The organism is Planktothricoides raciborskii GIHE-MW2 (assembly GCF_040564635.1).
GTDB classification, from domain to species: Bacteria; Cyanobacteriota; Cyanobacteriia; order Cyanobacteriales; family Laspinemataceae; genus Planktothricoides; species Planktothricoides raciborskii.
The window spans coordinates 2,415,145-2,472,815 of sequence record NZ_CP159837.1; the positions used below are offsets into that span (position 1 = coordinate 2,415,145).

The 57,671-nt window shown below is 43.6% G+C and carries 52 protein-coding genes, 2 pseudogenes and 1 riboswitch (2 of these 55 only partly in view); of the genes and pseudogenes, 21 read left to right on the plus strand and 33 right to left on the minus strand.

Annotated elements, in window-relative coordinates; genetic code table 11:
- The 7 genes from ABWT76_RS10075 to ABWT76_RS10105 all read left to right on the plus strand — a co-directional run.
- Positions 1-145, plus strand: partial view of a hypothetical protein gene (locus tag ABWT76_RS10075; protein WP_190879583.1) — the final stretch only. Its footprint begins 914 nt before the window's first position; 145 of the gene's 1,059 nt are visible here — the last part of the coding sequence; its start codon lies off the left edge, out of view; it ends in the stop codon at positions 143-145.
- 194 nt (positions 146-339) lie between these two features.
- A complete protein-coding gene (locus tag ABWT76_RS10080) occupies positions 340-1,170 on the plus strand; it encodes an RNA polymerase sigma factor (RefSeq protein WP_190879581.1) in 831 nt (276 codons plus the stop codon).
- A complete protein-coding gene (locus tag ABWT76_RS10085) occupies positions 1,140-1,841 on the plus strand; it encodes a lipopolysaccharide assembly protein LapB (protein ID WP_242050015.1) in 702 nt (233 codons plus the stop codon). Before ABWT76_RS10080 ends, ABWT76_RS10085 begins: the two co-directional genes overlap by 31 nt.
- 226 nt (positions 1,842-2,067) lie before the next feature.
- On the plus strand, positions 2,068-2,937 hold the full coding sequence (locus ABWT76_RS10090) for a hypothetical protein (protein ID WP_190879578.1): 870 nt from the start codon (positions 2,068-2,070) through the stop codon (positions 2,935-2,937).
- Positions 2,938-3,081: 144 nt separating this feature from the next.
- Positions 3,082-4,980, plus strand: coding sequence for an MAC/perforin domain-containing protein (locus ABWT76_RS10095; RefSeq protein ID WP_190879577.1), 1,899 nt, complete (start codon positions 3,082-3,084; stop codon positions 4,978-4,980).
- A gap of 568 nt (positions 4,981-5,548) precedes the next feature.
- A complete protein-coding gene (locus ABWT76_RS10100; protein ID WP_190879576.1) occupies positions 5,549-6,712 on the plus strand; it encodes an amidinotransferase in 1,164 nt (387 codons plus the stop codon).
- A gap of 83 nt (positions 6,713-6,795) precedes the next feature.
- Positions 6,796-8,076 carry an MFS transporter gene (locus ABWT76_RS10105; protein ID WP_190879605.1) on the plus strand — a complete coding sequence of 427 codons (1,281 nt, stop codon included), beginning with the start codon at positions 6,796-6,798 and terminating at the stop codon, positions 8,074-8,076.
- Positions 8,077-8,259: 183 nt separating this feature from the next.
- Here ABWT76_RS10105 and ABWT76_RS10110 read toward each other — a convergent pair whose 3' ends face one another.
- The 10 genes from ABWT76_RS10110 to ABWT76_RS10155 form a co-directional block, all read right to left on the minus strand.
- Positions 8,260-8,712 (minus strand): PIN domain-containing protein, encoded by a 453-nt coding sequence (locus ABWT76_RS10110; RefSeq protein WP_242050014.1) that lies wholly within the window; start codon positions 8,710-8,712, stop codon positions 8,260-8,262.
- Entirely contained in the window at positions 8,709-8,954 is a 246-nt protein-coding gene (locus tag ABWT76_RS10115; RefSeq protein WP_190879575.1) for a hypothetical protein, read from the minus strand. Before ABWT76_RS10115 ends, ABWT76_RS10110 begins: the two co-directional genes overlap by 4 nt.
- 232 nt (positions 8,955-9,186) lie before the next feature.
- A complete protein-coding gene (locus ABWT76_RS10120) occupies positions 9,187-9,579 on the minus strand; it encodes a type II toxin-antitoxin system death-on-curing family toxin (protein ID WP_190879574.1) in 393 nt (130 codons plus the stop codon).
- A complete protein-coding gene (locus tag ABWT76_RS10125; protein ID WP_190879573.1) occupies positions 9,566-9,751 on the minus strand; it encodes a DUF2281 domain-containing protein in 186 nt (61 codons plus the stop codon). The genes ABWT76_RS10120 and ABWT76_RS10125 overlap by 14 nt, the downstream gene beginning before the upstream one ends.
- Positions 9,752-10,000: 249 nt before the next feature.
- Positions 10,001-10,417 (minus strand): putative toxin-antitoxin system toxin component, PIN family, encoded by a 417-nt coding sequence (locus ABWT76_RS10130; RefSeq protein ID WP_054466297.1) that lies wholly within the window; start codon positions 10,415-10,417, stop codon positions 10,001-10,003.
- Positions 10,410-10,832, minus strand: coding sequence for a helix-turn-helix transcriptional regulator (locus ABWT76_RS10135; RefSeq protein WP_054466296.1), 423 nt, complete (start codon positions 10,830-10,832; stop codon positions 10,410-10,412). Before ABWT76_RS10135 ends, ABWT76_RS10130 begins: the two co-directional genes overlap by 8 nt.
- Positions 10,833-11,385: 553 nt before the next feature.
- The gene (locus ABWT76_RS10140; protein WP_054466294.1) at positions 11,386-11,730 is read right to left on the minus strand and encodes a hypothetical protein; all 345 of its coding nucleotides are present in this window, start codon (positions 11,728-11,730) and stop codon (positions 11,386-11,388) included.
- 91 nt (positions 11,731-11,821) lie between these two features.
- A complete protein-coding gene (locus ABWT76_RS10145; RefSeq protein ID WP_054466293.1) occupies positions 11,822-12,076 on the minus strand; it encodes a hypothetical protein in 255 nt (84 codons plus the stop codon).
- A 313-nt stretch (positions 12,077-12,389) separates the two neighbouring features.
- The gene (locus ABWT76_RS10150) at positions 12,390-12,581 is read right to left on the minus strand and encodes a hypothetical protein (protein ID WP_054466292.1); all 192 of its coding nucleotides are present in this window, start codon (positions 12,579-12,581) and stop codon (positions 12,390-12,392) included.
- Positions 12,582-13,247: 666 nt separating this feature from the next.
- Positions 13,248-13,682: a PIN domain-containing protein gene (locus ABWT76_RS10155; RefSeq protein ID WP_190879572.1), complete on the minus strand. Its 435-nt coding sequence runs from the start codon at positions 13,680-13,682 to the stop codon at positions 13,248-13,250.
- A gap of 76 nt (positions 13,683-13,758) precedes the next feature.
- On the opposite strand from ABWT76_RS10155, the pseudogene ABWT76_RS10160 reads away from it, so the two are divergent.
- Positions 13,759-14,518 (plus strand): annotated as a pseudogene (locus ABWT76_RS10160) (IS5 family transposase).
- 31 nt (positions 14,519-14,549) lie between these two features.
- Here the strand turns inward: ABWT76_RS10160 and ABWT76_RS10165 are convergent.
- From ABWT76_RS10165 to ABWT76_RS10175, 3 genes are all read right to left on the minus strand, one after another.
- On the minus strand, positions 14,550-14,810 hold the full coding sequence (locus tag ABWT76_RS10165; protein ID WP_054466290.1) for a hypothetical protein: 261 nt from the start codon (positions 14,808-14,810) through the stop codon (positions 14,550-14,552).
- Positions 14,811-15,053: 243 nt separating this feature from the next.
- Positions 15,054-15,356, minus strand: a complete 303-nt coding sequence (locus ABWT76_RS10170) for a hypothetical protein (protein ID WP_054466289.1) — start codon at positions 15,354-15,356, stop codon at positions 15,054-15,056.
- A complete protein-coding gene (locus ABWT76_RS10175; RefSeq protein ID WP_054466288.1) occupies positions 15,353-15,535 on the minus strand; it encodes a hypothetical protein in 183 nt (60 codons plus the stop codon). The genes ABWT76_RS10170 and ABWT76_RS10175 overlap by 4 nt, the downstream gene beginning before the upstream one ends.
- Before the next feature lie 885 nt (positions 15,536-16,420).
- Between ABWT76_RS10175 and ABWT76_RS10180 the strand changes: the two genes are divergently transcribed.
- Together ABWT76_RS10180 and ABWT76_RS10185 are read left to right on the plus strand one after the other, a co-directional pair.
- The gene (locus ABWT76_RS10180; RefSeq protein ID WP_190879821.1) at positions 16,421-18,100 is read left to right on the plus strand and encodes a CHAT domain-containing protein; all 1,680 of its coding nucleotides are present in this window, start codon (positions 16,421-16,423) and stop codon (positions 18,098-18,100) included.
- A 536-nt stretch (positions 18,101-18,636) separates the two neighbouring features.
- Entirely contained in the window at positions 18,637-19,341 is a 705-nt protein-coding gene (locus ABWT76_RS10185; protein WP_054466285.1) for a hypothetical protein, read from the plus strand.
- Between the two features lie 63 nt (positions 19,342-19,404).
- Here the strand turns inward: ABWT76_RS10185 and ABWT76_RS10190 are convergent, their stop codons facing one another.
- The 4 genes from ABWT76_RS10190 to ABWT76_RS10205 form a co-directional block, all read right to left on the minus strand.
- Positions 19,405-20,760 carry a PrsW family glutamic-type intramembrane protease gene (locus ABWT76_RS10190; RefSeq protein ID WP_072160740.1) on the minus strand — a complete coding sequence of 452 codons (1,356 nt, stop codon included), beginning with the start codon at positions 20,758-20,760 and terminating at the stop codon, positions 19,405-19,407.
- A gap of 901 nt (positions 20,761-21,661) precedes the next feature.
- A complete protein-coding gene (locus ABWT76_RS10195; RefSeq protein ID WP_054466283.1) occupies positions 21,662-21,859 on the minus strand; it encodes a hypothetical protein in 198 nt (65 codons plus the stop codon).
- 96 nt (positions 21,860-21,955) lie between these two features.
- Positions 21,956-22,519, minus strand: coding sequence for a peptide deformylase (def, locus tag ABWT76_RS10200; protein ID WP_054466282.1), 564 nt, complete (start codon positions 22,517-22,519; stop codon positions 21,956-21,958).
- 181 nt (positions 22,520-22,700) lie between these two features.
- Entirely contained in the window at positions 22,701-26,075 is a 3,375-nt protein-coding gene (locus tag ABWT76_RS10205) for a Calx-beta domain-containing protein (protein ID WP_354636032.1), read from the minus strand.
- Positions 26,076-26,913: 838 nt separating this feature from the next.
- On the opposite strand from ABWT76_RS10205, the gene ABWT76_RS10210 reads away from it, so the two are divergent.
- Together ABWT76_RS10210 and ABWT76_RS10215 are read left to right on the plus strand one after the other, a co-directional pair.
- On the plus strand, positions 26,914-27,774 hold the full coding sequence (locus tag ABWT76_RS10210) for an SH3 domain-containing protein (protein ID WP_072160739.1): 861 nt from the start codon (positions 26,914-26,916) through the stop codon (positions 27,772-27,774).
- Positions 27,775-27,942: 168 nt separating this feature from the next.
- Positions 27,943-28,761, plus strand: coding sequence for an SH3 domain-containing protein (locus tag ABWT76_RS10215; RefSeq protein ID WP_054466280.1), 819 nt, complete (start codon positions 27,943-27,945; stop codon positions 28,759-28,761).
- Between the two features lie 89 nt (positions 28,762-28,850).
- On the opposite strand, the gene ABWT76_RS10220 is transcribed toward ABWT76_RS10215, so the two are convergent.
- From ABWT76_RS10220 to ABWT76_RS10240, 6 genes and pseudogenes are all read right to left on the minus strand, one after another.
- Positions 28,851-30,362, minus strand: coding sequence for a TolC family protein (locus ABWT76_RS10220; RefSeq protein WP_231636758.1), 1,512 nt, complete (start codon positions 30,360-30,362; stop codon positions 28,851-28,853).
- A gap of 147 nt (positions 30,363-30,509) precedes the next feature.
- Positions 30,510-31,916: an ABC transporter substrate-binding protein gene (locus ABWT76_RS10225; protein ID WP_354636033.1), complete on the minus strand. Its 1,407-nt coding sequence runs from the start codon at positions 31,914-31,916 to the stop codon at positions 30,510-30,512.
- A gap of 95 nt (positions 31,917-32,011) precedes the next feature.
- Positions 32,012-32,131 (minus strand): annotated as a pseudogene (locus ABWT76_RS30665) (transposase); the annotation flags it as partial.
- Between the two features lie 69 nt (positions 32,132-32,200).
- The gene (locus tag ABWT76_RS10230) at positions 32,201-33,661 is read right to left on the minus strand and encodes a TIGR04222 domain-containing membrane protein (RefSeq protein ID WP_197285281.1); all 1,461 of its coding nucleotides are present in this window, start codon (positions 33,659-33,661) and stop codon (positions 32,201-32,203) included.
- A 715-nt stretch (positions 33,662-34,376) separates the two neighbouring features.
- Positions 34,377-34,511, minus strand: coding sequence for an IS1 family transposase (locus ABWT76_RS10235; protein WP_082348846.1), 135 nt, complete (start codon positions 34,509-34,511; stop codon positions 34,377-34,379).
- 936 nt (positions 34,512-35,447) lie between these two features.
- Positions 35,448-36,794, minus strand: coding sequence for a 1-acyl-sn-glycerol-3-phosphate acyltransferase (locus ABWT76_RS10240; RefSeq protein WP_054466278.1), 1,347 nt, complete (start codon positions 36,792-36,794; stop codon positions 35,448-35,450).
- A gap of 1,302 nt (positions 36,795-38,096) precedes the next feature.
- Here ABWT76_RS10240 and ABWT76_RS10245 point away from each other — a divergent pair.
- Positions 38,097-39,269: an ammonium transporter gene (locus ABWT76_RS10245; protein ID WP_072160738.1), complete on the plus strand. Its 1,173-nt coding sequence runs from the start codon at positions 38,097-38,099 to the stop codon at positions 39,267-39,269.
- Between the two features lie 83 nt (positions 39,270-39,352).
- On the opposite strand, the gene ABWT76_RS10250 is transcribed toward ABWT76_RS10245, so the two are convergent.
- A complete protein-coding gene (locus ABWT76_RS10250; RefSeq protein ID WP_354636034.1) occupies positions 39,353-42,370 on the minus strand; it encodes an SBBP repeat-containing protein in 3,018 nt (1,005 codons plus the stop codon).
- A 339-nt stretch (positions 42,371-42,709) separates the two neighbouring features.
- Here ABWT76_RS10250 and ABWT76_RS10255 point away from each other — a divergent pair, with 339 nt between their 5' ends.
- The 3 genes from ABWT76_RS10255 to plsY all read left to right on the plus strand — a co-directional run bounded on the left by ABWT76_RS10255 (position 42,710) and on the right by plsY (position 44,668).
- Complete coding sequence (locus tag ABWT76_RS10255; RefSeq protein ID WP_354636035.1) at positions 42,710-43,105, plus strand: element excision factor XisI family protein; 396 nt, start codon at positions 42,710-42,712, stop codon at positions 43,103-43,105.
- 165 nt (positions 43,106-43,270) lie between these two features.
- Positions 43,271-43,876, plus strand: coding sequence for a Uma2 family endonuclease (locus ABWT76_RS10260; RefSeq protein ID WP_054466275.1), 606 nt, complete (start codon positions 43,271-43,273; stop codon positions 43,874-43,876).
- A 120-nt stretch (positions 43,877-43,996) separates the two neighbouring features.
- Complete coding sequence (gene plsY / locus ABWT76_RS10265) at positions 43,997-44,668, plus strand: glycerol-3-phosphate 1-O-acyltransferase PlsY (protein ID WP_354636036.1); 672 nt, start codon at positions 43,997-43,999, stop codon at positions 44,666-44,668.
- Positions 44,669-44,747: 79 nt separating this feature from the next.
- Here the strand turns inward: plsY and ABWT76_RS10270 are convergent, their stop codons facing one another.
- The 3 genes from ABWT76_RS10270 to ABWT76_RS10280 form a co-directional block, all read right to left on the minus strand.
- Entirely contained in the window at positions 44,748-45,905 is a 1,158-nt protein-coding gene (locus ABWT76_RS10270) for an aminoglycoside phosphotransferase family protein (protein WP_354636037.1), read from the minus strand.
- Positions 45,906-46,063: 158 nt separating this feature from the next.
- A complete protein-coding gene (locus ABWT76_RS10275; RefSeq protein WP_054466272.1) occupies positions 46,064-48,148 on the minus strand; it encodes a cation:proton antiporter in 2,085 nt (694 codons plus the stop codon).
- A 283-nt stretch (positions 48,149-48,431) separates the two neighbouring features.
- The gene (locus ABWT76_RS10280; RefSeq protein WP_054466271.1) at positions 48,432-49,700 is read right to left on the minus strand and encodes a bifunctional sterol desaturase/short chain dehydrogenase; all 1,269 of its coding nucleotides are present in this window, start codon (positions 49,698-49,700) and stop codon (positions 48,432-48,434) included.
- Positions 49,701-50,123: 423 nt separating this feature from the next.
- Positions 50,124-50,256: riboswitch (cyclic di-AMP (ydaO/yuaA leader) on the plus strand.
- Positions 50,257-50,627: 371 nt separating this feature from the next.
- Between ABWT76_RS10280 and ABWT76_RS10285 the strand changes: the two genes are divergently transcribed.
- The gene (locus ABWT76_RS10285) at positions 50,628-51,974 is read left to right on the plus strand and encodes an ArsB/NhaD family transporter (RefSeq protein WP_231636757.1); all 1,347 of its coding nucleotides are present in this window, start codon (positions 50,628-50,630) and stop codon (positions 51,972-51,974) included.
- Between the two features lie 139 nt (positions 51,975-52,113).
- A complete protein-coding gene (locus ABWT76_RS10290; RefSeq protein WP_054466269.1) occupies positions 52,114-53,172 on the plus strand; it encodes an LD-carboxypeptidase in 1,059 nt (352 codons plus the stop codon).
- A gap of 39 nt (positions 53,173-53,211) precedes the next feature.
- Here ABWT76_RS10290 and ABWT76_RS10295 read toward each other — a convergent pair whose 3' ends face one another.
- Positions 53,212-53,418 carry an RNA-binding S4 domain-containing protein gene (locus ABWT76_RS10295; RefSeq protein ID WP_054466268.1) on the minus strand — a complete coding sequence of 69 codons (207 nt, stop codon included), beginning with the start codon at positions 53,416-53,418 and terminating at the stop codon, positions 53,212-53,214.
- A 259-nt stretch (positions 53,419-53,677) separates the two neighbouring features.
- Here ABWT76_RS10295 and ABWT76_RS10300 point away from each other — a divergent pair, with 259 nt between their 5' ends.
- Positions 53,678-53,869, plus strand: coding sequence for a hypothetical protein (locus ABWT76_RS10300; protein WP_054466267.1), 192 nt, complete (start codon positions 53,678-53,680; stop codon positions 53,867-53,869).
- A 278-nt stretch (positions 53,870-54,147) separates the two neighbouring features.
- Here the strand turns inward: ABWT76_RS10300 and ABWT76_RS10305 are convergent, their stop codons facing one another.
- Entirely contained in the window at positions 54,148-54,393 is a 246-nt protein-coding gene (locus ABWT76_RS10305; RefSeq protein WP_354636038.1) for a hypothetical protein, read from the minus strand.
- Positions 54,394-54,823: 430 nt separating this feature from the next.
- Between ABWT76_RS10305 and ispF the strand changes: the two genes are divergently transcribed.
- The gene (ispF, locus tag ABWT76_RS10310) at positions 54,824-55,312 is read left to right on the plus strand and encodes a 2-C-methyl-D-erythritol 2,4-cyclodiphosphate synthase (protein WP_054466265.1); all 489 of its coding nucleotides are present in this window, start codon (positions 54,824-54,826) and stop codon (positions 55,310-55,312) included.
- Positions 55,313-55,584: 272 nt separating this feature from the next.
- On the opposite strand, the gene ABWT76_RS10315 is transcribed toward ispF, so the two are convergent.
- The 3 genes from ABWT76_RS10315 to ABWT76_RS10325 are packed head-to-tail and all read right to left on the minus strand — an operon-like array spanning position 55,585 to position 56,258.
- Positions 55,585-55,770 carry a hypothetical protein gene (locus ABWT76_RS10315; RefSeq protein ID WP_354636039.1) on the minus strand — a complete coding sequence of 62 codons (186 nt, stop codon included), beginning with the start codon at positions 55,768-55,770 and terminating at the stop codon, positions 55,585-55,587.
- Positions 55,757-56,023 carry a hypothetical protein gene (locus tag ABWT76_RS10320; protein WP_255353187.1) on the minus strand — a complete coding sequence of 89 codons (267 nt, stop codon included), beginning with the start codon at positions 56,021-56,023 and terminating at the stop codon, positions 55,757-55,759. Before ABWT76_RS10320 ends, ABWT76_RS10315 begins: the two co-directional genes overlap by 14 nt.
- Positions 55,986-56,258, minus strand: a complete 273-nt coding sequence (locus ABWT76_RS10325; protein WP_354636040.1) for a hypothetical protein — start codon at positions 56,256-56,258, stop codon at positions 55,986-55,988. Before ABWT76_RS10325 ends, ABWT76_RS10320 begins: the two co-directional genes overlap by 38 nt.
- Positions 56,259-56,701: 443 nt before the next feature.
- Here ABWT76_RS10325 and ABWT76_RS10330 point away from each other — a divergent pair, with 443 nt between their 5' ends.
- A complete protein-coding gene (locus ABWT76_RS10330; RefSeq protein WP_054466261.1) occupies positions 56,702-56,908 on the plus strand; it encodes a hypothetical protein in 207 nt (68 codons plus the stop codon).
- Positions 56,909-57,025: 117 nt separating this feature from the next.
- Here ABWT76_RS10330 and ABWT76_RS10335 read toward each other — a convergent pair whose 3' ends face one another.
- Positions 57,026-57,671, minus strand: the 3' portion of a protein-coding gene (locus ABWT76_RS10335; protein ID WP_054466260.1) for a TrkA family potassium uptake protein. Its footprint extends 434 nt past the window's final position; only the last 646 of its 1,080 coding nucleotides appear in the window; the start codon falls outside the window, past its right edge; it ends in the stop codon at positions 57,026-57,028.

Genomic DNA, 57,671 nt, shown 5'->3' on the forward strand with positions numbered 1-57,671 from the left:
TGTTACTTATAACTGGCTTACTCGAAAAGATAATGTAGCATCTAAATGCGGCAAAAATTTGCTAGTGTTGCTGAACGATTTTGTTGATAATGCAATGGTAAGCCATGCGATCGCTATCACTAAACAACGTTTAGATAGCATTTAAAATATTTCACCAAATGGAAATAAATTATTCAATAATTCTAGGGAATTAAATTTATGCAATTAATTTTTTTGCCAAATAAATATCTTTGATTCAAAGCTAAGACGTATTGAGTCATATCGCGAGTGGATCGTTTTGCCAGAAAGGGTGAATCTACCATCAATGATTAACTTTTTGATTATAATCTCACGAATTTTATGCAGAGTAAAGAGTCCAAAAGACAAACTCGTTCCCTAGAGAGGAACCTGAACCAGCCCTTAACCAAGTTAGAAGAACAGCAACTATTACAACGTCTTGCCGCCGGGGAAATTAATGTTTTCTGGCAACTCTGGAAATCCCATGAAAAATACCTATATTCTCGGTGTATTGGTTGGATGGGGAGTAACCCTGTGGAAGCCGAAGAAGCCATGAGTCTCGCTATGCTAAAAGCCAGAGAAAAATTACTCAAATATGCGGGAGAAATAACCAATCTCCGCGCTTGGTTCACTCGCTTAACCTATAATCTTTGCATGGATATTCATCGAAAACTTCGCCGAAAAGCAATAGGAATAGAAAATATCGAAGACATAGCTAGTGAAGCAGGCGAAGCAGTTATTTCTAGCTGGGATTCTCCCGAAGCAGCAATTCTGCGAGATGAGTTGACACAGTTCATTCGCAACACTGTCAACGCTCTGCCCGATCGACTCCGCACTCCTTTTCTTCTGCGCTACTACCAGGAGGTTTCTTATCCAGATATTGCCCGACAACTTGCCATATCTCAAGATAACGCTTACAAACGCACCCAACAGGGGCGAGATTTACTGGAAAAGCGTTTGCAAAAGTATTTGTCAGGAGCAGACCATTCTTGGTTAAGTTCCTCAGACACCTCGGAGATAACCAGTAATTCTGTGGCTGAGAGTTTCCCATTTAAGTCTCCAGTATTGAAGGAGACAAAGTGCATGATTACCGTGATTGATTACAACTTAACAGCAGTATGTCAAGAAAAACTGTCTCAAGTATGGTATCAGTCTCCCTGCCTTCAGGGGTAGAGATAAATGTTTACCTGGTCTTGGACAAAAAGCCAACCCGAATTAATCAAAAGCTCAAAACCTTAAGTCAGTATGTGCAAAAGTACCCTTCAGGGTGGAAAAAACGGTTAGAATTGGCGAATCTGTTGTACGCCACGGGTCATTGGGAGGAGGCAATTCAGGAGTATCGCCAAGTGATTTCACGACAGCTCCAATTAATTGACCCACAGTTGAAATTAGGCAAAATGTTGCAAATAATGGGACAGCAAGCTGATGCAGCAGCAGTTTATGAGAATGTCTTACCCCAAGTTCACTATGAAGCGACTCGACAACATATTAGTGGATTGATTGCAGTTTGTAGAGGTGACACTCAGGCAGCAATTCTGGCTTTTGAGTCAGCCGCTTCCCTAGAACCAGACAACGCCGCTCACTGGCTGGCGTTGGGGCGGGTGCAGATGCAAAGAGAAGATGCTTGGGCAGCATTGCAAGCATTTGAGAAAATTTTGTCAATTCAGCCCGACGATCTTGTGGCGCTCATTGACAGCTACGATGCGCTGCTGGCTTTGGGTGACGTCAGGGAAGCGCAGGGGCGTTTAGACAGGATGGTAGAATTAGCCCCCGATGATTTCCGGGTACTCAAACGACAGAGAGAAAGTCGTTGCCAGACGAGATTGGTATCGGGGGAAGAATAAAAACTGCCCTTAAGTCGAAAAATTCAGAAAATGATGCGAGGAATCGTCTTTGATATGAAATAACAGACAAAATCGAGAGAAACATAACAAGGTAGATTCATGTTAATGCAAAAACAGTAGCGACAGCTTCTGTGTTCAAGGTCTGTCTTCTATTACTCATTACCTACTAACAAAAAGCGGTAGGTTTTTAATTGATTCAGCAAGTCATAATTAATAAGGTAAAGCCATGATTCAATCACTCCTCAATAACCCCGATCCAGCAAATTGCCATTGGGAATTTATCAAAGATGTGACTGTGACTAATGAAATGTTAATACCCAGCGTGTCATACTGGAGTCTTCAAAAATCTATCTCCAATCTTCAGGGTATTACTGGATTTTATTTTCCCTTACTAAGTATTTCGGAAGAAGATTCACCTCAAATTTTACCTATACTCATGTTTGTTGAAGCTACCATCTATCAGGCTGACGAAGAATACGAACGTCATGTTAGCGACCCCAATTTTTTATCCCAACATATTTTGACTCTGCGAGATGTGTTAATTCAACTAAACCTCTTCGACGAGCAAATAGAAACTGAATTATTTACTAATGGCTTAACCTACTATCGTCTTGAACAACAGTTTTGTTCGGGATTAATTTCCAGTCAAGAAGATATTAATAAAGCTAGTCTTTTTAAATGCTATGATTTTGGGATCATGCAGCGAATTTTATTAAAATTAACCAATCAATCTTATGATGAAGATTTTTTATTGACTTGTCGGCTGTCAGATCAAATATGTAAAATTTGTGCGGACCTAATAGACTACAAAAAAGATATTAGCCAGAACGTTATTAATACCTATCGAATGTTTGTCCGCCTTTACGGTACAGACGCTCCCCAACACCTGCGGCACTATATAGAAAGCTTGAACTCCAACTTGCAACAGCGACTGAAATTGTTAGAACAAACTAAACCAGAACTGTCTCAAAGGTTTATTGAATTATGGAAGGAGGATCTGAAATTGGATAATATGTGGAATGCAGAGACTAAAGAATTTGCAGTGCCAGAAATTCCCGAACCAATTTTAGAAGACTGGAGTGCTTTTTCACCCTGAAATAAGGAGAGAACATCCTCCTCTTGTCTTGTCCTTGCTTCGTGGTAGCGCCATAGATTCTGAAAAACAGGCTCTAACTCGAAAAATTCAGAAATCATCCCTAACACTCGTCTTAGAAGTAAAGCTAGTTCACACTACAAAAATATGTCCATCGAAGTTACAGTTTTCATCAATAATGGGAAATCAAAGTTATTTCTCCTACAGGAAGATTCGACTCTTCAGAATCTCCGAGAAAAAATTACCGAAAGGTTATCGGCAGATATAGGGAGTGACTTCTACTTCCTCAAAGGCAAGGCTGAGATCGATCCAGGGGATGAAGATCAATATAAACTCTCACAGTTTAAAACCGATAATGGGATTTCGGTAACATTAGTCAGCGAAAAGAACGAGGAAAAAGAAAAAGCTCAGAAAGACAACCCGCAGAAAAAAGAGGCTGCAAAAAAAGCTAAAGATTCTGCCAAAACCGATCTAGATGCTCAGACCCTGCTAACAGAAAAGCTGAAACCAGAGAACAAGCCCGAGTGGGGGGAAGATCCTACAGATCGCTCTTTAATTAACGACAAAGAAAGTGGGAAAACTGACGCTGGAGGATTTTACCTTCAGGTAAACTGGGAGAAATTACATCCACTCCTTAAAAGTTTCAAATTTCCTAAAGCTTTAAAATTCACATCAGAAGGATTAGAGCCAGTTCTTTATCCAGGAATTAAACTCAGCCGAGACATCTCACCAGAAGATGTCGTAAATGAGGTACAACTTGTTACCCAAAGTGAGGCTTACTACACAGCATGGGAAAAAGAAGCCTATAAGATGGGCTGTAAAAATATCAGTAGCTCTGTAGGAATTCCTGTTTCTGTATTGAGCGCGGCATTGGGTTTGAGTGCTCAATATAAAACCAGTTCAGAAACCCTGACACAAAGTAAAAAAAATCGGTTGTATATGATAGCAAATCGTCTTGTACAGAAGACAAAAGTCATTCTAAACAAGCAAAGCATACAGCTAACTGATGAGTTTAAAGAGAAGATTGAACGTGCCGTCCACAGCCAAAATATCGGCCAATTAAGACAAGTTTTTCAGGAATACGGGTACTTTGTGCCAACTGCATATATTATCGGCGGTAAAATCTTAGCTGAAGAAACGAAAACCTTTGACGGTGACATAGACCAAACTGCTGCGGCTACTGAGTTCGGAGTAGCTGTTAGTGCGGAGTTGGATAAAGCAGGATTTACTGCTAGTGTTAGTAGTGCTTATAAAAGTGGTAGCACTGAGCAAGGTAAAGCGAGTAGCTTTCAAAGCACTCGTAATTTTCAACTCACTTTAAAAGGAGGAGACGAAGGACTACTTAATGATGGTGCAGCATGGATTCGCTCGCTTACCTTTGATAAATGGCAGATTATAGGGTATGAGGGATTACAGCCGATTACTGATTTTTTGGATGAAGAATTAAAGAAGCAATGCGAGGCTATGCTTGTTAATTATACAGTAGTTTCCTGCTACAGTCCTCAGCGTGATTCTCTGGAAATAACTAATGATGCTTGGGACGAAGAGAGCTATTTTGGTACATTAAAGGAAATTTATGCAGATACCAACCCAGTGTTTGTCCCAAAAGGGAAAAAGTTAGTAGGAATTAGTTTCCGGCAAAAGGGTGGAAATCGTCTTGCTCCCAGCATCTTGGTGCAAGCTTTGAATGGCAACAATCAAGAATGGCTAAAACAAGAGGAATGGAATGACCGATACTTTGGATCCTTAGCAGAAATTTATGTTGATACACATCCAGTGTTTATCCCTGCGGGCAAAATACTATCAGGATTTGCTTTTCGACAATATAACAATCGTCTAGCTCCCAAAATATTAGTGGCAAATATGGACGGGAGTGGTGAACAATGGGTAGAAAACAACGATTGGGGACATCACTATTTTGGTCCTTTAAAAGAAATCTATGCAGACACGAATTCAGTGTTTGTACCTGACGGAAAAAGTTTGGTGGGATTTGCTCTAAGAAAGAAAGGTGGCAATCGTATTGCTCCTGTGCTGTTAGTCCAATAACTAAGATAAACGAGTGCATGACTACTTAATTTAGAACTCAAAACAGCGATCGCCCCTTTGTTTTTATTCAAAGCAGGCGATCGCCTTATTAAGCTTGCTTACTATCTACCCACAATCATTCTCAAGATTGAAAAACAACAATGCTAGATAATTTATTCAGTAATTAGTGTTACGGACTGACAATCGGTCAAAATAAATATCCCCTCATATTTGCAGACTTTGACCATAAATTTGAGGAAATAGTCGATGATTATTGGGATGATCTAAATTATTTAATAATGATGTAGCCAGAAAAAAATTCTGCAAATAATATTTGCAGAATTTAATATAAATAATTTTATCTAGAAAAAATGCAGATAAATTGAAATTTTTTTTGTTAAAATAGCTTACGTTTTTGTCAAATTTTATAAAAATTATAATTTTACTTAAATTGTGAGGTTTATGTATTCCCGCATGAGCAAAAATAGGTATTAGTCTAAGGCAAAACTCGTCGCCAAAACAATCGATAACCGATACCTTCAACCTTGTCACAAATCTCAAAACTGTCATTTCTATCCAAAACAAAAAAATGGAAAACTTGTTGGAACTGAAACCTAACTCAAGCCTATTATCTAATCAGACCATCCCAGTCGTTAACAGTTACAACGAATGGAACCCCCTCAAAGAAGTCATTGTCGGTCGCGTTGAAGGTGCTGCCGTTCCTCACTTGGAGCCAGCCCTCCTCACTAACTCATATCCCAATAATTTGGGGTTTTTCCAAAAATATGCGGGTCAACCCTTCCCTCAAGAACTTGTAGAAATAGCTGCTAAAGAGTTAAACGAGTTTTGCCATATTTTAGAATCTTTCGGTGTCACTGTTCGCCGACCCGATATCATCGATTTTTCCCAAACTTACAAAACCCTAGATTTTGAAGCCTCCGGTTTTTATGCCGCCATGCCCCGAGATATTCTCATCGTGGTTGGCAATGAAATTATTGAGGCTCCAATGGCATGGCGATCGCGCTTCTTTGAATATCGCGCCTACCGTTCTTTAATGCTAGAATACTTTCGGCGTGGGGCTAAGTGGACAACGGCTCCTAAACCTTCTATGTCAGACGAATTCTATGATTTTGAATTTGCCCAAAAACCTGTGGAAGAACGTTATGCTCTCACGGAAAAAGGACACTTTGTAATCCGAGATACTGAACCCAGTTTCGATGCGGCTGATATTGTCCGCTTTGGGCGAGATTTGTTTGTACAGCGCAGCCATGTGACTAACAACATCGGCATTACCTGGCTCAAACGGCATCTAGGCGACACATTCCGGGTTCATGTGGTTAATTTTCCTGACTACAATCCCATGCATATTGATGCTTCCCTTGTTCCCCTCCGCCCTGGATTAGCATTAATTAATCCCGCCCGACCCTGCATTGAAAAGGAGCTTTTCAAAAAAGCCGGATGGGATTTAGTGGATGCTGCTCCCTCTACTCTTCCTGACAACTGGCCTATGTATATGTGCAGTAGTTGGGTGTGCATGAATATTTTAAGCTTAGATCCTGAAACAATTGTTGTGGAAAAGCAGGAAGAACCGATGCAAAACCTTCTCAAAGATTTAGGCTTCAAAGTGATTCCCGTTGATTTCCGTCACCTCTACACTTTCGGTGGTTCGTTCCACTGTGTAACTTGTGACGTGCGCCGCGAGGGTAAACTTGAAGAATACGGATTTCCGGATCCACTGGAAGAAGAGGGTTAAACGGTCAAGCCGAATCAAGCGCCAAATAGCAGAAATTAGCCATGATGCGTCGTCTTAAAAATCTCCGACTCTTTACAGGCGGAATGGGCGTTTTCCTTCTCGTCTGGTTTGGACAACTAATATCCCTAATTGGGTCGGGTATGACTAACTTCGCATTGGGAGTGTGGGTGTACCAGCGTACAGGTTCAGTCACCCAATTTTCGCTAATTTTGCTATTTGGTCTGCTCCCCAGTATCGTAGTTTCTCCGATCGCTGGGGCAATCGTTGACCGCTGGAATCGGCGATGGTGCATGATTCTGTCTGACTCGGGGGCGGCGATAACCACAGTGGCAGTAGCTTTATTACTCGCCACTGGTAGCCTTCAACTTTGGCACATCTACCTTGCGGTTGGCCTTGATTCCATCTTCAAAGCCTTTCAGTTACCCGCCTACACTGCTTCCACCTCTTTATTAGTACCGAAAGAAGACCTACCTCGCGCCAACGGCATGGTGCAATCAGCACAAGCCTGCGCCCAACTTGTTTCGCCACTACTGGCGGGAATTTTGCTAGGAACCATCAAACTTCAAGGGATTATTGTCATTGACTTTGCCACCTTCCTGTTTGCTGTAACAACTCTGTTACTCGTTCGTTTTCCTAATGCTAAAACTGATGATGTTCCAGTTGAAGGAACAACCTCTCTCTGGGGCGAAGCACTTGAAGGAGCGACTTATATTTTTGGTCGCCCCGGACTCTTAGCCCTGCTCATTGTATTCGCAGTAGATAACTTTGTGGTCGGATTAGTTGAAGTGTTGCTCACCCCCTTAGTGCTTTCTTTTACTTCGGTCGCCGTTCTCGGAACTATTCAATCCATTGGCGGTGCAGGAATGCTGTTGGGCGGCCTGATTATGAGCAGTTGGAAAAGCCCGCGCTCCATGCTCCCAACCATCTTTGCTTTTGATATTCTGGCTCATCTGTGCATCTTAACATTGGGATTACGCACTTCTTTTCCACTCTTCGCTGTTGCCAATTTTTTATTATTCTTCAGCTTGCCTTTGATCAATGGCTATAGTAATACCATCTTGCTCAAGAAAGTTACTCCCGATATTCAAGGCCGAGTTTTTGCCATCATCAACATGATTTGTTGGTCATGTATCCCTCTGGCTTATGTTATAGCCGGCCCCCTAGCCGATCGCATCTTTGAACCTCTCATGGCGGCTGACGGTTTACTCGCTGGCAGCGTCGGACAAATCATTGGTGTGGGTCCAGGTCGCGGAATTGGCCTCCTATTTATTACGATGGAAATTATCGCCATCATCGTAACTGTTGCCATTTACCGCTATCCTCGCTTGCGGTTTGTAGAACGCGAATTGCCCGATGTGATTTAGCGATCGTTCAGAAACCGGGTTCCTCCCGTAAATCTTGGCTCTTGTTGCCAAAGTTATCACAGAAACCCGGTTTCTTTTGCTGCCTAATTAATTCCCCGGCTGATTAAACCTCTAATTCACTCACCAGGATAATTTTCAATTCTGTCACCCGACTAAGTTGCACATCATTAGACAAGAGTGCTTTCATTCCAAAAAGCCCCCCTTTTTAAGGGGGGTTGGGGGGATCGAGATCGGGATTTTGCACTCTTGTCTATTAGTTAAAAACGCCTCACAACCAGCTACCAAAGCAGTAGCAATTTGCAAGGCATCGGGTAATTTCAATCGGTATCGTGCCTCGATATCCGCCGCCAGTCGCCCAACTGCCACATCAATATTAGCCAAGGTTATTCCTTGCGTATTAGCGAGCAAATCTAAAAAATTTTGTTGTAAAGCACTATCACCAAGTCGGAGCGGTAGTACCATACATTCTGCTAAAGTCACGGGAGATGATATCGCCCGCAACTTACCCCTTTCAATTTCTTGAAATAAGGCATCTACTACAGGAAAAAACGGAGTTACTCCCTGCACATAATAAATCACCGGAGCCGTATCGAGATAAATTTGGGATACCCCCTTTAGCGCCGAATAAATCTTCATAATCCCTCAAATAACCGCTGTTCTCGTTCTTGCCATTCCCCCCGTATTTCATTAACCCAATCTTGAGCATCCTGCCCCTCTAGTAAGTTGGGCGCTATCCCCCTAAACTCACTCAGCTTGTGTTTTTTCTGTTTAACAGTTTGCCGCTTCAATTGCTCCGTTGCATGGCTAATTACCTCCAATTGTTCCTCTGGGTTTAGTTGCTCAATTTCCCGTAAAACTTGCGCTAATAACGGACTCATAATCTTAACCTCCTGAGATTTTCCTAACTTGATGCCTCTAATTTAACGCCGCCCAGGGTGAAGTTGCTGAACTATTCCATTTTTTCCTTAAGTAGGTGAACATAATTAATTGCACTTTTCGTTCCCCTCCGATAGGCTGTGGATTCCCGTCGGAGTTTACCCCCGCGAATGCGTGGGGCGGGAATGACAGTTTTTCTTCTGATATGGTCTGCATTTATTTCTGCCCAACTACTTATATCCGTTGCACAACCTTAACTAACTCATCCACCAAACCAACCTTGTCTAACTCTTTCCGCACTACCCGCAGCACCAGCATATAAGCATCATCATCTGTAACCGCCAACCTGTAACCATTTACCCGCAAAAAAACATCCATAACTGCAAAAGCCGTGGGTTTATTACCATCAATAAACGGATGATTCATCGCCAGATGATAAAGATAAGCCGCTGCTTGTTCTGCGATCGTTTTATGCAGCAAATCCCCAGCAAAGCTGGCTTTAGGTTGTGCTAAAGCCGAGTCTAATAGCCCCTCGTCCCGTAGTCCAAGGGTGCCGCCAAAACTCTCAATTTGGTCAGCATGAATCGATAACACATCATCGCGAGTAATAAAATTAGGAGTTAGCAAGGCGACGATAAACCTCCTGACGCTCCTGTTTGGATTCTAAATAAGCCTGCCAGACTGAATTGCCAGAAATCTGGCGTTTTACCAGCTTCGTTGTATGGCTAATTACCTCCAATTGTTCCTCTGGGTTTAGTTGCTCAATTTCCCGTAAAACTTGGGCTAATAACGGACTCATAATCTTAACCTCCTGAGATTTTCCTAACTCGCTGGCTCTAATTTAACAATTGCCGCCACCGTTGCGTCTTGATAAATTTAACCAATTCTCTAATTTTAATCGGGAGCATCCCCGGTATGGCAACTACTCAAAGGTCGGGTTTGATGATATTTGCTGCTGGTGGGTTTTCAGTTTTTCCTCTAAAAGCGATTCCCGCTTCTGGGGAAAGGGATTTGACCACTTGGGCCAAAGATTCCATTAATTTAATATTTATAAATTCTCCTGTAAATACCGCAAAAACAAAGCCGGAGTCACAATTTGAGTACCGTGGTAGTATTTCAGGGATAATAAATGGTTATCCACGGACACTAAATAATCTGCCTTAGCCTCATAAGCTGCTGCCAAAAATTTATTATCGTCCGGGTCAATTTCATCAAGACGAGTGGCTTGATAAGATCCAGGAATATGCAGGGCGATCGCGGCAATTTTAGCAACCAACACCACTAAGGTCTGCTCAGAAACCCCCCGCTGCGATAACTTTGCCACTAACTCTTCTAAAAGTTGGGGTGACATAACCAGGGCAAATTCGCCGTCAACCCAACTATCCAATATTTTCACCGGACTGCTATTCGTTTTGCTGCCAAAAGCCGCCACAAAAACCGAAGTATCCAGGATAACTTTAAGCATCAGTTTTTACTGTTTCCATATCTGGGGCGATCGACTTAGAATTAGCGATTTCTGCGCCGACTTGGGCGCGAACAGCTTGAAAATCTGCCCAGATTTCTTTAGCAGGACGGGGTGGCATTTCCTCAGCTAAAGCAAATCCCTGTTGAATAATCTCACGAGCTTTGGCTAACACCTCTAGACTAGGAGCAGTGCGATCGATTTCCACTTCTTCCCAGTCTAAAAACAACAAATCATTAGGAGTACATTGGAAAAAAGCACAGAGTTTTGCCAATGTCACCAATTCTATACTCTGTGCCTCTTCCTTCTCTAATTCGGTCAGTTCCCGTTCATCAATTCCGGTAAATTCGGCAATTTCTTCGTTAGTAATATCGCCACAGTTAGCCTTTAATTCAGATAGTTTAGTTATCACTTTCATGGTATTTTAATATTTGATTTTGCTCTGATAATTGATTATAGCATATCTAGCATAAAATTATCAACCAAAAATAACATGAACTCCTGATGCGGTCGTGGCGGTTTCATAAAAAGGACGCTCTTTTCCCTCGGCTGAGGTTTGCGCTTGGTGGGTTTTCAGCTTTTCCTCTAAAAGCGATTCCCGCTTCTGGGGAAAGTGATTGGACGACTTGGGCTAAAGATGCCACTAATTTACAGGGGTTTTCTTTCTTACTAAACCACGATCGGGCGAAGCATGACCGGAGTAGGGGCGAAGCATTCCGGCAGTCTATTTAATATTTTAACAAATAGGTTATCTGCCGGAATGCTTCGCCCTTACAATATTTTCAGCAATAATTTGTCTGCGGTCATGCTTCGCCCCTACAGGTGTTTGTGGTTTTTTCGCGGAGAAAATTGGTGTAATTTGGTGTAATATTGATAAATTATCATGTGCCAAAGAAACCGGGTTTGTTCAACAAATATTAGCCAAAGTCTCAAAGTTAAAAGTTATTCAAGAAACCCGGTTTCTCCATCGACTAAAGACTATTCTCGTCCCGGAGACTTTGCACGACCTCCAGAGGCAAATCTGTCAACTTCATCACCTGCTCTACGGTCATTCCTGACTTGAGGAGATTTCGGGCAATTTGTTGTTTGCCTTGAAGAATTCCCTGTTGCTTACCCCGTTTCTCACCCCGTTGCTCACCTCGTGCTTCTCCAATCAGTTCTCCTTCGCGGAGAATTGCTTGATAAATGACTGACTCTCTCATAATATCCCTCCTCATTATTTCACTAATCGTATATTCATCTAATACCAACCCAGCTAAAATCTGACTGGCGGCGGTGAGGTTACTGCGATCGCGCCTTTCCTCTATTTTATCCAATTCAGTTGGCTGAGAAACCGGGTTTGTTCAACAAATATTAGCCAAAGTCTCAAAGTTAAAAGTTATTCAAGAAACCCGGTTTCTCCATCGACTAAAGACTATTCTCGTCCCGGAGACTTTGCACGACCTCCAGAGGCAAATCTGTCAACTTCATCACCTGCTCTACGGTCATTCCTGACTTCAGGAGATTTCGGGCAATTTGTTGTTTGCCTTGAAGGATTCCCCGTTGCTCACCCCGTTGCTCACCTTCTAATCTGCCCCGTTGCTCACCCCGTTGCTCACCTCGTGCTTCTCCAATCAGTTCTCCTTCGCGGAGAATTGCTTGGTAAATGACTGACTCTCTCATAATATCCCTCCTCATTATTTCACTAATCGTATATTAGACCTCTTGCAAAATTCCTAAAAGCCCCCCTTAAAAAGGGGGGTTGGGGGGGTCGAAATATTTATTTCACTAATCGTATATTCATCTAATACTAACCCAGCTAAAATCTGACTGGCGGCGGTAAGGTTACTGCGATCGCGCCTTTCCTCTATTTTATCCAATTCAGTTGCCACTTGCTTTCAAACTTCATAGGGGTTGTTTGTATTACTCAAAACCGCAAAGGGCAACAAACCGGGCAACTGGAAAAAAATTTCTTTCGGTTGTTCCCACAGCCGAATCACCCGAAAGGTGGCAATTCTTCTATGCGAAAATAGTCTTGTCTAACTAACGGTGAATTACTCGGTTTTAAGTAAACCACCACTTGCACCATTCGCTTGTGCGGAAACCTTCGATACACCCGCAAGCGATAGTCCGCCATCCGAAAGAAAATCTCTTCTGAAGGTTTGGTTTGAAATTCGACATGAAGCACCAAATCTTCAGACTGTTGCAGGATTAAAGAATCAGCCCTAATCGGTTCTAGGGATAATTAATTGGGACTTAATTGGGTTAATTTCACGGATTTTCCTAGCAGCCAAGTTGCTATAGCGTCCGGGAATGTTTCGGCGATGAATTTGCAAGTATTGTCGTACATTTATTGGCTTTAAATTATTGATAATTTTTATTATATTATTTTAATGATAATTTGGCTTATTAACCGAATAAATCCAGCCCAGATATGTTCAAATAATTGGGCATAGCGTTTTAATAAAAAAAACACGCTTTGCCGTATCTAAATAGACGATATTCCCCCCTGCCAAAGCATAAAAAATACCCATGTTTTATCTCCAACAGGCGACGATCGCACCTCTGGAGAAAGCGATCGGATAACTTTGGCTAAAGAACCCACTAATTTACAGGGTTTCTCTTTCTTACTAAACCACAATCGGGCGAAGCATGACCGAATTCAGATTAATATTTTCAGCAATAATTTGTCTGCGGTCATGCTTCGCCCCTACAAATGTTCGTGGTTTATTCAATAGAAAATTGCTGTAATATTGATAAATTCTCCTTTGGCAAAGAAACCGGGTTGCTTCAACAAATCTTAGCTAAAGTCTCAAAGTTATGGGAGAAACCCGGTTTCTTTTGCCCCCAAAATCTACGATCGCACATCCATCGGATGCACTGCCGTCACTTCTGCATACCGGGCAAAATCCCTGATATTAAAAGTTAAAATATGAGTCAATCCATGCACCACCATTGCTGCCACCAACCGCGCATCATGGACATTAACTCCCCTCACCCCATAAGTCAGCACCAACCTTTCCCACTCAGAATAAATGGCTAACGTATCTGGTAAGAGCAAAAAAAGCCCTTTTAACCGATTTACTTCGGCAGCAGCTTCCGTTGGGGTATGCCCTAAACCATTCTTGTCCGCAGGGCGGGTGTAAACATTCCAAAACTCGATTAAATTTTGGGGAATGATACAAAGCTGATGGCTTTGACCGCGTAAACTTGTGGTGGCATTGATGGCATTAGCGTGCATAGGATGGGTGGGGTCTGCACTCCGCAGCAGAATATTAGGGCGTGTCATCAATTGGAAGACTTGACAAAAAGCAGGAGAAATGCAGAGGTAGAAGCAGAAAACTTTTTAGATCATCAGGTGAATTATGCGCCGTTACGCTCTCAGAGACGACCAATGGGAAAAAATTGAGCCTCTGCTTCCGGGCAGAAAAGGACATGTCGGAGTTACGGCCAAAGATAATCGTCTCTTTGTTGAAGCAGTTCTCTATCGCTATCGTGCCGGTATTCCTTGGCGTGATTTACCCGACAGATTTGGTGATTTTAGGGTGATTCACACTCGATTTAGTCGTTGGTGTCGTTCTGGGGTGTGGGAGAATATCTTCCAGTTACTGGCAGAAGATGCGGATGATGAATATGCCATGATTGATAGTACGATTGTGCGAGCCCATCAACACAGTGCCGGGGCGGAAAAAAAGGGGGAGAAGACCAAGCCATTGGACGTAGCAAAGGGGGGTTGAGCACTAAGATTCATGCCACTTGTGATGCACTGGGGAATCCGACCGGATTTCATTTAACTGCGGGGCAAGCCCATGACTTAGAGGGAGCGGATGTCTTGTTACCAGAGATAGAAGCGGAGGCAGTTTTAGCAGACAAAGCATATGATGCAGATGAGCGAGTTCGAAAGCGATATCTTCCGCCAAAAAATGTGAGGCGGTGATTCCCTCAAAAGGGAATCGCACAGTCTCTTACCCATATGACAAAGAGCTTTATAAAGCCCGTCATTTAATTGAGAACTTTTTTGCCCGTCTGAAGCAATATAGAGCGATTGCAACTCGTTATGATAAGACTGCTCGTAATTTTTTAGGAGCAATTTATCTCATCGCTTCTGTCATTTGGCTTAATTGATGACACGCCCTAGTATCAATCAAAAATGACATTAGCCCCTTTCTCCATAAATACTTTCTCGGCTAATCGCTTCATCGGATAAATAAGGCTGGTTGCGCGGGTGACTCTCAGCCCACTCCCGAAATGCTTTCGCCCATTCTGCTGGAGTCGCAGTTTCATAAAAAGGACGCTCTTTTCCCTCGGCTGAGGTTTGCTGCTGGTGGGTTTTCAGCTTTTCCTCTAAAAGCGATCGCTCTTCTGGGGAAAGCGATTGGACGACCTGGGCCAAAGATTCCACTAATTTAATGTTCATAAATTCTCATAATTGCTCAGAAACCGGGTTACTTATATAAATCTTAGCTAAAGTATCAAAGTTATTGCCAAGAAACCCGGTTTCTCCATCGACTAAAGACTATTCTCGTCCCGGAGACTTTGCACGACCTCCAGAGGCAAATCTGTCAACTTCACCACCTGCTCTACGGTCATTCCTGACTTCAGGAGATTTCGGGCAATTTGTTGTTTGCCTTAAAGGATTCCCCGTTGCTTACCCCGTTGCTCACCTCGTGCTTCTCCAATCAGTTCTCCTTCGCGGAGAATTGCTTGATAAATGACTGACTCTCTCATAATATCCCTCCTCCGGAATCTCACTAATCGTATATTCATCTAATACTAACCCAGCTAAAATCTGACTGGCTGCGGTGAGGTTACTGCGATCGCGCCTTTCCTCTATTTTATCCAATTCAGTTGCCACTTGCTTTAAAACTTCATAGCGGTTGTTTGTATTACTCAAAACCGCAAAGGGCAACAAACCCGGTAACTGGAAAAAAATTTCTTTCGGTTGTTCCCACAGCCGAATCACCCGAAAGGTGGCAATTCTTCTATGCGAAAATAATCTTGTCTCACTAACGGTGAATTACTCGGTTTTAAATAAACCACCACTTGCACCATTCGCTTGTGCGGAAACCGTCGATACACCCGCAAGCGATAGTCCGCCAGTTGCTCAATTTCCCGTAAAACTTGCGCTAATAACGGACTCATAATCCCAACCTCCTGAGATTTTCCTAACTCGCTGCCTCTAATTTAGCAATTGCCGCCACCGTTGCGTCCATATCGAGCAGAAACCGGGTAATTGACGTAAATCTTAGCTAAAGTCTCAAAATTATCCCATAACCCCGGTTTTTTTGCTGCCAATTCATTACTTTACCGCGTATATTAGTATCAATTAAAAATGACATTACTTTACCGCGTATATTAGTATCAATTAAAAATGACATTAACCCCTTTATTCGTAAGTAGGTGAACATAATTAATTGCACTTTTCGTTCCCCGTCGATAGGCTTTGGATTCCCGCCTGTAGGAAGGAGAGAGAATAGAGAATAGAGAATAGAGAATAGAGAATAGAGAATAGAGAATAGAGAATAGAGAATAGAGAATAGAGAATAGAGAATAGAGAATAGAGAATAGAGAATTTTCCTATGCATCCTCTTTCCTATGCATCCTCTTTCCTATGCATCCTCTTTCCTATGCATCCTCTTTCCTATGCATCCTCTTGCCTATGCATCCTCTTTCCTCTAATGGGGTCTGTGGTGCATTTATTTCTGCCCGTCTACTTAAATGCTTTCTCGGCTAATCGCTTTATCGGATAAAGATGCCCGATCGCTTGAGTGACTCGCCGCCCACTCCCGAAACGCTTTGACTCTTTCTGCATCAATATCAGCCAAGGTTATCCCTTGCGTAAGTCCTAAAGTAGCTGGGAAACTTGACCTGAAGCCTGCCCCCGCGAAACCTGCCCCCATTCTGTCGGCCGATCGCCCCATTCGGGAAAACCATCCCTCAAAACGTAGCAACACCAAAAACTGTAATCCCTGAACCGATCGCAGATAAACTGGAAGAAAATCGGTTTAAACAGAGAGTCCTAGTTGAATGTCTCAGTCTGAGATGCCGTGTCTGAGCATTGTGATCGCGCCATTAAAAGAAAGTCTGGGTCAAGGGTCGTTGACCCCGACCCAGGACATCCCCATCAGAACGGGTGGGACAAATCACCCTGGGAGTCATTTCGCCATTTGGGTCGTCAAAGCACCTTATCCTGGAGGCTACGTCCATCACGACTGTCTTTGGTCAGACAGCCTCAACAAAAGGTGCCAAGCATGGCAGCAAATGTTTTCTCCCAACCCCCCGGCTTTTGGCTCAGAAATTGCCGTTTTCCCGAATCAGATCGGTGAATCCATCAGCTATAGTTCGAGATTGATGCTGGAACTGGGCACAAATCTTTGGGAATTTATCTTTAAAGATGCAATTGAAAGCACGTTCGCCCAAAGTCTAGGCATTGCGATCGGCAAGCAACAACCCTTACGAGTGCAATTAGATATTAGAGATCCGAATTTAATCGCCTTGCCGTGGGAGATCGGCCAACCAAAGGCTGGGAAACCGGCGATTTCTCTCAATCCACAATTGCGATTTAGTCGCACCACCAGTGATGTAGACCCATTATCTAATGTCACCAGTAGTCATCATTTAAATATCCTGCTGGTTTTGGGCAGTGATGCCGAACCGGAAAAACCTAACATTCCTCTACAATTGGCCAAAGAAGCGGATGCTTTAAGAAAAATTTTACAACAGCCGATTGTCAGCCAAAAGGAAGGCGATCGCCATCTACCAATGCCCACGGTGCCTTCTTATGTGCATACATTAATTCAACCGACCAAAGCTGAACTAATCCAACAATTAGAAACCGGCAAATATAATATTATTTTTTATGCAGGTCATGGGGTAAAAGCCCCCGATGGGGGTCAACTTTTACTGCGACCAAATACCACCCTTAGCGGTACAGAATTAGCCCAACTTCTCGTTGCCAATGGCGTAGTTTTGGCGGTTTTTAACACTTGCTGGGGGGCGCAACCATTTATCCGGGAAAATCAACAAGCGATTCCCCGCAGTAGTTTAGCGGAAGTGCTGATTCATCACGGATTGCCCGCAGTTTTGGCCATGCGGGATGAAATTACCGACGAAGAAGCGTTAAGCTTTATTCAAGCCTTTGCTGCGGGGTTAGCCAACCGAATGGCGATTGATCGGGCAGTGGCGATCGCCCGCCAAAAGTTATTAACGCTTTACAAATTTAATCAACCCGCTTGGTCATTGCCGGTGTTATATATGCACCCAGACTTTAACGGGGAACTGATTCAATCTTTGGAATCATTAATTACTCAATTGCCAGACAATTCAACCACAGCCTTAAGCTTTTCTGCACCAGTGGCATCGTTGCGACCTGTGGAGGATTACAGCCAACAATTTTCCCCGGAACAAGTGTGGCACATTCAAGGGGGACGCTTAACCGTAGGAAGGCGATCGGAAAATGATTTAGTGATTCAAGAACGTTGGGTATCGCAACAACACGCAGAAATATTTTATCGGGATATTTCTGGTCAAGAAAACCAAGAACCGGCCTATTTTTTGCGGGACTTTTCTCGTTATGGCACGTTAATTTTAGCCCCGCAAGGATGGCAAAAAATTCACCATCAAGAAGTCCCCCTCAAGTCAGGGGATCAGATTAAATTTGGCAGTTCCCAGGGTTTAACCTTAAAGTTTGTAATTGAAGGACAGTAATATTTGTTGTTGGTTGGTGGTTGGTGGTTGTTGGTTGTTGGTTGCCCTTCGGCCATTCGCATCCCGACCCTTCGACCCTTCGCATCCCGACCGGCTCAGGGGTCAGGGGTCAGGGGTCAGGGGTCAGGGGTCAGGGGTCAGGACATCGCTTCGCGGAAGTTGAGCCCTGAGCGAAGTCGAAGGTAGCGAAGCCGAAGGTAGCGAAGTCGAAGGTAGCGAAGTCGAAGGGCAAGGTGGTTGTTGGTTGTTGGGTAGGGATTCTTTGGTTGGTGGTTGTTGGTTGTTTGTTATGATTTCAGCGAATCACAAATAACAAATGCTTAACAACAAACAACAAATAACCAATAACAAATAATTAACAAAAAATAACCAACAAACAAATAACAACAAATAACAAATAACAAATAACAAATGACCCTGAGTCAATTTTTCCTTCATATTTTCCTTCATAATATATGCGGAACTATCAAAAATACCGTTGTAGGTAGCGGTAAGAATAGAACGGGAGCAATCCCAAGATCAGGAGCAGAATCAAAATGTTTAATCAATCAAAAAAGTCTAGCTTTTTCCCAGACTCATTTCCGGTAGAGTTGGAATTATTGGATTCACTGGTAATAGATGAAATTGCCTATCCGTGGAATCCCGCAGACCCAGAGTCAGAAGTTTATTTTCAAGCGATCGAACAAGATTGTGGGTTGGAAGAGCTTACCGATGAGGTTTTGGCCGCGAGAACCCCAATCTGGGTAGCTCAATTAGAAAAAGTTTGGCAGGAAGTCGATGGAGCAAATTATCAAGAAAACTATCAAGAAAGTCATCAAGAACATCATCAAGAACATCATCAAGAACATCGCGCAATTGCCCAACTAAAACAAGCAATTTATGCCAAATTTGCGGATTTTGTGCCGGTGACATGGTTAGAGGAGATCGCCACCTCGGCGATCGAAGTCATTCAAACCGGCTGTCAAGAACTGAACCAGATGCCATTAGCGGAGCAACTGGTGCAATGCGTTCATCACTTGTTACCGGACTGGGCTAAGGAAGACTTGCAAGTATTAGCGCGTCCATTCGCCTTTGCCATGCGGGGCAACTCTGCGGAATCAACCCTGGTAGGAGCAGATGGGTTGAATTCCGGTGTTTGCCAGTGGACGGAACTATCAGAGATTGAAAGAGCTCGCGTCAGTTTTGCGATCGCCCGTTATGCTTTAGCCGAATTAAACCAAATAGAAGAATTGGGTCAATAATTGTTTCCGAAAAAATGATCTAGCCCATAACTCAGGCAATCATTCAGCCATCTCATTCAGCCATCATTGCCCTCGTAACCGAGTGGCAAAATTTTCTGCTCGCGTGGGGGAGAGCGATCGCGCTTTCAAAATGGCAGCGCCTAAAAACGCATAAGATAAAATGCCCACAATGGCCAGGACATGATATCCCAAAATTACTGTAGAATTCCAGAGGGCGTGCAAACCAGAGGCACAAAGATATCCCACCCCTAAAATCAACCAACGTTGCTTGGGTTGCAACACACTCAAGCCGACAAAATAGCCCAAATAACCACTGTAAGCCGTATGACCGGCCACAGATCCTAATATCCGAGGAATTAATAACTGTAATCCTTGGAGTTCTCCGACTTCTTGAACAATCTGCGGTACATATTGTCCTAAAGTCTCTAACAGGGTAAATCCAACCGCTGAGGCGCTGCCTAATAAAATCCCATCCAGGGGTTCCCAAACTCCTAAGCGTTCTCTCCAGGGCGATCGCAGCGATCGGCCTATCACCAATGCCATCAAAACGGGCAAAATTTTTACCAATTCTTCCATTAAACCGGCGCCAAAAAACATGGCAGTAAGTAAATGGAAAAACGAGACATTTGTCGGATCGGGAAGTGAACCGGGCAAAATGTCTCGGAAAATAAAAATAAACACAGATAAAAGCGGACTTAATAGCACCACCATAGTGGCGATCGCACAGCCGAAAAGCCACCACCAGGGCTTATGTTTGCCACAAAGTTGGTAAACACAATAATAACCACTAATGCTCAAATAAGCCGCAAGTAACAGATTAAATAAACTCGCATTGCCCAAAGTAGCAAACATCAAAACTACAAATAACACCGTAATGCTACCGGGAATTAAATAAGCTTTCCGCCTTAAATCCCGACCTGTAGAAAGAATCGGGAATAATTGGGTAAAAGTGAGATTATTTGCCGATTGAGATGGTAATATTCCTGACTGTTTACCGCCTTGGCTTGGCGGAGTATTGTTGACTATTGTTTGACGTGGGCTAACATCTTCAAAAATAAATTCTGGGCCATTTTTACTCAAAGAAATGCGATCGCCCACCATCAACTTTTGAGAACCGCGCAACCGTTTCCCATTAACAAAAGTCCCATTAGAACTATTCAAATCGCAAATTTCCCAATAGGTTTGACCATTAGGGAGATTTTGCTTAGGTCTAATCACCGCATGGTGCCGAGAAACCATCACATATTGTTGGGGCTGTACCAGAATTTGACAACTCGGATCTCGTCCTAGCACCACCTCAACCGTTGAAGACAAGGGATAACGCTGGGGTGGTTGACCGGGGATATCTGGCTGACCTGTGTTTCCCGTTCCATGAAAGATTTGTCGTAGATAAGCCTCTTCAGGATCTTTCTGGGTCATGGAATTTTAAATGATTTTAATGATAAATAAATTTTGGCAGACAATCCAAGATGATCCATTATATCCCATTCCCAACCTAGAGGGACATTGTAGGGGCGAAGCATTTTGGCAAAAATTTCTGGAAAAATCCTCAAATTTGGGTCAAAATGCTTCGCCCTGGTTCATCCCGGAGAAAATGGAGAAAATTATGATCAAATTTTCGTTGACATCGATTTGAACGGGCGCTTGTAGGGGCGAAGCATTCCCGCAGAAGTTAGATGGTTAGAAGCGTGAATTTTTGCCGGGAATGCTTCGCCCTTACCAATACTGGCAGAAGTTAGATGGTTAGAAGCGTGAATTTTTGCCGGGAATGCTTCGCCCTTACCAATACTGGCAGAAGTTAGATGGTTAGAAGAGTGAATTTTTGCCGGGAATGCTTCGCCCTTACCAATACTGGCAGAAGTTAGATGGTTAGAAGAGTGAATTTTTTCCGGGAATGCTTCGCCCTTACCAATACTGGCAGAAGTTAGATGGTTAGAAGCGTGAATTTTTGCCGGGAATGCTTCGCCCTTACCAATATAGCACTTGGCAGAGTTATGAAGTATAAAAAAACCCTGTCATTCCCGCGCGGGAATCCAGAAGACCTCTGTACTTCATCGGGATCATAACCGCTATATATTTATTTCAATTGTACTTGAGACAAAGCATCAGGGGCGCAAACCGCCGCGCCCAAAGAAGCAAATCAACAGATATCGTAGGGGCGCGGCGGCTTGCGCCCCTAGATAATTGTATTAATCTTAATTGAAATAACTATATTTGTGGTGCCCTAATCATAAAAACGCTGTACATAAATAATCACCAAAGGAAAAAAGGGAAAAATTATTCCCTTTTTTATAATTAATCTAATTAATCTTAGCTGAGATTAATTACCTTGAGCATTACGAATAGCGGCAACAAATAAAAAACCACCCAATGGCACACTTAGAGTAAGAATCACACTTGTGATCGCCGTACCAAGCTGCGGAGTTCCAGAAGATAATTCAAACACTGAACCGACCGCTGCAATTCCGGCGATACAAGCACCACCGAGATAGAGATAACTTTTTGGATCGATTGGCATGACAATATTTAGGTAAGAATTAGGTAAGAATTAGGTAAGCTAAAAAATGGTTGACAGTTCACTGTCAACCGTAAACAAGAAAGATTTTCGTTAGACTTAAGTCAATTTATGAACAGCTTTCGGCGAAAAACCATGTTTTGTCAGTTCTTCGGTTAAAGCGAGAGAATTTTCTACCCGGTCAACAAACAGAACCCCCGTGAGATGATCCATTTCATGTTGAATACAACGAGACAATAAACCATTCGCGGTTAAAGTTTTTGGTCGGCCATGCTCATCTTTATAAGCCACCTCGATCGCCTCTGGGCGCTTCACTTCCAAATACACGCCAGGAATGCTTAGGCAACCTTCTTGGAAAACCGACAATTCCCGACTATATTTCTTAATCGTCGGATTAATCAACACCACCGGGGGAGTAGCGGGGTTATCCGGTTCGCAGTCCACCACAATCAATTGTTTTTGAATGGCCACTTGGGGCGCTGCTAACCCAATGCCATCAGCACTATACATGGATTGCAGCATTTCCCGCACCAACTCGCGAATTTCGCTATCAACCCGGGCAATGCGCTTGGCATTTTGACGCAAGACGCGATCGCCCAGATAGTGAATCTCTAACGGGGGCTGATCTAACTTTTTCTTTTCTACCAGAATTTGAGAACTCATTGGCTTTTGGCTAACTGGGCTAAATTTCCAGATTTAGTTTTCTAGTTTAGTTATTTTCCATCGTAACGAAAAGTGAAGCGCGATTCATCACCAGAAACGTTATTGGTTATTGGTTATTCGTTCTGGGAATTAAATGCCAGATAACAAATAACCAATAACCAATAACCACCAGAAGCAAAAATTAGCCACCATTATTAATCAATTGAATCGTGGCTTCAGCCCCGAGGGGATCTTCATACCCGTTGCCCTTAAGCAACTTAAAGGTAATAAATTCAGTCAACGTCTCACCGCCGACCCGATCATTCAGAGGTGTAATTGGGATTGTGACTGCTTCTTGACCCACAGGAATGGTAATGCTTCCGGTCAGTGAGGCGGCATTAAAATTAGGCAGCTTGCTGGTGTCATAGTCAATACCAGGAGTTGCGGAATCCTTTACCGTGTTATCAATCTGGTAATTCACGACCACCTCGTTAGCGCTACCGCCAAAACGGCTAATCTTAAATTCTCCCCCAATTTCCGAGGCATTTCCTGCTTCCAGGGCAAGGGGGTCACTGGGAGTAAAAATTAATACCGATGTTTCATTATCTAAAACCGTCACCGTCGTCTGATTTTTCTCAGGATCTAGGGCATATTCGCCCCCTGGTGGCTCTTGTAAGACGACATCGATCACTTCATTGGGTTCACGGGTGAGATCGTCCAACGGAGACACCTTGACTTTTTTGGTTGCTGTGTTAGTCGCTGAATTAAAATCCGAGGGATTAAACGTCACGCTAGTGGCACTGATTGTATAGTCAGATCCATTCTCAGCGGATCCGCCAACGGTGTAATTGACTGTAATTGGTGCTTTGATTGCCCCCTTGAGGGTAAATGTCAAATCAACGGCTTGAGCCAAATTATTTTCCGCAATTCGCCCAGAGGCTTCCAGGGAAACCGTAGGTTTATCATCATCCAACAGGTTGAGGGTGGTACTTTTATCGGCGCCGATATTGTAGGCTGTGGGATTCGTACCGGGTAGCAGGTCAATGATGATAGTTTCCGGCCCTTCTGTCTCGGTATCATTGAGATCCTTGGGTACGGAAACCGTAAACTGGGTCGTACCTCCGCTAATGGTGACGGCAGTTTTTGTCGGGTCTGTGATTCCGGAAATAATATAATCACTTGGGGGCTGAGGTGGTTTAGCGGAATCGTCAGCCCCAAGTTTAGCGGTGCCACCAATTTGAAGATTGACCAGTTGAGGCGGTTGTTGAGCACCTAAGCTACTGCTAATTTCAAAAGTAGCTGTATTACTGGGGTCGGCTTCATCGGCCAGATCGTCGATTTTACTAATGGTCAGCGTCGGAATATCATCATCTAATATCTTGACTGTCGTATTTTTGATGGAATCAAATTGCGCCGTGGAGGGATTGGGATTAGCCAAGGCTAACTTAATCTCTTTCGTCCCATCTGGGGTGGGGGGAGTATCGTCCAAAATGGGAATGCTGATGGTTTTCACACTTTCGCCATTGGCAAACTCCACACGCAAGCCGCTACTACCAAAGATATTGGTGTAATCAGTCCCAGGGGTAGCCAATTGCGTCCCAGGCGTGGGGGTAGCCGCCGCATCCAAAATCAAATTAACCGAGACCTTCCCCTTGGTGCCACCGTTGCGTCTCACCTGAACATCAATCGATCCCTTATTTTCTTCTACGATATATTCCGCAGCCGCAAACTCTAAGTTACCCGGATCGTCATTATCTTGAATTTTTACCGTGGCAGTGGTTTGGTCGCCAAGTTTAGCATTTTCTCCCTGAAGATTGGTCAATGCTAACTCAATGGTTTCTGCGGGTTCATCGAGGTCATCGTCCTCCAGGGGAATTACCACCTTTTGTTCGCTTTCATCGGCTGCGAAGGTAACCTTCAAGGGGAAATCGGTGTCGTCGAAATCAAACTGTTCGCCTTCCGCTACCGTGCTTTTTCGTGTGGCGGTTCCGCTGGTGAGAGCCACATCAACGCTTACTTCTTGAGTCAAGCCGCCGGTACGTTTCACGGTAATCGGGGCTCCTATCTGTTCACCGTTCTCGTTGAGGATGAATTCCCCCAAGCTAAACGAGATCACTGCTGGTTCTTGTTGAACTGGCTGCGGCGGCGTGACTGCGCCAGGTCCGCTGGTGGCCGGAATGCTGGGTTGCAATTCTTGATTCTCCTGGGAGGCGGGGGCTTGGGGTTGGGACACTGGGAGGAACTTGTCGCGAGTTAAGTCAGCAGCAGTAATGCCATTTAATACGGCTAGGGTTTGGCCGGTGAGTTTATCTTGAACGATCACCTTCCCAGCATTTTCTCCAATGCCATCAAAAATATTCAGGTCTTCAAACTTCAGGGCTCCATCTAGCTGAAGCAAATCTGTGCCGTAAGCCCGAAAATCACTGATGTTCGCTGCTTCAGCGGGGTTAAACGCACCGTTACCCCGAATCAGGCGGAAAACATCATCCCCTTCCCCGCCAGTGACGGTATCTCCTGGGTCAAGAATTAAGGTGTCGTTGCCTTTATCGCCAAAGACTAAATCCCTGCCAGCACCCCCCCGCAAAATATCGGTGCCTTGCCCCCCATAGACCGTATCGTCTCCATCGTTACCATTGATGATGTCATTGCCTTCGTTGCCGCTGATCTGATCATTTCCTTCTCCGCCAGAAACTTCGTCATCTCCAGATCCGGCGATCAGCACATCATTGCCTTTGTCCCCAAACATCCGGTCATTGCCACCGCCACCACTGGCGGTATCGTTGCCTTGGCCACCATAGATGAGATCATTGCCGTCCTGGGCATCAATGATGTCATTGCCTGCGTTGCCAAATACTTGGTCGTCGCCAAAACCTGCGAGGACAATATCATCGCCATCACCGGCTAGGATGATGTCGTTATTGTTGCCAAAGCCAAAGGACAAGCTGGGGTCATCCCCTAGGATCTGGTCATTGCCAGCACCCCCATCGATCAGATCGCTGCCTTTGCCACCGATGAGAAAGTCATCGCCTTCTTCACCAAATACTTGGTCGTTGCCATCGCCACCATTGCCGGTATCGTTGCCATTGCCACCGACGATGATGTCGTCTCCCAGGTCGCCGTTGAGGTCATCGTTGCCATTGCCACCGGAGAGCAAATCGTTGCCTTGCCCACCCCAGAGGCGATCTTCTCCATCACCCCCATCGAGTTGGTCATCTCCTTGGTTGCCATAGATCCAGTCATCCCCAAGATCCCCGGAGATGACATCGTTACCGAACCCACTGGTTAAAGGGTCTGTGTCTGTGTCGTTATTTTTCCCATCGCCGTAGAGTGTGTCGTTTCCGGCACCACCATTGATGGCGTCATCTCCCTCACCGCCGTAAACTATGTCATCATCTTGATTGCCATTGAGGACATCATTGCCTTTGTTACCGTATAGTTCGTCGTTGTTTTCGTTGCCTTGCAGATTATCATCGGACAATGTACCAATTACGGTATCTTTTCCTAGGCCAGCGCTATAAGAAACTCCGACGGAAAAATCCTTACGTTCATCTTGGCTGATTGCTATGTTCTCTTCCATGATTTGAACCTATAAACTCATAAAACTGGTAAGCTTGAAGCCAATGATATCCAAATTGGCTTGTGGGGGCGCGATCGCCTCTGAGAAAATAGCCCGGGCTAGATTCCTCTAGATTTTTGTCTACTTGTCCATCAGCATTGCTTAGGAAATTGATGGTGTAGGAGCGAGAAAGCTTTCTCGCCGCTAATATCCGTTGACTGGTTGGTTATTTTTACCCAGAGAAGTTGATTGATCTAGGCGATCGCACCAATCTATCACTTGGAGGTTCCAACACGAGGGAGAACACTGAGCGCCATTGAACCCTATATGGAAATGCACCTGACGACATATTTGACATCTCCACGAGACGACAATCAAAAAATAAACCACGGACACCTCTGGTCATCAGCTTTCCGGAGGATTCCGTAGTTTTTGTCTAACACAATAGCGGAAACCTTGGCAAAAATCCTAGGACGACTTGATCGCAGGCTGGCGATCGGCAGCCCGATGACCTGTACAGCGGCTCGCTGTTTGGTTAGCACAAGGTAGAAAGACTAGCAGCTAAAATTTTTTCAATCCCGGATTTAAACTTCATTATTTTCTCAGAGCTTACCCAAAATTGTGGCGAAAGCGATCGCCCTTCCAAACTTTCTCAGGGTTTTTCCGGAGTGGTCGGACTGATAAAGCAACATTGTATAAGCATCCATGAGTTAGGATCGAGATAAGGATCGGGATTAAGATCGGGATTAAGATCGGGATTAAGATCGGGATTAAGATCGGGATTAAGATCGGGATTAAGACTGGTTGGTCAGAGCGATCGCCTGGTTTAGGAAGTCAATCTATTGAGGTTGGGCAATCTATGAGTCATCACAACACTGTATTTTTAATGTTTGCGGCTACGGCGATCGCCGGAACCGTTGGCGGGGTAATGGTGGCACTGCAATCGCCGCGATCGCAGCCGGAAGACAATTTCCCTTCTTCCCAAGCCCAAATCTCTGAGTCTTCAACCAGTAAAACCCCCTCACAGAGCAATCCAGAGACTTCAGGTACTTTGACCACACCCACATCAGCACCCACATCAGCACCCACATCAGCACCCACATCAGCACCCACATCAGCACCCACACCTACGGCGAGACCTACACCAACCGCAGCCGCCGAAACCATCCCTCCGACTGTCGTCAACCCACCCACCCAGGGCTGTAAAATTACCCAGGCAGTAGTTGCTGACCCGAATCCGCCATTGAATGTTCGGTCTAGTCCTCGCGTGACGGATAATAATCAAGTTACTACGTTAAAAAATGGTACTTTTATTTCTGTAGTTGGTGAAGAAAATGGCTGGTTTAAGATAGATCAACCTGTGCAAGGATGGGTGTCTAAAAACCGGACAAAAAGCAGTTGCTCCGACGTAAGTAAAAGGATTCAGTTTCCCAAAAATGGAATTTCTGCGATCGTCAAAGGAGAAATTATTGGTGGGGGGAGTCATCAGTACATTCTCAGGGCTGCCGCTGGGCAAACAATGGTGGTTGAGAAGTTAAATGCCGATAGTGTATTTCCCACTATTATTACTCCCAAAGGACAAGTTTTAGCGGGCGATCCTTACACCGATAGCAATCGAAGCTTATGGTCTGGAAAACTGCCTTTTAGTGGAGATTACTACTTGGATATGAATTCTAATTTTAAAGGATTTAAATATGATTTTATGGTTGAAATTAGGTGATATTATTGCCATATATTCTCTTTCAAAAAAAGCCCTAAATTATCAGACAAAAATTTAGCGTTTTCCCCCTAAAAATAGTTTTTTAGGGAAATACTATAAGACTGAGATACTTCAGCAACGAATAAAATTATCAAGCGTCAAAGCTTTAAAGAGAGTTTGGATACTGTTATGAAAAATTATCACAATCAAACCACTACATTTCCATCTACTTGGCTGCAAAAGGCCGGAATGATTTGCTTAACCGGGATGCTCTGTTTAGCCTGCGCCCCGACGACACCCCCACCGACCGCCAATCAGGTAACGGAAACTAATGGAGCCACGGAGACTAATGAACCGACTGCGGTAGAAACCACTCCTGAGTCAAGTCCGCCCGTGCAGGTGGCACCAGCGACGGTGCCGACGAATCCGCCGATGAATAGACCGACCACCGCCTCAAATGCGGTCAAGGATACTTGTAAAATTACGATGGCGATCGTCTCGGATCCCAATCCGCCCACGAATGTCCGTTCTACCCCGGAGGTGAGGGACGGTAACATTATCGGTCAGGTGCAAAATCGCACTCAATTGTCCGTAGAGGGGGAGCAAAACAACTGGTTTAAAGTGCGTACCCTGGGGAATGAACCCCTGGAAGGTTGGGTGTCCAAAAATGTGACGGAAAGCGGCTGTAACCAAAAGACTCAGAGGATTACGATACCCAGTAATAGTAATTCGGTGACGATTCGCGATCGCTTCATCGGTACTGGCAGCCATGAATACACCATTAGCGCCCAACAAGGTCAGACCATCACTGTGACGGCAAATTCTGGGCCATTTCCCTTTATTTTTGCCGCCAGTGATGTGAATCGGCAACGAGAACTGAGCAACCAAGGAGGTGCTCCCGGTCCGATTAGCTGGAGTAGTCAAATATCCACCAGTGGGGATTATGCGATCGATCTAGAATCTAATTTCCGAGGGTATGAATATTCTTTTACCGTTGAATTAAGATAAAGAACAAAAAACCGGGTTTCTGAATTAATTTTGTGGTTGTTGGCCAAAAATTTTCGCAGAAACCCGGTTTCTGGTTTGGGAAATAAAAGTTACAAACTAAAAGTCGTCTCCGGCTCAAAATTAGTAATCGCTCGTTGCATCGCCGCCTGGGAACGATTGTAACCGAGAATTGCCCGGACTAAATTTGCTTCAGCACGGGTTAATTCTGTATCCGCATCGAGCACGTCAGTTTGAGTTCCCACCCCGGCTTGAAATCGCAATCGGGCTAATCGTAAACTTTCCTTCGCTTGCTCTAAAGCGATTTGAGCGGTTTCAATATTGCTGCGATTAGATTGCAAATTAAAAAACGCTTGTTCTACTTCAAAGCGGACTTGGTTACGCTGGTTAGCAAACCGAGTTTCGGCAATTTCCATATTTTTTTTCTGTTGCCGGGCTCTGGCACTGGAAGCCCCCCCATCATAGAGGTTCCATTGCATCCTCGCCCCAAAAGCCAATGCCCCTTGTCTGGTGGTAGAATCTCCAGAAGTAGACAACAAAACATCGCCACCTTGATTCACCCAACTGTATTGATAATTGCCAAATAAATCCACTTGCGGGCCTAAATTTGCTAGGGCGGCACGCCGTTGGAATTCAGAAATATCTCTTTGGACTAATTGCTGTTCTAGTTCGGCTCTATTTTTATAGGCTAATACAATACTTTCTTCCAGAGATAAAGACCAATCTTCTACAGGTTTGACTGGATCTCCGGCAACAATATTTAAGGATTGGGGTAAGCTGAGAAGCTGTGCTAGTTGTCGCCGAGTAATTTGTTGCTGAGAAATTGCCTGGTTTAATTCTTGCTGGGAATTTGCCAGTTGAACTTCGGCTCGGATGACATCAAAGCGAGTGCCAACTCCAGCCCGTTCTAAGGCTTGGGCATCTGCCAAACTTTTTTGGGAACTGTCTACGGAGGACTTGGCAATGCGAACCTCTTCATCAGCTTGTTGAAGGTCGTAGTAAGCTTCGGTGACATTTAATCTAAGCTCAGACATGATCCGTTCCACTTCTAGCTGATTTAAGCGGATTTGAGATTCTGCGGCTTTGATTTGTGCGGAGCGACGACCAGAGGAAAACAGATTGTAATTTAATTCGACGGTGCCATCTAAAGAGGTGGTGTTGACATCTTGATTAAATTCATCATTGTTGACCTCTCTGGTGCCATTCTGATTAGTTCTGACTAAATTCGATCGCACCGATAAATTAGGATAGAGTGCGGCTCTGGCTTCTCGCAATTCGGCTTCGGCACGTTCTAAGGTTAAACGAGTTTCTTCCAGTTGGCGATTATTCCGCAGGCTTTGGGCGATCGCCTCTGCTAAAGTAATCGGATAAGTTTCCGTAATTTCTACTTCTGCTGGCAACGTGGGAAACTGTAACGGGTTAGGATTGGGATCCAAAAAGTTATCCTCTCTAGTTGGTTGAGCCTCGTTAACTTGAACTAAGTGCAAAGTTTCTTCTGATTCTGGGATTGGGCGATCCTGGGGAGTTTTACCCAAATCATTGCCCAGAGAACTGCTCAATAAATTGGTCTGAGCCACAGTAGACTCCATCGAAGATAGAGCCATTACCGCTCCGATACCCACAACCATAAATAATGATAGAAAAGAAATCCGTTGGCGACCAAACAACCCTCATCTCCTTGCTTGCTATTGATGATTATCCCGAAAGTATCCTATAGCTAATTGTAGCCGAAAACGCACCGGGTTAAACCATCAAGGAAGTGGATTAAAATAATAATCCAATCCCCTCGATCGCCTTCCTGCTTCAACCTTAACCAATTGTAAGTTGTGATTGCGATCGCCAGAATTAGACGAAAAACGAATATCTCCGCCGCCCCCCTTAGCCGAAAAACCCGGTTCTGATAGTGTCCTTTGAACTCCCCGGCGGCTAGAATCTCCAGAAATACCAGCAATCAAGGCTTTAGTGGCATCATAAGCCATAGTAGTGCGCCAGTTAATATCACCCCCCCATAACTGAGTCGCCGCACCGGCAAACTCCGAATTAGTGTGGCTAAGAATATGCCAGGGAATAGCCACCACCATCCCTTCACTATCGCTTCCCACCTCTAGAACTTCAGGTTCGTAGAGACTATCTCCCCCCAACACAGGCAACTTTCTCTCATTAACACGCACCACCTGTAAAGCCCGAGGAACAGTTTCCGTATCAGCCAATAATACGATCGCCTCTGCTCCCCGTTGTATAGCTGATTCTACCGCATCAAAGCTATTAAAATTCTCCTCAGCCAGATTAATCTCCGTCACCACAGCGCCGCCATACCCATATAAAGCCGTAGTAAACTCATCTTTGAGAGAACGACTATAACTACTATTCTTGTTATAAAAAATAGCCGCCTGCTTCAGACCCAGGTACTCTACCATATATTTTGTCAGGGCATTAGCCGTAAAGCGATCGCTAGGAACAGTCCGAAAAATGAAATCCCCCGCCTTAGATAACTCTATCGACGTACTGGTGGGAGAAATCGCCACCAACTGACCCTGTTCATAAACCTGGGATGCGGCCAAAGTCACATCACTAGAATAATGCCCCACCACCCCCAAAACCTGGTCATCAGCCACTAGAGACTGAGCCACTTGTTGAGCCACACTAGGGTTGTTAGCATCATCAGCAATCACCACCCGCAGGTTAACCCCGTTAATACCCCCCGCTTGGTTAATTTCATTTTGAGCCTGAGCCACTCCCCGCAGGATTTCCTGGGCTGTATTTTCCGCCGTACTGATAGGAACAGAAACGGCTATTGTATAGGACTGTCCACCGCCAATGCGGGCATTATTGAGATAAATTAGGGCTTCTGGATCATTGCGATTTTGTTGTAGGGAGGCTTCCAACTTCGAAACCGCTCTGGGATAATTTTCCGCCGCGATCGCATCAATTCCCTCCTGTTTCGCCGGGGAAGTTGTGCTAGAAAACAATAACTGTTGCCCACCACTGATCTCCCTGAGTCGAGCGTCATCCCTAGCTGTTGGGGAACTGGGAGATGGTCTAATGTCTGCCGCTGTTTGTGATTGCCACTGGGTAAAGGCAAAATACCCAACTGCTAATAATCCTCCCGTAAGCAGTAAGGTGACAATCAGAATGGCTGCTTTGTTCTTTTGAGACATACTGTTTCGTTCTTTTGAGACATGATGAAGCTGATTCATTTAAGCTGAACATTCCCAAACAGATTGATTGACAATGCTTCGACTGTAACTATAGTAATATGACAAGGCGTTTCTTTAACCCACTGAGGTAGATCGGATTGCATTACCAGATTTCGCAATTTCAATTTGCCCGTGGTAGTTGATTGACGGTGTATAGCTATGGCTTGATTTCTACATCAGCAATACCTTTGCCACACCAAAAGCGGCTTTAGTCAATCCGTTGCACCAGAATTGTTAGACGGCTGTCAACCACCACAGCCACCACAACCACCGCAACCGCCACCACCACCGCCATCACCACCGCCGCCACCACCGCCATCACCACCGCCGCCACCATCAATAATAAATAGTTTCTTTAAGTCAGCAAACATATCGTTTGGTAAAATTGCCATACCGAAAAGAGCAAATGCCAGGGGAAGGTGAGGATCTGTATGACTAACGACTGTTGAGCGCACGCGGGTACGGAGATCTTGTAGGACTCGATCACCATAACGACTGCGATGTGCGGGAGTCAGCCAAAAGCCTAACCCAATGATAGCCACAACGATACACATCATCAACAAGTAACCAACTGGCTTCCCACGAGAGATCCCCACCAAAATCTTGGTAATACCTAATCCTAATAGACAAGCTATTAAGAGTGCTGGGTAAGTTTGGGCTTTGGAGGATTGGTTTCGACTCACTAAAAGATCAAGCTGACGCAATTGATCCCGAATTACATCTATTGCTATTGCTTGAGTAAGCCCACTCCGAACTCTATCAATACGTCCGTCTGATGCAATAGCATTCGCAACTGCTTGCTCTACAGGGTGAGAAAGCTCTTCTACAGATCCCTTCAAAGTCAGGATTCGTCGTTCTTGCTGTGCAGTTACACGCCCCTTTTGGACGAGGCTAGCAATCGCAGTATCCACAACATGATTTTTACCTTTAGCAAGGTAGGCAGCTTCGTAAGCATCAAGAGATACAGTCCGTTTTACTAGATTGCCATCAGGTAAACGCAGATAAGCTCGGAGGCAAGATGCTAGGAATACAGCAACAATTGATAGCTGGAAGTAGAAAGTCAAAAATTCCGAACCTGTAAAGTTTAATGGATTGGGAATAATAGATATTCTTTGGCAGCCAGTGACGGCGGATGCCAAAGTCAATACAAGAGATAGGATTACGACTTGTCTAAGTTGCACTTTGGGTAGGCAACTCAAAGATAGCTTTGGAACAACCCAGTTTTGATGGGTGTTCACCCGAATAAAGTGTAAATCTCGCCCAAATCGGTGTTTGGGGTCAGGCCAAATATCGGCTGGAGGGATCTGATCAAAAAACTGCTTGTAGCTTTCTAATGTCCTGCTATACCAGTCATCAAACTTCAACTGCTCGGATAAGCCTCCGCGAGTTGGATTATGATGCAATGGAGTTTGTAAAACTTTTGGACAAAACTCTTGCCAGTATGATCGCGTATAACTCAGATGTAAATGCCAAGCTTGATCAACCTGATCGGATGGCGTTACCGGATGTTCTGCTACAACAGCTAGAAATGTAAATTTTTTGTATTCCTCAATCACTCTCTGAGTATAGATCAACGACCAGCCGTTATACCTTGCCAACCGTTTGCTGAAAGATAATTGAGTATCTGGTTGGTCGAACGAAAATGCCTCAATTCGTTTGTATAGAGCTATTTGTTGAGAGTTCATTTTCCTCAATTGTTTATCCATAAACCCTACCTCTTGCCCGAAACGTAACACTGAAAAGCATTGCTACTTATCTTCCAATACATCGCGGGAATTGTCAATGAGTCAAAATACTGCTTTTGCTTTAGAAAACCGTTTAGTGCTGCATACTCAGGATATTATGAGTTGCTTTAATAATTAAAAAATGCGTTACTATTATAAGTGGTAAAATATATTTTTTAAAAAATTTATACTTATTTAAAATAAAATAACTTTTGGGTTGTTTATATATTATCTTTATTAATAGTATTATTAAAATCTTAGATAAATTTGTTAAATAACTATTTTTGGCTACATAATTGTGTTTTTTGGTCTAAAAATGGTCGATAATGCTTGCAAAAAATCTGTGTAAATAACAGCAAATTGACGGTAAACAGGGGGTAAATAATCCCATGATTATTTAGATCACAACTCATATATGCTGCCAATAAACATCCCAAAAAAAAATTATAGGATCTATGTATGCCCAGCAAAATTAACTATTTATTACATTACAATATTTTGATACAAAAAAACATATATTATCACATTTTTTTCTTAATAAAACTATTTTTGATCATGTGACATTCACAAATCGAGGAACTAATGCTAATTTTTTTCTAGACGTAATATTGTAACCATCTCGGAGACACCCCGTTGGATCGGGCTATGCCAGCCAAAGATATCTTTTCTAAGAAAAGTTTATCTATCATTTCTTTTTTTATGGCGATATAGGTTGGTGTCTAGTTTCAAGCACAAAATGCCTACTACAGTGCTTGCATTTAAAGTTTTGCTTCCCGCTGGAAGTGTAGCCATTTTTCACAACATTTTTAGAACCGCATCGGGGACAATTCATAGAAGATCAAGTTATTATTTTACTAAATGATTATATCCAATTTTCCTGACTATGCACCACTACCGAAAACCGAAACAAAGCGGCTTAAACCCTTACTATTTCAAATTTACAAGGACTTTTCTGACGGATTTTGAGGGGTCTATAATTTCAAAATGAGACCATAACTCGTAAAACGGGGTTTTATCCGTCGGTTTTCCGCCGCAAAATATGGTCACAACCAAACTGAAACCACTAACCCATATTCGTACAACTCAAGCCACAACAGAACCTCCCCAGTTTCAAAGCGTAGCGAAATGATTTCGAGGGATTACCGTTCTTGAAAAGTAAGGAACTCACAATCACATTTGTATCGAAAACGTAACGTGCTCTGCCGATGCGACCGACTGCAACATTGAATATGGGTTCGCCACAAATAGGACATTTCCAGTTTAGGTACTGAGCGATTTCATAGTTCCGGGTTGTTTTTCTCCCAGTAGCTCTTACCGTATTTCTGGTGGCGTTTTTCCGAATATTCCTTGAGGTTTGGATCGTCTGGTGACGCATCCCCTTTGACCCTCTTGCTCCTTCTAACTAACTTTAGTCTGCCAGTTTAGGCTGCTTTCGGTGCCTGCACTCCGCCTGTTTCGTTACCTACTTGGGCGTGGCTATACCATTGTTGGTACTTTCCGCGAGGGCGGGGGGTGTGACTCCCCCGGTAGGGCTGACCCTACTTACCAAAACGACCAGTTCAGGTCGCGCCTTTTTACTTTTTACTTCAAGACCGCGATCGCCCCTGCCCCTCCCTATGAGTCATGACGTTGCCTTTTCATCGACACCGTTAGCATTCCTATACCACCAATTTAATGACCAACGCCTCCTCAACCAATTCTGGTTCTGAGGATAAACCGTCTTGGCCGGAACGACTTTTGTACCGTCTTGTTCACACTCCCCAACCCTTTAAATCATCCGTTCCAAGGCCGTCTGTAAATCAGCGGTCAGATTAGCCACCGCCCCTCGGCGACTGGTTTGATAAACATCCCAACGTTCGGAAACCGAAATCGGTTCCCCTACAGTCATTTGAACTTTTTGTTTGCCCAGGTTGGGACGTTTGTTGATTTTTTGTCCTTTAATGCGATTCATGGTTGCCCAAACCAGTAAAGTGGTTTCGGCAAAGCGCTCAAATGAAGGGTTTTCTTTGACATAGCGACCTGTCACCGCCACAAAACTTTCCACTAAGCGCATATGCCACATCCGCAGATTCGCTTCTTCAGCGATGCGATCGGCAAGCGATCGCTCAATGGGACACAGACTCTCTACATCAGGAATGTCTTCCCGATAGATGCAATCCCACCCCGCTTGTTCCAGGCGACGGCATCGGTCAATTAAGCCCCCTTTGGGCTGGACATCAAAATATTTTTCTGCCACATTTAAGGCCACATCTAAAATGGCTTTCAGTCGTGTGGGCAATTCGTCATTTTCACTGGTCGGTAAATCTTGATGATAGAAGCGTTGGTAAAAGTTTTCCATTAGCGAGAGTAATCGATTGCCCACGCGAATTAGACGAGGGTATAGGGTGGCGGCAGTTGGCGGTGAGGGCGGAGTCAAATCAGTAATGCCACAATCCGCTTCCATTTCCGTTAAGAGTTCTGCCACCGCTGACCAGTTGTCTTGGAGGTAGTGATATTTAATCCCCAGGGGCAGAATCCAGACTTGTTCATTGCGGTTGGCTTTGAGTAAGTCTTCTACACACCAAAATCCCATAAGAGCAATTCCCGGTTCTAGGGGACTGATAATTTCATTGTGACCGTTGGTGCCTCCTTCGGGAGAGGCGGCGATGGGAAATTCTCCATTGGCAAAGAGTTCTCTGGCAGTTTTTAATCCCTGTCGATCCAGTTTGCCCCGATGAATGGGAATGCCACCGAGTTGAGAAAACAGCCAGCCCACTTGAGATCCAGCCCACAAGGGAATCCCTCGGTCATAGATAAAGTGGGAATGAATCGGGGCATTGAAGGAGATGTTTTGTTGTTTGGCGGCTTGGGGGACAAGGTGCCAGAGTAGTTCGGCGATCGCAAATGGGTCATGGGTACTCGGATGCCGAAAGGCGATTAAAAAACGAATCTTACCTTGTTGAAATTGTTGATAAAGCTGTGCCAAAGTTTCTAGATTTTCCCCTTGGATATTCGCGATCGGGGTCTGAAATTTCCGCCATCCAGGCAATAAAGGTGTTACAACTTTGAAGACCGACAGATTGAACTTTGGGGCAATAAATTCTAGCGGCGGTTGAACTTGCTCGATGTTAGGCATGATATCATGTCCGGTTGAATAGTTATAAATAAATAGGCTACATCTCAATCAAAGCAGAAATGAGAATTGTGGTAACTTTTTAATGGTAAGATATAGTTATTTTCATTTGCCAAAATTGAGCCAATGCTGGGGGTTGCACATTAGTGGGATGATTTGGCGGCAGGGGGCGGTGGGTTTGGCTTGGTGAGTCCCCCCGGTGGGTGCGATCGCGGTGCCCTTCCCCTCTTGGGGTTTTGGCGTAACCACCGCCTTTAGGAATTCCCCCTACAAGATCATCCCTAAGATCATCCCTTAATTTTGCTTTGCAACGCCGATTTGTTTATAGTCTGGGGAAAGTGACGATTCGCCGATTAGCGATTTTATCAATTAATCAACAATTAGACTATTTGATTGATTGGTTGAGCAAAGGGGGCTTTACCATAACAGGAATATATCACCGAAATTTATCACCTAAATTTATCACCTAAATTTATCACCCAATTGGTATCACCCAATTGGTATCACCCAATTGGTATCACCCAATTGAATATGATTGTTTGTTGACTCGGTGAGAGTTACCTGACTTTTTCTGATAATCTGCTCACCCTGTCAGCCAAGATCGCAGATTTAAACTGACTTGAATTCCCAGCCAATGTTATCAGGCGATCGTTTTTGTAATTAATTAATAATTCAGTAATGTTTTTTTACAAAAAAAATCTTGACAAGAGAAAATATTGTGATGTACACTACAGACTATCAAAAAGTTCTTGAAGAACCAAATAGCCTTGAAGCATTCTGAAATATAGATTTCCCACAAATAGGATTTATGCCAAATAGCATAAGCCCTGTCTGTCATAGGAATTCCTGAGTAGTTGCCCCAGAAATAGACGGGGATAAATCCTCACAAAATAAGGTTCTGGTCAGCATAAAAATAGCAATTTGTTTGATTGCCACTGTAATCAAATTAAATCTAACAATTGGCCGAATGGCTACTCACCAGAAAATACTAAATAATTTGTCATAAATTTGTCAAATTGTCAACATTTGTCAACAAAATCAAAGGTAAAACTTAGCAAATTTGATCGCGATCATCCCTGTAATGGTTAAGCCCTTGGTGAAGAAAAAATCAATGACAAAAGAGATGACAATAACGATGACAAAAGAGATGACAAAAGAAATGACAAAACATTAGGTTTCGCTCATCTCTATATGGTTAAAACCCTTAGAAATTAGTAGTTTTTTGCTTTACCCCCAAGGGAATTGAGCGGCTTTCCGGCAACAAACAACTCAATATCAGTCAAAATAATTCAAAGGAGAACCAGAATGAAGAATATAAAACGTATGGCAGTTTTATTCTTCTTGTCGATCTTAGGAGTCCTCTTAGTTAATCAAGTCGGATATGCCGCTACCAATGACCTATCCGCCGTCCTTGAGGTACAAAAATATTATCGATCGCTGCATATTTTGATTATGGCGTTGGTCGGGTTTGGCTTTTTAATGAACTTCATTAAAACCTACGGACGATCTGCCGCTACCGCCACTTATTTATTAGTCAGTATTGGCATTCCCCTTTATATGTTTATTAATGGGTTTGGCATATTTGGGGAAGCGCATACCCTAGAAATCGATAAGTTTATTTTTTCTGAATTTGCTACGGTGAGTCTGTTGATTTGTGCTGGGGCAGTGTTGGGGCGGTTAAAAATGCCACAATATTTATTATTGGGCTTACTATTTATCCCTCCCTATATGGTGAATGAATGGATCGTGTTAGGTGGGGGTTTGGGTCTAATTCCTCAAGGCAGTTTTGTGGATACGGGCGGTTCAATTGTGATCCATGCTTTCGGCGCATTTTTTGGCCTGGGTGTGTTGTTTACTATGACCACCAAAAAAGAATTCGATCATGCCATGCCGGAAGATAATGTGAGTGAAATCTTCGCTTTGTTAGGCAGTATGGTGTTATGGGTTTTTTGGCCGAGTTTTTGTGCGGCTTTAGTCCCCGAAGCACAAATCCCAATGGTGGTTTTGAATGTGGTCATGGCCCTTTGTGGGGCAACTTTATCCACTTATATTGCCACCGTTTTGTTACGCCATAAAATCTCCGTGATTGATATTGCTAATGCTACTTTAGCTGGCGGTGTGGCGATCGGTTCGGTGTGCGATCATGCGACAAATCAAACTGCTTTGATGATTGGAATTTTCGCCGGTATTTTATCTGTAGTTGGCTTTGCCGTGATTCAACCGAAATTAGAAGAATTGTTGCAAAAGAAAGATACTTGTGGGGTGATGTATTTACATGGTTTGCCCGGTTTATTTGGCGGATTGTCGGCCATGTTTGTGGTATCAGGCATGAATGTGATGGCGCAAATTATCGGGATTTTTGTTTCCTTGGCGATCGCCTTAATTGCGGGTTTTGTTTCTGGCAAGATTCTGGTGCTTTCCGGTCGTCGCATTGAACCCTATATCGATGAAGAAGAATTAATCGAAGCCGATTCTTAGACTAAGATGAGAGGATGAAAAGAGTCTAGATTTACCGGGGCAAAGCATGATGCTTTGCCCCTTTTTTTGATTTAACCAATTATTTAACCAATTCCCGGACGACCTTCTTGGAAGCCAAAGCGAATATAATGTTCAAAGCCACTGCGTAAACCACCGGCAGCCACCACTGCTGCCACATCTGGGTTATCCGCTAAATAGAAAGATTCGTCATATCCAGGACTAACTTGCCGTCGTTGTGTTTCCCCAGCAAAGGCAAAATGTTCAAACCCACTATTAATCGCACCAGCAGCTAAAGCTTGGGCTACATCTGGGTTAGATTCCACATAGAATCGGTCATCAAAGAAACGATTAGGATTGCGCCGTTCAAATTGTCCCGCAGTGATGTAATGTTCATAAGCACTTTTGAATGCACCACCGGCTACAGCGGCAGCAACATCTGGGTTGGTAGCCAAATAAAACACCTGATCGAAGAGCACTAAACGGCGATCGCGCCCTTCCGCGAACCCAAAGCGATTAAAATGCTCAAATCCACTTCTTAAACCACCCGCCGCAACCACTTGGGCGACATCAGGATTTTGGGCTAAATAGAGATTTTCGTTAAATAATTTACTGGGGTTGCGGCGTTCTGACTGACCGTGCAATAAATAATGTTGTAATCCGTTGGGATAAACTCCTGCGGCAACGGCTTGGGCAACATCGGGATTATTGGTGAGATAATAATTTTCATCGTAGAACAAGGATAATAAACTTAGGTTTTCCTTGAGGACAAATTGAGTGTAACTTTCAAATTGATTGGGAACTGGGCCGGTTTCTGGGGGAATTTTGACGATAAATCCGTCGCCAACTCCCCGTAAAGTTCCTTGAAAAGGTTGCTGGGTGGGGAAGTCGGTAGAGTTGGTAAATCCCGCGAGATAAACATTGTTATTTAAATCCAGCGCGATCGCCTGTCCAGAGTCAATATCTCCGCCACCAATATAACTGGAATAGCGTAAAGTTTTCCCGTCCGGGGCTAACTTCAAGACAAACGCATCCCGGTTGCCCCCAAAGGTGGGTTGCAAGGCATTCAATCGGGGAAAATCACTAGAATTTGTCGTTCCAGTCAGATAAACATTATTTTGATTATCCACCGCGATCGCCTGCCCTAAATCCGTACCATTGCCGCCTAAATAAGTGGAATATAATAAAGCATCGCCCCTTTCACTTAACTTAGTGACAAACGCATCATCATATCCGCCAAAAAATGTAATTTGAAATGGATTTACCAAGGGAAAATTTCTGGCACTTTGGGGGTTGGGGGGTTCGGAAGCAGCAAAGGGTTGCCCAATGTTTGATAACCCCGTTTTTCCGGTGACATAAACACTGCGACTTTGGTCAATGGCGATCGCTAATCCTTGATCCACATCTCCCCCACCTAAGTAGGTCAAAAAAATCGCATTTCCATTGGGGTCAAACTTACCCACAAACGCATCAGACTGTCCGCCCAAGGTACTTTGCACCGCAGCAACTACCGGCAAATTTTCGGATTCTGTCGCCCCAGTCACATATATATTGCCGCCATTATCTGTCACAATGGCTTCGCCAAATTCGCGATCGCTACCCCCTAAATAGGTAGAAAAAATTAACCGGGTGCCATCCACAGAAAACTTGGTAATAAAAGCATCTTCATCCCCATCTCTTTGATTATCAAGGGCATTTTGCCCCGGGAAATCTGCGGATCTGGTTGTGCCAATTACCGAGACACTGCCGGTATTATCCACGGCAATTCCGCCCACATTTTCCACCCCGGTTCCGCCTAAATAAGTAGAATAAATTAAGCGACTGCCATCTTCTGATAGTTTGGTGACAAAAGCATCGCCCCCAAACTCAGGGGCAATCCCATCCGCAGAACTTCTTTGAAAAGCATTCAAAACCGGGAAATTTCCTGAAGTCGTGACTCCACCAATATAAATATCTCCTGCATTATCCACCGCAATGCTTTTTGCCGTTTCATTCCCACTGCCACCGAGGAAAGTAGAAAAGACAACCGCTGAACCATCTACAGATAGTTTGGTGACAAAAGCATCCCCATCAAAAGCCCCACCACCAAAGCGATTTTGGAAGCTAAATTGGGTGGGAAAGTCCGTAGAATTTGTCGAACCTGTAACGATAATATTGCCCGCTCGATTAACCACAATATCGCTCACAGAATCCCGGAGACTGCCGCCAATATAACTAGAATATTGAATTGTCGGGTCAATTACTAGGGTGTAGTTGGGATTATATTCGCTAATCTCAAATCTAACGGTATGGTTTTCGGTTAAAATATATTGGGCGGGAATATAAATTTTTTCCCCATTAATTTCTTGGTAAACAATCGGGGCATTTTCCACTAATTCCCCAAAGGGGGTCATTAATACCAGTGCCCCATCTTCCCGTATGCTGATATTTTCTACGCCAGAATATTGCAGCCAAATTTGACTGGGGTCTGCCCCCGGTTGCACAATAAAGTCACTCTTGAGTTCACTGTCTAAGCCGCTATATTTTAAATCGATGCCGTTGTATAGTTCTTGATAAATTAATCCGGCATAATTTGGCACATTCGTCACCCAGTTTTCCGGGTTTTCGCCTTTGATAAAATTGCTGACTCCCGGCAGGGAATCTAGAAAGTCAATCTGGGTATTTTTATTCGCTCCAGGAAAAGTTAATTGGACTAAGTTAGGCAGCTTTTCAGACTGCCATTGATCCGCAGAATTAAATAATATTTTATCGGGAGTAAAAGCGATCGCCTGTTTTGCTCCTTTGACCACCGAATGCACCGTGGGATCGAATTGTCCCTGGTTAGCAATAAAACTTAATGGTAGCGCTTGGAGGTTTAACCCTTCCCCAGTCACGGGATCTGTAGCGTCGGTTGCCGGATTTTCCGGCAGAGGTTCGATTGACGGGTCAACGGAAGGCAAACCGGAAATAGCGGTCAATTCCTGACTCGTTGGTTGCAGTATCGCGGTAATCGTGTCTGGGACAATTTGGTGGGCAATTCCTAACGGAGTTCGGGAAATCTTGCCACCGTTGATTTCAGGGCTGATTTCAGGGCTGATTTCTGTGGTGAAATCAGTTGTAAACAAATCCAACCCCGTTAATTTTGGATTTAACCCATTTTCGTCACTAAAAAAAATCCCCTGCATAGCTAACTCTCAAGCGCAATGTATTGTGCAAATCGCGTAAATGCGATCGGCGATTTTATCCTAGCACAATCATCATCATAGCGAATCATACCGAGTCGCTGTTTAGGGTGTAGGGTGTAGGGTTTAGGGTGTAGGGTGTAGGGAAGAGAAGAGAGAAGATAGAAGAGAGAATTTTCATCAGCCTTCTCTTTCCTCTTTCCTCTTTCCTCTTTCCTCAGATGGGCGATCGCACAGTAATGATATACTGAAAAACAAAAAATCAAAATTCCCAATGCCAAAATGCCTCAACATGACCTGTATCACGACGAAGTGAAAAATGCTTTAAGCAAAGATGGCTGGACAATTACAATAGAACATTACCGTAATATCATTATCCAGCTTCTCGAAAAACACGCCCACCATAAACCAAGTCATGGAGAAATTGAACCCCTATTACTTTGCGATCGCATCGCCGATAATTACTTATTGTTGGACATAGGATGGGATCGAACGGGACGAGTTCACTCTGTTGTATTGCATTTGCGAATAATTGAAGAGAAAATTTGGATTGAGTTTGATGGGACCGAAGGAGGAATTGCTTTAGAACTATTAGAATTAGAAGTCCCTAAATCAGATATTGTTTTAGGATTTATTCGCCCAAAAAGTCGCCATTTAACAGATTTTTCTGTGGCGTAATTCAGATATTAAGGGGCGATCGCTCATCCGCTGCCCATCCGTCAAACCATCCGTTGCCAAATTCGGGGCAACCACCGCCATCGGATTGCCCCTACCAGCCGTTGCCTGTTTAACTTTGCTATTATAAAAACATTCACCAAATCTCCAGTAAAAACAGTAAAAACTATGACTATAGCCACTGCTAAACGGTTTACAATTGAGGAATATCATCGCCTAATTGACCTGGAAATGCTCCAAACAGACGATCGCACTGAATTAATTGAAGGAGAAATTATCAAAATGGTTGCTAAAGGTAAACCTCATGCGGTTTGTTGTTCGCTGTTAAATCGAGAAATATTAAAATTAATCGGCAATAACGCCATAGTTCGATGCCAAGACCCAATAATGCTGTCTAACTATAGCGAACCAGAACCAGATTTAGCGATCGCCCGCAACCGCGATGATAATTATTTGGCCAATCATCCTACTCCCGAAGATATTTTATTAGTCATAGAAATTGCCGATTCTTCTCTGGAATACGATCGCGAAATTAAACTCGGTCTTTATGCGAAATCGGGAATTAATGACTATTGGATTTTCAACTTAATCGAAAATCAACTAGAAGTTTACCGCCATCCCTATCAAAAATCCCAAAGTAACAAATTTGACTATCGGCAAAAGCAAATATTTCTCCCCAATGAAACCGTTATTTTACCCGGTTTAGGCGATGCTATCCTGGACTTGGCGAAAGTTTTCCCCCATGCCAATTTTTCAGCAGCCATAAATCAATAGTCCACCGGAACGGGTTAAAACCTGTGGCTACAAGCCCAAAAGCTGCCACGAGAGGATATCCTGGTAAAATCTCCTGGTAAAATCAATTAATCAGTAGAAACAGAAAAGGCAATTTTATTTATGATGAATTGGGTAATTTTCAATCTATCTTTGTTTTTGGCCGCTTATTTATTGGGGTCAATTCCCACAGGCTATTTGGTCGGACGCATCTTCAAAGGAATCGATTTGCGGCAGGAAGGGTCGGGTTCCACGGGGGCAACTAATGTGTTGCGAACCCTGGGCAAAGGGCCTGCAATTTTTGTTTTGTCGGTAGATGTGTTAAAAGGAGTGGGGGCGATCGCCTTAGTGAAATGGGCTTATTACCTGGATATCACCTCTAAACTTGCCCCGTTGCCCATTCTCGAAAGTTGGCTACCCTGGATGATTACAGCGGCTGGATTATTAGCGGTGGTCGGTCATAGTCGATCCATTTGGTTAGGTTTTGCCGGGGGTAAATCCGTCGCCACCAGTTTAGGGGTTTTGTTAGCTATGTCTTGGGTGGTTGGGTTAGCAACCTTGGGGGTTTTTGCCTTATCTTTGGCTATTTCCCGAATTGTTTCTTTGAGTTCCATTGCTGGGGCGATCGCGGTTTCCGGAATCATGTATGCGACCCATCAACCTTTGCCATTCATCTTATTTGCGATCGCCGGAGGAATTTATGTAATTTGGCGGCATCGTAGCAATATTCAACGAATTCTCGACGGAACCGAACCTCGGATTGGGCAAAAATTAGAAACAGCAACTAACGAGTAGTGATTGATTACTGGTGATTGGTTATTTAAGTTCCATAATCAATCACCAATAACCAGTAAAAACTAACCCGTAAAAACATTTACTGAGAATGACGAAAAAAGTGTAAATAAGTAGCCACTTGAATTAGTAATCGTTGCAGATAAAAAGAAACCGCCGACTCGGTTTGCCCCTGCCAGTGATTACCCCACTGCTTGCCCCACTGGTTGCCCCACTGGTTGCCCCAATTTTCCCGCAATAGGCGATCGCTAATAGCTTCATAAAGAGACACCAAAGTTGCGGAGGCAAACTCAAAAGTAGAGACTAATTGTTCCATTGGCGCATAAATCGTCCAAGGGGCTAAATAGGCATTGCGAATCCGCGATCGGGCATCGGTGACATCGGGCAAATCTTTAGAAATCTCATATAAAAACCGAATCAAATCAAAAAACGGATGAGAAATACAAGTATCAGACCAATCAAAATAGACAAAACCTTGGTCACGCAGATAAATATTTCGGGGAGATAAATCCCCATGCACCAACGTATCAGGGATATTCAGTTCCCGGAATTGTTCAAGGACTTTTTGCAGTTTCGGTACAAGTGGTAATAACTGCAATAATTCTCGATTTGCCAATTTTTTGCCATAATTCCAGGGGAGGCGAAGCCTTGGGTCAAATAATCCCTCCAGGGTTTTAGCGATATGTTCTACTCCTAAATCTACCCAACCGCAGGCAATTAAATCCGAGCGATGTTCTATAGCCGAAATCTGAAATTTAGCCCACTGATGTAACGCTGCTTCCCAGTGAAAAATATCGCCCATATTTTCCAGAATTTCCCCCTCTATTTCTCGCATTAAAATCCAAGATTTATCAGGGCAAGTGGCCAAAACTTCGGGAATATTTTGCCGGTATCGTTGCGCCAAAATACGAGTAAATTCAGCTTCTTGAGCAAACAGGGGGGATGAAGCTTTAAAATAAATCATCCCCTCAGTGGTGGGCACTCGTAAAATAATCGCCAATGCCCAATTCTTAACTACTTCAATTGGCGCGATCGCCTTCAACCCTTGACGTTGCAGTTCTGTTTGAATCCAGCTTTCTGCCGCATCAAACCACCCCGGTTTTGCCCAAGGTATCTCTAATTGAGGCAATAAATTACCTAAATTTGCTGTTGGCTGATTCGGTAAAATTTTTGTCAATTGATGCCCTGATTTTTGCGCCGATAAATCCCCGAAAAACGCTGATAATCTAGATTTTTGCATTGATCGTAAAGCGAGTTACAGATTATACCCCAATAAACTGGGTTTTTGGCAAATTGGCTTGTCACCCAGATAGGATTCCCAGGAATTAGGCCAATATTATATATATAGCATTTTTTGGCCAATAAAAGCATGATTTCCCCTGGATCAAAAATTGATTTCTAATTGAGATTAGGAAAATGAACCACAATGGTGGCAATATCTGGTTTAAGGCGGACGATCGCCTCTGGTTCGACTAATCCATTGGATAATCCAAACGCATGATACTGATGGGTGCCGGAAGTTAAGATTAATAAATCATCAGCGGTCAGCATTCTCGTAACTTTCATGACAAAATTGTCCTGGATTTCTTGGATGGGCGTATTCTCACTCAAGCCTAAAGTTGCCAAAGAAAAATCTGGATTGGATGCCCCAGTAACGATGATTAACAAATGAATTTTGGCCTTGAGTTCGGCGGCGATGGTTTTAGCAATTTCTAAAGTTTGTTGGAATTCCCAGGATACAGTTTCGGTCTGAGTTAACGCTAAAAAGACTCGGGCAATATTCTTAATCGGTTGGGGACAACGAGTAATTAAAACCGGGACAGGCGATCGCCGGACAATTTTATCGATCGTGCTACCAAAAAAATTTTCCTTATAAGTGGAATAGCCTTTCCACCCACAAATCACCAAACTAGCATTATGTTCTGTGGCACTGCGAACAATTCCGCGAGCGATCGCCGCATCAATGCGACCAATGGGTTCAACCTTAACTGTGGCTGCATGAGCAGCTTGTTCCGCGATCGCCAATAACTGACTCTGCTTAATTCTAGCTTGGGGAGAAATCCTGTCGTTTTTATCAGAAAGAACGTGCAGAGGTAGCAACGTACCTTTAGATTTTTTCGTCAGCAAAATTGCCAACTGCAATAAATTATCTTCCGTATTAGGGTTAGCCACTGGAACTAAAACCCGGTCGGACAAATTTTGCTGTTTGTCGCTGACCACCTTTTCCTCTGGTTTAACCTCTTTGCCCCACCGAGCAATCACCCAAGGAGAACCGACGCAAGTAAATAGAATCATGCCAATAATTCCATTTACCGTTAATTGATCTACTAATTCAATTTTATACGCCACCGTAATTGCGGCCAAAGTAGCCGCCGCTTGAGCACCGGAAAGACCAAACATCACCATTATTTCGGGAAACTTCCAGCCAAAAAACTTTCCTGAACCCCAAGCAGCCAAATATTTTGCCAGCAATTCTGCCCCAATCATTACCGCTGCCACTAAGAGCGATCGCGGTTCTTTAATCAGAATCATCGGGTCAATTAACATTCCCACCGAAATCAGGAAAAACGGCACAAATAGCGTATTGCCGATAAACTGAATTCGATTCATCAAAGGACTTAAATTAGGGATAATTTTAGTAATGGCAACTCCCGCCAAAAAAGCCCCAATAATTGCCTCAATTTCAATCAACTGAGCCAAATAAGACACGATAAATAACGTAGCCATAACAAACGTAAATTCTGCCCCTTCATCATGGCCAAACCTGCGGAAAAACCAGCGGCCAATTTTCGGCACTCCCCACAAAGTTGTCACAGTATAAATGGCTAAAGCGGGAATGAGAAACAACCAAAAACTCAGAGTTAAATTGCCCGCCTTCGCTTTAACAATCACCGCCAAAACTAACAAAGCCAAAACGTTCGTAATCAGCGTTCCGCCTAAAGTGGCTGTCACTGCTGGAGTCCGCATAATGCCCAAACGACTAGCCACCGGCAAAGCCAGCAGGGTATGGGAAGCAAAGCAAGAAGCCACCAAAATTGCCGCCAACCAACCATATCCCAGTAACAGCATCGCCACTGTCCCCAAAACCATCGGAATTGAGAAAGTTGCCAAGCCGAAAATAATGGCTTTATCGGCATTTAATTTCAGATCGTCTAAGCTAGTTTCTAGACCGGCTAAAAACATCAGAAATAGCAATCCTACGGTGCCTAATAAAATGATGGTGCTATCTCTTGCGAGTAATCCTAACCCATAAGGCCCGATAACTATTCCCGCCAAAATTAAGCCCACAATACCCGGTAATTTTAATCGTTCAAATACCAGGGGAGCGATCAGCATCATCGCCATGATGATCAGGAAAATCGCCACCGGGTCTTTGATGGGATCGGATAAAATTTGCGCCAAAACTTGCGCTAAGGGAGTTCCCACAAAAATCGTTGGGAACCCGTTGGTGTTGCTTGCTATTAACTGCCAAAAATTACTCATCAGTTAATTCCTTGTTAAGTTCCCAGTTTTGGTTTTTACCATTATTATTGTTATTTTATAACATATTATTTATTTTTTGACAATGTTATCTTGATTTTTTATAGCTTTTTGTTAATTATTAATAGGCTAATTTTTTTGATTAGACCTTTATTTTACTACCCCCTTCAAACCGCCACCGGATGAACGATACTTTTGCAATAATTCTAATGTAGGGGTTTGCATATCCAAACCCCTACTGGGTTATTTCTATAAGAGAAACTTAGTTCCTCTGTCACCTACAATTCTACGGAGTAATTTTGACTGGGTTAGTTTCATCGGCAGTTGTCACTTTGGCGGCTTTCCGGGTGAAGAGTTTAAAGTAGGTGCTGACAAAAAATTCTTTGATGGGAAAGGTGATAAAGGTCAAAGGATTGATGGTGACAATGATATTCCGAGTATCCGCGATCGCCTGTTTCACGATTTGTTTGGCTACCCAGTCCGCTGACATAATGCCAATAGGATTGAGGTTACTTTTAAACGGGCCAAGAATTAGTTTGCGAATCACGCAAGGACTGTCTAAACGCCGCAGGGTTACTAAGTCCCCCAGGGTGCGTTTGCTGAGTTCATATAAGGGACTAAACGCAGGATTTGATTCCGCTTCAGAAGTATTCACCCAAATTTCTTTGCGGGCAATATCTTCATTAGTTTTCACCGTGGTGAGAAATAGTTCCAGGAGTCGCCAAGCGGAAAAGGCGTTAATTTCATAACATTGCGCGATCGCTTCTGGGGTTCTTTCCCCATGAACATTCATGCCGTGATTGATTACCAAAATATCCACTTTTTCTAATACTTTGGCTAACTCGGATTCTTGACCCGCTTGCCAAGAAATCGTTTTTATCGGCAATTCTTCCCCATTAATATTCAGAGTCAGGGTTTGATTGCTAGAAGTCAGGGCGATGACTTTTGCCCCCGCTTTTTGTAACTGAAATAAGAGCGATCGCCCCAAAGTTCCAGAAGCCCCAGTAACGGCGATCGTTTTCCCCTTCAAAGAAAGTGCTGTGCCCATGATTCGATCCACCAAAGTTAAAGTACCGCAAAAATAAGCATTTTGGTTATCAAAATGATGTCGCCAGTGATAAGTTCGATTGACCAACCAGTGAGACGGTGGGGCAAGAAATGGCCCAGGAGTATGGGTTAAATCCGTCAATTCATCGGCCCCTTCTAACCCCATTCCCCGGGCGATCGCGCTTGCCAAAAAACTCAAAGTGTACAAACAACCCACCAGGGCAAACCATTGGTGTTCTGGGGCAGCAAAATGCGCCACCACCCACAAAAATAGGCCAAAACTCAGCATCACCAAAGCTTCTGGCACATCATTGCGCCAGTGGGCGTCGCGATAAATTCGCTCGCTAACCGGCGTCAGATCCGGACGAAAAACCCGATGATGCCAGACGTGCAAGCGATACAGAGGGGGAAAAATATGGCTGACAAAGTGATAAAGGTCTCGCACCAGTTCCGCGAACAAAACCGAACCGAAACCCCAACTGGCGCTGACGATCCAAAAATTCATCATTTTTATGCACTTCCAAATTCAAACATTGAAACAAGGTCTTTACACAACTTTACAGTCAAACTTGAAATCATTGATAGGAAAAGCCAAATTTCCGGGTAAATCAGAAAGCTAGAGGGGATTCGGCGTCGAATATTAGACTTCTTGCTTTCATTCCAAAAAGCCCCTTTTTAAGCGGGCGTGGGGGGATCGATCCAGGATGAAAGCTTTCTTGTCTATCTAGTAAAACCAGCCGCGATTCATCCTGACTTACTTGAGAATTGCTCTTAATCAATTTACTATATGGGCAAAATCTTGCCCACGCTTCTAAATTTAAAGAAAAGCCAAAACACCATTGGATTGAAGTTATGTTGAAAAAAAAATTTTTTTATGCTAGACTTATCCCCTAAGTAAACAGAATAAGTCAGCCTAGTTCCTTAGCTTTGAAAAATCTGAACGCCAAGGAGAGGAAACGGGGGAACCAACCTTGGGGCGTATCTCTAATATTTCAAGTATTTAGAGAAGAAAAACTCTCATTTCTAGCCCGTCAGCTAACCCCGGCGGCATTGGGAGAGGACTGGTGAATCAGCATTTAAAAAAATGTTTTGACTTCATTCAGTGACTCAGTAAATAATGACGACGCTGTAAACCTAAACTGGATTGAATTGGAGTCAATTTATGATTTTTACATCAAAAAATGAAAAGCCTAGCAATATTTCTGAAGATTAGCGATCTGGTCAGGAGATTAGAGTTAAACAGACCGGCTTAAAGTCAACATATTGTTTAGAACAAAATGCACAAATATTTGTGGATCCAATCATTGAATTGAATCAATACCTAGAAAATGATGATTAAACAATTATGGCTAATTTTCGCGTTTTCGCCAACAGGTTGAGACTGGGGGTTTTTCTAGTCAGCCAATCATGCACTCATCACAGCGGAGCATAATTTATGAACTTTATAGAAATGAATTTACCAGCGGTGATATCCCTAGCCACGTTTCTTGGGGTCATTGGGATTATTATTTCAGAAAAAATCCATCTGACAGTGGCCGCTTTATTGGGAGCATTAATTTTGGTCTTTGCCCATGTAATGACCCTGAAAGAAGCGATGAGTTACATTACCCAAAGCTATGCAACTTTGGCGCTTTTTTTTGGGGTGATGGTCTTAGTTCGGGCGTTTGAACCAACGAAAGTATTTGAATATATCGCCACTCAAATGGTAATGATTGCCAAAGGCAGTGGCAAGGTTTTATTACTCGCAGTCATCGGCATTACCACCCCCATTTGTGCGGTTTTACCCAATGCCACAACGGTGATGTTGTTAGCGCCTTTAATTCCGCCAATGGCTCAGGAAATTGGGGTAGATTTTGTGCCATTACTCATATTAATGGTCTTTGTCGCAAATAGTGCCGGTTTATTGACATTGGTGGGCGACCCAGCGACATTTATTGTCGGCAGTTCGATTAATATGAGCTTTAATCAATATTTAGTTAAACTAAGTTTTGGCGGACTGCTGGCAGTTTTGTCCGTATTGGCGATCGCTCCTTTTCTATTTCGGAAAATCTGGCAGACAAAATTTGAACACTTAGAGGACTTACCCCATCCGAAAATTAATCATCCCAAGGTGTTAATGTTAGGCGGAGTGATCGTGGGGATCGTCTTAACTTTCTTTGTAATTGGAGAATCTTTACCCATTCCCATTGACCCCGCATCTGTTGCCCTCTTAGGCGCAAGTTTAGCCCTACTATTAGCCCATCAAACTAAAATTGACACAGTGCATAATATCCTCCGAGATGTAGACTGGAGTACCCTAATATTTTTCATGTCCACCTTTGTCTTAATTGGTGGATTAGAAAAAACCGGAGTCACCAGTCAACTGGCTAAAATTTTAGCGGCTGTGATCGGGAATAATATCGCTCTGGGGTCATTAATCTTAGTGTTTATAGTCGGGATATTATCTAGTGTGATTCCCAATATTCCTTTGGTAGTGGCAATGGTTCCCCTGCTGAAACAATATATCGTCAATATTGGCATGGTCGGGCCAGAAATTCTCGATCCCAACTTTTCCGGTAATTTTCCTCCCGAAGTTTTACCCTTATTTTATGCCATGATGTTTGGGGCAACTTTAGGGGGAAATGGCACTTTGGTGGGAGCTTCTTCTAATATTGTTGCTGCGGGTATTTCCGAACAACATGGTCGGGAGATTTCTTTTCATAAGTTTCTGCGCTACGGTTTGCCTATGATGGCAGTGCAGTTAATTATTTCCGCCATCTTTATTGCGGGGTTATTGTCATAGTCAAATGGGAGGATAGAGGATAAAACATAAAGGATAGAGCATAGAAAATAGAGGAAATGGTGATATTTCATTGAAATTTTTACTTTTCACTTCTCCTCTCTCCTCTATTCTCTCTCCTCATAATTACAGGATTAATTTTATGTTTAAACTGTCTCAAGGAATTTATAATCGCCGTCAATTTTTTCATTTTTTGGGACTATCTTTGTTGGCAACTAAACTGCCTGCTGCTGCCACAGATCAGTCATTGCCTGATACTATGCCTGACAATATGCCTGACCATATCCTGAAACCGCCAAAACTAAAAGTCGGGGATACGGTTGGTTTAATTAATCCCGCGAGTCCGGTGGATTTAGAAGATGTTGAATATACGGAAAAAGCCTTAGCCAAGTTGGGATTAAAGGTGAAGCGTGGGGCGCATATTTTAGATGAATACGGTTATTTAGCCGGGAAAGACCGCGATCGCGCTGCGGATATTCAGGCTATGTTTGCGGATGATTCCGTCAAAGCCTTGTTAACCCTGCGGGGGGGTTGGGGTTGCCATCGAATTTTGCCCTTGTTGGACTATAATTTAATTCGCCAAAATCCCAAAATTATTATGGGATATAGCGATATTACTTCCTTATTATTGGCGATTTATGCCCGCAGTGGCATGGTGACTTTTCATGGGCCGGTGGGCACTTCTGAATGGAATCAGTTTTCTTTAGAATATTTCCAACGGATTCTATTTAATGGGGGGGCGGTGAAAATGGTCAATCCGGTGAGAATTTCTGGGGAGGCGATCGCCCCTGGAAAAGCCACCGGACGGATTGTGGGTGGTAACTTATCCGTCCTGACTTCAATGGTGGGTTCTCCTTATTTACCGGACTGGAATCAAACCATTTTATTTGTGGAAGAAATTGGCGAAGATATCTACCGCATCGACCGAATGTTAACTCAGCTAAAAATCGCGGGCATCCTCGATCAAATTTCTGGGTTTATTTTTGCTCAATGTCGCAACTGTACCCCTGGTGAAGACGACGATCCCTCCCTGACTTTACCCCAAGTTTTATCGGATATCATCAAACCGTTAGGAATTCCCGCTTGGTATGGGTCGGCGATCGGACATATTCCCGATAAATTTACCATTCCCATTGGTGTTCCCGTGGAAATTGATGCAAATAACGCCACCATCCGAATGTTAGAGTCCGCCGTGATATAATAAATTAAGCAGGTAGAAAAGAAACAATCTATCGCCTTACTATTGATTCACATCAACCTCAAAAGTTTGTGAACCCACCGTCACGCGATCGCCTGTCACTAATTGTCTGCCTCGTCGGGTATCAACCACACCATTGACCAGAACCTCCCCCGATTGAATCATCATTTTTGCCTGTCCTCCGGTATCGGCAATACCCATGAACTTTAAAAATTGACTCAGGGTAATAGTTTTGCTGTTTGTGGCCATAAAGTCCCTCTGAAATGATTAGATCAGTGCGATCGTATCACTTTTGTCCAATCGCTTTTACCACGGGAATCGGAATTTTTTGCCCCAATGCCACCCTACTACATTCCCACCAGTGATTATTTCGGATTTTAGATAGTACAAAAAACCTTACCTGGAGATGTTCGCCAACAGTGACAGCTTAAAAACTGGCATGAATTTATCCTGAAAGCTGCCTAATTAGCCTGAATATGTAATTAACGATTTCAAGCAAAGACATTTTATGATTAACCAAACCTCGAAAGAAACCGAAACCCAAGCCCAAACCCAAACCCAAACCCAAACCCAACCTCAACCTCAACCCAAAACTTCTACTGAATTTCACCCGCAAGAATTCGATCAAGCTATGAACGATTTAGGTAAAGCCTTTGCCGTTTATATGACTTGGAAATTTTCCGGTTTACTCGATCGCTAATACAATCCCAGAAAATGAAACTCAGTCAAGTGTCTGTTGGAGTGCCATTATGTTTCAGCCAAAGCAATTCCCAGCAAATTGCTGGTTTCTGGATTGTCACCGCAAGTTAACTTCTCCATCGCTTTTCCACAACTTCTCACAACTTATCCAGCAAATTGTCCAGCAAATTATTTTTTCACATAAAAAACCCGGTTTCAGAGAAACCGGGTTTTTTATCCGTGATGAGTCAATAATCTGGGAGTAAGTGCATATTTACTAGCCTCTAAATTATGAGATATTTATCTAACCTCAGCCAAAGATTTCCCAATCTTTAACTCTTCTTTACTCTGACCCAGTTGTTGCCAGAGTTTTTCAATTTCGCAATACGCTTCTTCCAAAGACATCTTGCCATTGCCCGCTAAATTAGAAATTAACGTCGCTTCTTGAACAAAATCTTCCATCCGGTTATGAAATTCAACATTTTCTGGAGTTAATTCACCATAGAAATGGCTATGAGGATGAATAAATTCAGCGCTTTTAATCATAGTTTTCACCTCGATATTTTAGGAATTGATTAATAATCAGGAATATTCTGGTAGAATCAGCATTTTTACACAATTGTTTCAAAGCTTATCTTTATCCCTTATCCTTCACTTATTATTATTATACCCTAAATTGCAAATTTGTGTGACATAAACCACATTTTTTTAATCAAGACCCAACGAGAAAACCTATTAGGGATCCAGAATGACGATAGTGTCTTGTCGATAAAACCGCAAGCGAGTATCTACGATCATTGGTCAGAAAGTCCTTGGTTAGTTGTTGACGGTTGGCGGTTCCCCACAGCGATCGCGACTTTACAGGATCGGCACCCCTGCACTACTATGCACGATGGCGGTTACCCGTTTCCTGTTCCCTATTTCCGATAAAATTTGCCCGGTAGGACGAATGAGGATTTTTTGAGGATTTTTGGTGATGACGGTTCAAATTAGAATTGGCAATGGTTATGATATCCACCGCTTAGGAAGCGATCGCGCACTAATTCTGGGGGGAGTCAAAATTGAGCATTCCTTGGGATTAGTGGGTCATAGCGATGCAGATGTGTTAACTCATGCGATCATGGACGCCATGCTCGGTGCCCTCAGTTTAGGAGACATTGGTCACTACTTTCCGCCCACGGACGATCGCTGGAAAGGTGCCGATAGTTTAGTGTTATTAGCCCAAGTTAACCAGTTAATCAAAGAGAAAGGGTGGCAAGTGAGCAATATTGACTCTGTGGTGGTGGCAGAACGGCCTAAATTAAAACCGCATATTAGCAAAATGCGCGATCGCCTCTCAACAGTCTTGGGGATCGACCCTGACCAAGTAGGAGTCAAAGCCACCACCAACGAAAAACTCGGCCCCGAAGGGCGGGAAGAAGGGATTTCCGCGTATGCCGTAGCCTTACTCGTCAAAGCTAATTAATTTGTTTAGGGCGTAGGGTGTAGGGTGTAGGGTGTAGGGCTGCCATCGGTGTGGGGGGAAGAGAGAAAAGAGAATAGAGAAAAGAGAATAGAGAATTTTCCTATGCATCCTATGCATCCTATGCATCCTATGCATCCTATGCATCCTCTCTTCCCCTACACCCTACACCCTACACCCTACACCCTACACCCTACACCCTACACCCTACACCCTACACCCTACACCCTACACCCTACACCCCAAAAGCCCGATGGCGGCCCTCCACAGAAATTCTACAGATTCAACTTGGCAATAATTTCTTTTAAAACATTGGCCGAATGCTGCAACTGAGATAATTCGGTATCAGTCAAATTTATATTCACCATCTTGGTTGCCCCTTGACGATTTACCACCATCGGTAAACTTAAACAAACATCTTGGATGCCGTGGAAATCTTGAATTAAACTACTTACCGTCATCACCCGATTCTGATTTCTTAAAATTGCCTGGACAAAGCTTCCCAGTAATATAGGTCATAATATCCACCGGATTACTGACAATTAAGAAAATTGCATCAGCGCAGTATTGAACTAATTCGGGAATTAATTTCTTAAAGATTTCCACATGGCGTTGCACCAGATCCAGGCGGCTTTCTCCCCGTTGCTGTTTTGCCCCAGCGGTAATAATCACAATATCAGCACCCGCTGCATCCGAAGGAGGTTTTTCCGGCATAAACTAGGGTCGGTTCGACAAAAGGCAAGCCATGTTGTAAGTCCATCACCTCCCCTTCTAGTTTTTGCTGGTTAATGTCTATTAAGGTAATGACATCCAAGGTATTTTGAATCAGCATGGAATAGGCACAAGCCATGCCCACTTGACCGATGCCAATAATTGCGGCTTTCGTACCATCTTTTTTGGCGATCGGTGATGTCAGATCGATTTGGGTGGTGAATAAATTTTCAAACATATTTCAGCGGAAATTCATTGAGTTATATTCGTTAAATTTTAAAGCATAAGGTTCATTTGGTAAAATCTTGGCATAACGGCTTTTTCCAAATCTCGATCGCAAATAGTTTGATTCATCACTTAATCGTTAAACCCGTCTAAGAAAATGGAGTGATATAAAATATCTGGGGGTTGGCCAAAATTACCAAAAATTGTTATGAATTCATAACAAAGTAGCCAATATTTACCGAAAATTAAGCGGATGGGTCATCATCTATACAGCAGATTGCGAAAATATTAAAATATGTTAAGATAAGCGAAACCGTAAAAAAGCGATCGCACAACTATCGCTGAAATATTTGCCTGCTTAGGCTCTAGCAATCATGTAAATGTAGATAATGAATGGTCAGAGTCTAGATAAGGATGTAACAGTAATCTCGTGAAAACACTGGAGGAAGATGAACCATGAAAATTTGGGTGAATGAACAACTCGATCCTAGCGGAATGCTGTATGCCTGTATTGCCTGCTGCGATGAAACCCAGGCCCAAGAATGTTATGACTCTTTTGAGGAAAATTTAAGTGAATCTCAAAGGGTGCAAGGTTGGCTAACTAGGATGCGAACGGTCGCTTCATGGGATGAAGTGCCAGTCAGTGCCTTAAAATTAAACTAATCTTCAACTCATCTTCAAATAATCAAAAAAGCACAGAAAAAAGACAGGTATTTTTATGAAAAACCTGTCTTTTTTTCCTGCCCTACAGACCGCATCTTGCCTGTAAAAAAACATGATTTATCGGTTTGGGGGCAATTGCTTGGGTCGGCGAAACTGGGGCTGAGAACGCAGGGGACTAAGAATTTGATTCATCCGGCGTAGCTGTTCGGGGGTGCCCATACAAATCAAGACATCATCTGCCAGTAATTGTGTATCCGCAGTGGGGCCTCCGATCAGCGTCCCATCCTGACGGCGAATTGCCAGAATTAAAGCGCCCGTCTGACCCCGCAGATCCGCATCTTTGACCGTATAACCAACAAAGGGACAAGTTTCTGAGTTAACTTTGTATTCTTCCAGATATAAGGTGCGATCGGCCCCAGTAATAATCCCATCGACAAAATCCATCACCTCTGGTCGTAATGCCGCCGCTGCCATGCGTCGTCCCCCCGTAATATAAGGTGAAATCACCGTATCGGCGCCTGCCCGTTGCAACTTTTTCACCGCGTCCTCGGTGTTTGCCCGGGCAATAACTCGCAATTTGGGATTGAGGGTTTTTGCGGAAATCAAAGTATAAAGATTTTCCGCATCAGAAGGGAGGACGGTAATTAAACAAACTGCCCGTTCAATTCCTACCTGAATTAAGGTCGAATCCAAAGTCGCATCAGCCAGAACCGCAATACAATCAAGTTGTTCGGCTGCCTGCACTTCTTCTGGGTCGTTTTCT

Coding starts and splice junctions, on each gene's coding strand:
- ABWT76_RS10080 (WP_190879581.1), top strand. CDS start 340: ATGCAGAGTAAAGAGTCCAAAAGACAAACTCGTTCCCTAGAGAGGAAC.
- ABWT76_RS10085 (WP_242050015.1), top strand. CDS start 1,140: ATGGTATCAGTCTCCCTGCCTTCAGGGGTAGAGATAAATGTTTACCTG.
- ABWT76_RS10090 (WP_190879578.1), top strand. CDS start 2,068: ATGATTCAATCACTCCTCAATAACCCCGATCCAGCAAATTGCCATTGG.
- ABWT76_RS10095 (WP_190879577.1), top strand. CDS start 3,082: ATGTCCATCGAAGTTACAGTTTTCATCAATAATGGGAAATCAAAGTTA.
- ABWT76_RS10100 (WP_190879576.1), top strand. CDS start 5,549: ATGGAAAACTTGTTGGAACTGAAACCTAACTCAAGCCTATTATCTAAT.
- ABWT76_RS10105 (WP_190879605.1), top strand. CDS start 6,796: ATGGGCGTTTTCCTTCTCGTCTGGTTTGGACAACTAATATCCCTAATT.
- ABWT76_RS10110 (WP_242050014.1), bottom strand. CDS start 8,712: ATGAAGATTTATTCGGCGCTAAAGGGGGTATCCCAAATTTATCTCGAT.
- ABWT76_RS10115 (WP_190879575.1), bottom strand. CDS start 8,954: ATGAGTCCGTTATTAGCGCAAGTTTTACGGGAAATTGAGCAACTAAAC.
- ABWT76_RS10125 (WP_190879573.1), bottom strand. CDS start 9,751: ATGAGTCCGTTATTAGCCCAAGTTTTACGGGAAATTGAGCAACTAAAC.
- ABWT76_RS10130 (WP_054466297.1), bottom strand. CDS start 10,417: ATGCTTAAAGTTATCCTGGATACTTCGGTTTTTGTGGCGGCTTTTGGC.
- ABWT76_RS10135 (WP_054466296.1), bottom strand. CDS start 10,832: ATGAAAGTGATAACTAAACTATCTGAATTAAAGGCTAACTGTGGCGAT.
- ABWT76_RS10145 (WP_054466293.1), bottom strand. CDS start 12,076: ATGAGAGAGTCAGTCATTTACCAAGCAATTCTCCGCGAAGGAGAACTG.
- ABWT76_RS10155 (WP_190879572.1), bottom strand. CDS start 13,682: ATGACACGCCCTAATATTCTGCTGCGGAGTGCAGACCCCACCCATCCT.
- ABWT76_RS10165 (WP_054466290.1), bottom strand. CDS start 14,810: ATGAACATTAAATTAGTGGAATCTTTGGCCCAGGTCGTCCAATCGCTT.
- ABWT76_RS10175 (WP_054466288.1), bottom strand. CDS start 15,535: ATGAGTCCGTTATTAGCGCAAGTTTTACGGGAAATTGAGCAACTGGCG.
- ABWT76_RS10180 (WP_190879821.1), top strand. CDS start 16,421: ATGTCTCAGTCTGAGATGCCGTGTCTGAGCATTGTGATCGCGCCATTA.
- ABWT76_RS10185 (WP_054466285.1), top strand. CDS start 18,637: ATGTTTAATCAATCAAAAAAGTCTAGCTTTTTCCCAGACTCATTTCCG.
- ABWT76_RS10190 (WP_072160740.1), bottom strand. CDS start 20,760: ATGACCCAGAAAGATCCTGAAGAGGCTTATCTACGACAAATCTTTCAT.
- ABWT76_RS10195 (WP_054466283.1), bottom strand. CDS start 21,859: ATGCCAATCGATCCAAAAAGTTATCTCTATCTCGGTGGTGCTTGTATC.
- def (WP_054466282.1), bottom strand. CDS start 22,519: ATGAGTTCTCAAATTCTGGTAGAAAAGAAAAAGTTAGATCAGCCCCCG.
- ABWT76_RS10205 (WP_354636032.1), bottom strand. CDS start 26,075: ATGGAAGAGAACATAGCAATCAGCCAAGATGAACGTAAGGATTTTTCC.
- ABWT76_RS10210 (WP_072160739.1), top strand. CDS start 26,914: ATGAGTCATCACAACACTGTATTTTTAATGTTTGCGGCTACGGCGATC.
- ABWT76_RS10215 (WP_054466280.1), top strand. CDS start 27,943: ATGAAAAATTATCACAATCAAACCACTACATTTCCATCTACTTGGCTG.
- ABWT76_RS10220 (WP_231636758.1), bottom strand. CDS start 30,362: ATGGCTCTATCTTCGATGGAGTCTACTGTGGCTCAGACCAATTTATTG.
- ABWT76_RS10225 (WP_354636033.1), bottom strand. CDS start 31,916: ATGTCTCAAAAGAACAAAGCAGCCATTCTGATTGTCACCTTACTGCTT.
- ABWT76_RS10230 (WP_197285281.1), bottom strand. CDS start 33,661: ATGGATAAACAATTGAGGAAAATGAACTCTCAACAAATAGCTCTATAC.
- ABWT76_RS10235 (WP_082348846.1), bottom strand. CDS start 34,511: ATGAATTGTCCCCGATGCGGTTCTAAAAATGTTGTGAAAAATGGCTAC.
- ABWT76_RS10240 (WP_054466278.1), bottom strand. CDS start 36,794: ATGCCTAACATCGAGCAAGTTCAACCGCCGCTAGAATTTATTGCCCCA.
- ABWT76_RS10245 (WP_072160738.1), top strand. CDS start 38,097: ATGAAGAATATAAAACGTATGGCAGTTTTATTCTTCTTGTCGATCTTA.
- ABWT76_RS10255 (WP_354636035.1), top strand. CDS start 42,710: ATGCCTCAACATGACCTGTATCACGACGAAGTGAAAAATGCTTTAAGC.
- ABWT76_RS10260 (WP_054466275.1), top strand. CDS start 43,271: ATGACTATAGCCACTGCTAAACGGTTTACAATTGAGGAATATCATCGC.
- plsY (WP_354636036.1), top strand. CDS start 43,997: ATGATGAATTGGGTAATTTTCAATCTATCTTTGTTTTTGGCCGCTTAT.
- ABWT76_RS10270 (WP_354636037.1), bottom strand. CDS start 45,905: ATGCAAAAATCTAGATTATCAGCGTTTTTCGGGGATTTATCGGCGCAA.
- ABWT76_RS10275 (WP_054466272.1), bottom strand. CDS start 48,148: ATGAGTAATTTTTGGCAGTTAATAGCAAGCAACACCAACGGGTTCCCA.
- ABWT76_RS10280 (WP_054466271.1), bottom strand. CDS start 49,700: ATGATGAATTTTTGGATCGTCAGCGCCAGTTGGGGTTTCGGTTCGGTT.
- ABWT76_RS10285 (WP_231636757.1), top strand. CDS start 50,628: ATGAACTTTATAGAAATGAATTTACCAGCGGTGATATCCCTAGCCACG.
- ABWT76_RS10290 (WP_054466269.1), top strand. CDS start 52,114: ATGTTTAAACTGTCTCAAGGAATTTATAATCGCCGTCAATTTTTTCAT.
- ABWT76_RS10295 (WP_054466268.1), bottom strand. CDS start 53,418: ATGGCCACAAACAGCAAAACTATTACCCTGAGTCAATTTTTAAAGTTC.
- ABWT76_RS10300 (WP_054466267.1), top strand. CDS start 53,678: ATGATTAACCAAACCTCGAAAGAAACCGAAACCCAAGCCCAAACCCAA.
- ABWT76_RS10305 (WP_354636038.1), bottom strand. CDS start 54,393: ATGATTAAAAGCGCTGAATTTATTCATCCTCATAGCCATTTCTATGGT.
- ispF (WP_054466265.1), top strand. CDS start 54,824: ATGACGGTTCAAATTAGAATTGGCAATGGTTATGATATCCACCGCTTA.
- ABWT76_RS10315 (WP_354636039.1), bottom strand. CDS start 55,770: ATGACGGTAAGTAGTTTAATTCAAGATTTCCACGGCATCCAAGATGTT.
- ABWT76_RS10320 (WP_255353187.1), bottom strand. CDS start 56,023: ATGCCGGAAAAACCTCCTTCGGATGCAGCGGGTGCTGATATTGTGATT.
- ABWT76_RS10325 (WP_354636040.1), bottom strand. CDS start 56,258: ATGTTTGAAAATTTATTCACCACCCAAATCGATCTGACATCACCGATC.
- ABWT76_RS10330 (WP_054466261.1), top strand. CDS start 56,702: ATGAAAATTTGGGTGAATGAACAACTCGATCCTAGCGGAATGCTGTAT.